Here is a 57,671-nt window from a genome sequence, read left to right on the forward strand (position 1 = left end):
ACAACGCATACGGTGACCGAAACCTCGTCTGCACATGCCCTCCAATGGACGCATACCAAGAAGCAGCTGAGTAAAAGGAACACCCCCCGCCCCAAAGGCGGGGGGGTACACCATCCATATCAACGCAGCCAAATCAGGCAGGTGGAGGAACAATGAAACACTATGTCCTCGGCAACAACCACGTACAGTTGGCCAGATCGGCGTCTGAACGGCAGCGAAATATCGACGTTTTTCTAAACGACACCGAGGCCATGGAATCGGCAGAAATGGTTGCCGAATTCTTCCAGGCTTTGAATGATCTTGTCGAAGATCACACCTATGCCGTGACCTTTCGAAACGTTTCCGAAGCCTTTACCGGCGACCCCCTGTATTGGGCGGGTCGCACGGCGATTTTCTGGGGTGGTATACACAAACCCTGGCATTGTGACGGACAGGGCAGGACGCGCATTTCCCAAATACTGAATCTGGCATCACGCTCCATACTGGTCGGGGGTGCCGTGCTGCTGTTGGCTCAGAGTGCACGGGCTGATGAACCCGTCGCCGCCATCCACTCAAATTTCTCGGCGGCGGCGGAAGAGATCGGGCTGGCCGACTGCCACAAGTCCACGTACAGATCGCCGGACGGCCGGGTACACAGTGCCGCAAGCAAACTGAGCGCTCTGCGCCTGCTTGCGGAATTCGTAGCACTGGATCACGGCGAACATCTGGCCGAAAGCCTGCGTGGCTATATCGGCCTGACCGAACCGAAACGCAGCTGCGCCAGCCAGTTGGCTAACCGTCTTATCCAAAGATCCGGCGCTGATCCGATGGTCCGCCAAGTAGTTGAGAAGATGCTGAATAACGTCGAAGATCCGCTAAAAATCTCGGATTTATCGCAGGCGCTTGGGGCCTCGACACGCCAGTTGCAGCGGCGGTTTCTGAACAAGACCGGTGTCAAATTGTTGACCACCTATCGCGAGTTGCGGTTGGAGCGCGCCTACAGCCTATTGCGCTATACCGATATGCCACAGCTTGAGATTTCAACGGCAACCGGGTTTTCCTCCGCCTCGGCCTTGGGGCGAGCCTTCAGGGCACAGTATCACACCACGCCCGAGGCCGTTCGCAGCTGCCGCTTTGCCGGAGAGCTAACGGATCACGGCGCACCGCATTAATCCGCCGGGCGAATAATGTTGGGCCGGTTAGTAAAACCAATATCTGCACGAAATCTGCACACCTGCTGCAAACGTTCTGCGATCTGCTCCTTCAGTCTTGAGGAAACTCAAGCAGGAGACCCATATGCCCAACGAACTTATCATCCGGGGGCTGCCCCGCTCACTTGCCCATGATGGCTGGTGGCTGGCCAGCGAATGCGGCACTTCGGTTGACCCGACACCCCCACCTGCGGCGCCTGGAAGCGTTCTGGGCGGCCTCCGAAGGTTCCCGCGAATAACAGCACTGATCCTGCTGGTTCTGCTGGGGGATCTGCTGTTCTGGGGGCACAAAGCCGGGCTTTCGCTGGCTATTTTCGCGTGGTGTATCTTTGCAGCCGCCAGTTTGAATCAACCGGCCCGTGCGCGTTTGCTAATGCCCAGTGTTGTGTTGCTGCTGACCACACTGCCCGCGCTGGAGTATGTCCAGCTATTGTCGCTGATCTTCCTCGGCGCGGGGCTTTTAAGCGCCATAGTGTTGTTGCAGTTACCACCTAAGTGCAAAACCCATGAAATCCTTCCCTGGCTGGCAAGCGGAGTATTTCGCCTGATCAAAAGAGCTCCGACTGCCGGGCTGCAGGAGTGCTTGGCTCGGGTTCGCCATTGGCGCAACAAACCAGTAGCGCAAAGCCAGACCCGCCGTCCCTCCTTGCATACCTTCATCCGCAACTGGGCTTTTCCACTGGGGGGCTGCCTCGTGCTCAGCGCCTTGCTGGTCAGCGCAAATCCGGTGCTGGAACATATGATGGTTCAGACGCTGCGGGTAGATTTCGATCTGTTTGCACTGATCCGCCGGATCGTGTTCTGGATCGGGCTAGCATTGTTGATCTGGCCGTTTCTGACTGCTCCCGCGCCGGATACGCCCATGACAATGGCCGCACCAAACTGGGGTACGTCACGGCTGTTGAACGCCGGATCGATTTTCAGGGCGCTGGTCCTGTTCAACCTCATGCTGGCCGCGCAAAGCGTCATGGACATCTCGATCTTGTTTGGCGGCGCTGCCCTGCCCGAGCGCATGAGCCACGCCACCTATGCCCATCGTGGGGCTTATCCTCTGCTGGCAACAGCTCTGCTTGCCGGTGCTTTCGCATTGGCGGCGCGCCCATTTCTGTATCAGAACCCAGCATTGAAACCCTTGTTGCTGTTCTGGCTGGCGCAGAATGTACTGCTGACCCTGTCAGCCGCATTCCGGTTAAATCTGTATATCGAAACATATGGCCTAACCTATCTACGGGTCTATGCGCTGATCTGGATGGGGCTGGTGGCGATCGGACTGGCGATGGTGGCCTGGCAGGTGCAACGGGGGCGTTCATCCGGTTGGTTGCTGTTGCGGGTCGCCGCGCTGAGTTTGGGGACTCTTTACACCTGTGCGTTCGTCAATTTCGCCGCGCTGATTGCAACGGACACGCTGTCGCGTGCAGCGGATTCGGACAACGCAACCCGGACCGACTGGGTTTATCTGTGTGGCTTGGGACATTCAGCTGCTAAGGCGATATCAACCCAGATCGCCAAGCAACCGTTCGAGCTCATCCCTGACTGGGCGCAAAGTTGTGTGCATCCTACGCCAACCAACCCAAACTGGCGCGAATGGGACTTTCGCACCGCACGTGTGAATGGCTATCTTGCGGCGAACTCAAAAGGCGAGGAGCAATGAAAATCCTGTTGGTTGATGATGATCCCCGCCTGCGCGATCTGGTCGGTCTGGCGTTGGAACGTGCTGGATTTCAGGTGATCACTGCCAGCGACGGCCAAATTGCTGTGACCCACGCCGCCCGCGAAGCGCCGGACCTGATCGTGCTGGACATCGGCCTACCCGAGATGGACGGGTTCGAGGTCTGCCGTCGCATCCGCATCCGGTCCGAGGTTCCGATACTGTTCCTGACCGCGCGCGATGATGAGATTGACCGGATACTGGGCCTGGAAATGGGCGCGGATGATTATGTCACCAAACCCTTCAGCCCACGTGAGCTGGTGGCGCGGGTGCGGGCGATCTTGAAACGTGTCGCCGGGCCTAGATCTATCCCGATCCTAACTCATGGTCGGATCACACTGGACCCCGGTGCACATGCCTGCAGGCTGGACGGAAACACTGTGTCACTGACCGCGACCGAATTCACTTTGCTGGCCACTTTGATCGAACGCCCCAGCCAGGTGCACAGCCGGACACAACTGATACAGGCAGTTTGGGGAGCCCTATCTCAAGTCTCGGACCGGACCCTGGACAGCCATTTGCGCAACTTGCGGGGCAAGCTGGCACAGGCGGGTTGCACAGGTGTGATCGAAACCGTGCACGGCGTCGGCATCCGCATTCAGGACACCACAGCATGAGGCGCAAGTGGCGCCCCAGCCTTGCCTTCGTTCTGGGCGGCGCCCTGTGTGGAACCTTACTGTTGTCACTGACCGGTCTGGTGGCGTTTCGGTATCTGGGGCCCGAACTGGGCTATCGCAATGCCGCCGTTCTGCTGGCGGTGGTCATTACGGCGGCCACGGCTGTTCTGGGTTGGCTGTTGGTCCGGCTGCTTCTGCGACCAATCTTTGCACTGGAGCGCTTTGCCACGCAGGTCGTCCGGCACCCGGCTGACCCACTATCCCCGCCCTCGCGTTTCGGCACCCAGGAACTTGGCACCACCGCCCAGCGCGTCATCGACATGGCTGAGACCCTGCGCAATCGCGAAACCACGATCCGCAGTTTCTCAGACCATGTTACGCATGAGCTGAAAACTCCGGTTGCGACGCTCAGGGCGGCAACGGAATTACTGCGTGATGATGACACGCTGTCGGCCGAAAATCTGCGGCTGGTGGATCAGATCACCAGCGCGGGTGTCCAGATGGAACAGCAGATCGAAGCCATGCGTCAGGTGGCCCGCGCGCGTGAATCGCGTCACGAGGGTACGACCTGCCTGAATGATGTGCAGGACGTTCTGAGCCGCGATTTTCCAAACCTTAAGTTGCGGGTTGACGGCGGTAACGTTGAAATCCCGATTGGCTCCAACGGATTGCTGGTCGTGATGCGCCAGCTCTTCGGCAATGCACAAGAGCATGGCGCGCAAGTTGTGAACCTGTTGGCCACAGGGGACGAAACGCAGGTGGTTCTGCAAATCCACGATGACGGGCACGGGGTTTCCGCTGGCAACGCGACGCGGGTTTTTGATCCCTTCTTTACAACCAAACGCGATCAGGGTGGTACCGGTATGGGTCTGGCCATCGTCCGCAACACACTGCGAGCACATGGAGCAGATATTGTCCTGATGGGTGCACAAGATGGCGCGGCCTTTTCGATCAGTTTCGAGGTCAGATAGACACAGATCAATCGCGGGATGGGGACTGCTTCGTGACTAACGTTCAGACGGTTTTTCATCGTATCGTGCACGCCGCAAATCATTGATCATCGCCTTGGCCAGCGACACGCACATCAGCAACAAAACAAGGCTAAAGGGCAGCGCGCCGATGATCATGGAATTGGTCAGCGCCTCAAGACCGCCGCCGCCGGCCATCAATAACGTTCCGATCACCAGAGTCAGCAGTCCACCCCACAACAAGCGATGCATGATCCCTGTTTCCTCGGCCCCGCCGGACATAATCGTGTTCATCACCAGAATGCCGGAATCCGCTGATGTGACCAGAAAAGTCATGGTCAGCACCACACACATGAAACTTATGATCATCAGCAAATGCCCCGAGATCATCTCGCTGAGCGTGACAAACAGCGTGGCCGTGGTCGAGGCTGCGAGGATAGACCCATCGGCGTCTCCGTTCAGTTCCAGATCAATGGCCGAGCCGCCCAAAATGGTCATCCAGGCGAAACAGACCAAAGACGGTGCAACCACCGCGCCAAGGATGAACTCGCGCACCGTGCGCCCGCGCGAGATACGGGCCAGAAACAGGCCGACAAAAGGCGAAAAGGCGATCCACCAAGCCCAGTAGAAGGTCGTCCAACCCGATTGCCACCCGAACAACCGCCCCGGCGTACCCGCGTCAAAGGCTGTCTGTTTTGTTGCGTCCGGCAAGTCGGCTGCGTCACCGCTTAGCCCAGCCAGAAAGCTGTCACGGGTGCCCCAGGCATCAGACGCGGCGGGAAACAGCTCGGCCACAAAAGGGGCGGCTTCCGGCGGCAGGGCTGCGGCGAACTCGGTTTGGGACATCGGGGAATGGGCCTGCAGGCTGAGCGGTATGAAATTGACGATATAATCCACCAAAGCCTGCCCATAGGTCGTCACGGCAAAGGCAAACGAACCGAAGATAATGAATACTGCTAACAGGATCAGCGACAGGATTAGATTGAGGTTCGACAGGTATTTAACCCCACGCCCAACGCCGGACACCGCGGAAAGGGTCGACATCATCATCACCAGCGCCAGTGCCGCAATAAGCCCGGCAGTCGATGGCTTCATCACCCCATCCATCAACCACTGCGCACTGGTGATAAGAAAGGCCCCATCGACAAGCTGCGAAACACCATACCCGATGGTCACCGCCACCCCAAGGATGGTCGCAACCACACCCAGTATGTCGATCACATGGCCAGCAACTCCATTTGAATATTCGCCCAGCAACGGCGTCAGGGCGGTTCGGATCGTCAGAGGCATATCGCGGGTATAGGCGTAGTAGGCCAGGCTCAAACCCGTCACCACGTAAATGGCCCAGGCATGGAATCCGGTATGCAGAAAGGTATAGCGATAAGCACCCTGGATTGCCTCGGCGCTTTTAGGGGTGACCTCGCCGGACACTGTTAGCGGATTTGTTTCCCACAGGCCCAGCGGTTCGGCCGTGGCATAGACCATCAGCCCCACGCCCAACCCGGCCCCGAACATCATCGAAAACCACGAAAAGTTGGTGAATTCGGGCCGCTCATCATCGCCCCCCAACCGCATACGCCCGGTGGCAGGAAGGATTGCAACCACAAACAGAAAGAAGGCAAACAACGCGACCGAGAGGTTATAGAAGACGTTGAACTCGCTCAGCAGCCCGGATTTCCACGACCTCAGCGTGTCATTCGCATTCAGCGGCCAGACCAAAGCCCACAGCACCAGCAACGACACGGCGATCTTGCTGACCAGCGCAATCGGCAGGTTATAGCCCTTATAAAACCCGCTGTCCTGCCGTTCGATTTTCAGGTCCGTAAAGGGGTCTTGCAACGACATTGTGCCTGTGCCCACCTCGGTTTCCGTGCCGTTCAGCATCCGAGAAACCCCGGAAGACTGCAACAATTTTCAGGTCTTGCGAGGATTACCCCGTGGCAGGCCGCAACCCGACCATCCATTCCCGAACCGTCTGGAACGCTGCATACAGCACCGGGATCATCAGCAGACCCAGCGTGCTGTCCATGATCATGCCGAACAGAACCGGATACCCGACCGAGACCCGCGCCGCCGCCCCTGCCCCGCTGGACAGAACCAAAGGCATAACTCCCACGATGAAACACAGGCCCGTCATCGTCACTGGCCGGAACCGGATTTCAGCTGCCTTAAGGGCTGCGTCCCGAATGCTGGCCCCGCCTTCACGCTGCTGATTGGCAAATTCGACAACCATGATCGCCTTCTTTGCGGCCAACCCGATCAGCAGCACCATCCCCACCTGCGCAAAGATGTTGCTGTTAAGGAATGGCAGAACAGCCAGCGGGATCAGCGCGCCCAGCAAGGCGAAGACCGCAGATGTGATGATCGACAATGGCAGAATCCAGCTTTCATACAGCACAACAAGGAACAGATAGGCCAACACTAGCGCTGACAGCATGATGAAAGGCACAAGCCCCTGTGCCTTCACCTCTTGTTGGGTGACGCCGGACCAGTCAATCCGAAACCCGTCTGGCAGTGTCTTGTCGGCGATCGCCTGCATCGCGATGATCCCGTCACCGGAACTGACCCCTTCGGCCAATTGTGCGCTGACCGAGGCCGCCGTGAACAAGTTGTAACGCGGGATTGTATCCGGTGCGATGACTGGTTCGCTGCTGACGAAATTGCGCACGGGCAGCGAGTCTCCGGCGCTGTTTTTGACATAGATGTTATCCACGTCATCCAGCGTCTGACGGAATTCGGCATCCGCTGAAATCACCACCCAATAGACGCGCTCGTCCAGTATGAAATTATCCACGAAATACGAGCTGAGATTGGCCTGCAACGCGGTAAAGATATCCGCCACGCTGACACCCAGTGCCTCGGCACGATCTCTGTCGATGGACAGCTTGTATTGCGGGCTCTGAGCCGAGAAGTCGCCATGCGCGCTGGAAAACTCGGGCGCGGCATTTAGGGCGGTGACAAAACCGTTCATCACCGCATCCAGTTGCGCCCCGTCGCCTTTGCCCAAATCCAGCAGTTGGACCGAGATACCCCCCGTCGAGCCCAACCCGTGAATGGTTGGAAAGGGAAACACGTATGAGACGCCTTCAGGCAGTGTCCCGAGCTGTCGTTCAAGGCCATGCATGATGGCGTACCATTGCAAATCGGGCGTTGTGCGCTGATCCCATGGGGTCAGCGTGACGATTGCCATGCCCACATTCGAACGCCCCCCGGCCAGCATGGAATGGCCCGAGACCGCCGTTACCGCCGCAACCCCCGGCGTTTGTTCAATCAGCTTGCTCACCTGCGCCATAAAGGCTTGGGTGCGCTGCAGCGAGGCGCCGTCCGGCAGTTCCATCGACGCCATCAGAACGCCGTTATCTTCCTGCGGGATCAGGCCAGTTGGCACAGTTTGGAACAGATACGCCGTCACACCAACGGCCCCCGCGAACACCAGCAGCGACACGGCCATATAGCGCAACATCAGCGCGACAAGACGCAGGTATTGACGCCGCAACCAGACGATCACCGCTGGGACAATCGCCAATGGCCCGATGGGTTTACTGTCAGTTTTCAGCATCATCGCGCATAGAACAGGTGCCAGTGTCAGGGCGTTCACTGCAGACAGGACAAAGGCAAAGATAATCGTCAGCGCGAACTGAAAATAGATCGTCCCCGTCACGCCCGGAAAAAAGCATACCGGCACAAATACCGCCGCCAGAACAAAGGTCGTCGCTACGATCGGGCGGTTTACCTGAGACATCGCCTTCAGGGTCGCCTCACGCGGATTCAGCCCCTCGTCCCGCAGGATGCGTTCGGCGTTCTCGATTATGATGATCGCGTCATCTACGACCAAGGTGATGGCAAGAACCAAAGCGAACAGCGTGATCATGTTGGCGCTAAACCCGATGGCGTAGATCAGTGCCACCGCCCCCAACAGCGACACCGGAATGGCGATGGCCGGTAAGATGATCGCGCGCAGGCTGGCTAGAAACAGAAAAGTCACCGTAATCACCAGCCCTGCCGTCAGGGCTAGCGTCGTTATGATATCGCGGATCGAAACCCGCACCGCATTGGTGACGTCATAGGTGATCTCATACGACACGCCCTTGGGAAACTTCGCCGACAAATCCTTCATCAAGGCGCGCAGAGTGTCTGAAATCTCAAGCGCGTTGGCGGCGCTTTCCTGATAGACGGCGATGGTCGCCGAGTCCTTGCCATTCAGCTTGGTGGACCCGGTATAGGTGGCTGCGCCCAGTTCGATCCGGGCGATATCTTCAAGCCGCGTGACCGAGCCGTTGGGATCCGACGCGACGATGATCCGCCCGAATTCCTCGGCATTGCGCAACAGACCCTCGGCCCGCAGCTTGAACTGAAAATCGGTGCGGCCTTCGGCAAAGGGCGGGGCCCCGACCTGCCCGGCGGCGGCTATGACGTTCTGATCTTCGATGGCGTCAGCCACTTCGGCAGCAGTGATATTCAACGCCGCCATACGTACGGGATTGATCCAGACCCGCATGCTATATTCCAGCTGGCCGAATTGCGAAACCGTCCCCACCCCCGGCAACCTTTGCAGCGGATCATGCAGGAAATCGGCGCCGAAATTGCTCAGGTACAACTCATCCCGCGATCCGTCGGGCGAAGTCAGGTTGATCACCACAATCATGTTGCCTGACCGCTTGGTTACCTCGACCCCTTGCTGCAACACGGCCGAGGGCAACTCGGAACTGGCCAACGCGATGCGGTTCTGCACCTCAACAGCAGCCACGTCGGGATCAGTGCCAAGTTCAAAGGACACATTCAACATGTATGTGCCGTCGTTCGAGCTTTTGGAGGACAGAGACAACATGCCCGGAATGCCGTTCACACGCTCTTCGATAGGGGTGGCGACGGATTCCAGAATGACCTGCGCGTCCGCTCCCGGAAAAGACGTATCCACATAGATCTGCGGCGGCGTGATATGAGGGTATTCGGTGATCGGGATCAGGCGCACACAAACCGCGCCGAACAGAACCATCAGGATCGCAATAACGGCAGCAAAATGCGGCCTGTCGATGAAGTAGCGCGCGATCAAACCGGCCCCTAACCCTGGCTGTCGACTGCTTTGACGACCAGCCCGTCATGTATTTTCTGCAACCCCTGTACCACCACGCGATCACCTTCGCTCAGCCCGGACACGACCTGAGTTCGGGTCGCGGTCTGGCTCCCGATCTCGATATTTTGCCTATGAGCTTTGCCGTCACCGTCGACCGAAAAAACGAAATATCCCTGCTTGTCGAATTGCACCGCGTTGCGGGGCACGGTCAGGACCTTGGGGTCCTCTGATCCGGTCAAACCCACGGTCACGAACTGACCGGGGATCAGAACGCCGTTAGGGTTAGCGAAACTGGCGCGCAGCTCAATCGTATCGGTGTCCTGATTGACGCTGTCGCCCACGAATATGACTTTGCCCGTGGAGGCATAGGTTTCCCCATCGGCCAGCTTGATGTCCGTGGTCAGTTTGATTTCGCCCGGCGTGATATGCCCTTTGCGGCGTTCCTGCATTAGAACCGGCTCGCTGATGTAAAAACTGACCAATATTGGATCAACGCTGGTGACGGTTGCCAGAACACCGGTATCTGAGCTTACCAAATTTCCCGCATCAACCGCCGACAACCCGATACGCCCGTCTATCGGGCTGAGGATTTCCGTGTAATCCAGATCAATCTGCGCAATCTTCAGATCTGCCTGCGCCTCATCAACCGCCGCCTGCCCTGCGGCATAGGTCGCCTGAGCCGTGTCCAGAAGGGACTGTGGGATATCGCCCTTGTCGAACAGCGCCTGTTGCCGGTCCAGCGCCGCCTTGTCGGTCTGCGCGCCGGCCAACGCACTTTTCAACGCCGCCTGCGCGCTGTCCACACTGGCGGCGTATTTCCTTCTTTCGATCCGAAACAGCACATCCCCTTTGGCGACCGTGCCGCCTTCGGTGAAATTGACCTCTTCCAGAAACCCTTCGACGCGGGCCTGCAGATCGACGCTTTGGTCCGCTACGATGCGACCAACAAACTGGTCCTGTTTCTGCAAATCCTCCAGCGTCACAGATTCGACCATCACACTAGGCGGCGCGTCGGACTGGGCCGCTGCCGGGTCCGGCAGAAACAGGGGGATCAAAGCGCAAACAAACAGATTGGAAGGGTTCATCAAAGACCCCCGGTAGTTTGTGATGCCATCACTATCCCTGCATCCCCCCAACGGCGCAACGGTTTTCTGAATGTCGCGCCGCGCGCATTTCCCTTCTAAATCAACCCCTTTGACACAGGGCTTGCCTGCCGCTGGTTCTTGGGATTTTCTGACCCCAACCACTAATCAAAAGACCGGGCCTTCATGAAACTAGAATTCCACCACATCAACTTTGTCTCTGAAGATGTAGATCGGTTGCACCGTTTCTACACACAGGTACTGGGACTGGCCGATATCCCGATCGAAAACTTCCCCCGACCGGATGAGACCGACGACAAGGGCTATAGCGGCAAGATCCGCTTTGCCACCGACGGTGCCATGCAGATGCATCTGGCCGAGCGGAACCTCGACGTTGCTTTCAAACATGGTGAGGCAATCAACCCTGTAGAACGCGGCCACTTCGCGTTTCGCACCGATGATATCGAGGCCTTCAAAAAACTGCTCGACGACTACGGAATTCCCTATTCGGACTATGGCACCGCCTTCGCGAAAGAGTGGCACCAACTGTTTTTCCACGACCCCGAGGGCAATATCATCGAAGTTCATCAAGCGGTTTAGCCAGCATCGGAGGCATTGATTGAAACAGGCCGTATTGGTTGTCGACGTCCAGCCCTGCTTTGATCCGCCTGATTGGCTGGTCGAGCGCAGCAGCCTGTTGGCGGCAAAATTCCCCTCGGTCGCCACGGTTGAACGTCATGATGAGGCCAAGGTTCCCTTTTTCCGGCAAATTGGGTGGAAGCCGCGTTCTGTCGACGACAGCCTTGTTCAGGCAGACCACATTGTCGTGAAATACGGCTACAGCCCGCCCCCAGAAGCCATCGCACAATTTCAAAGCTGGAAAGTCGACCGTGTGCTGGTCTGTGGCATCCAGGCCGACACCTGTGTTCTGGCCGCAGGGTTTGCCCTATTTGACGCGGGCCTGCAACCGACCATAATTGCAGATGCAGTTGTCGGGTCTTCGCTGGATCGCAGCGGCAAGCTGGGCGTGGACCTTTGGCGACATCATTTTGGTCAGGTGATTGATAGGCACTTAGATATTTTGTGACGGCGCAATCCCTGTCCGCATCGGAGAGGAGAGCTATTGTGACCTCGAAACTTTTTCTAAGACAAACGGCCATTGCTATTTTGGTGGCCACCCATGGTGCAGCGGCCTTTGCAGAAGGCTTTTCGCTAACCGGCCAATACGAAGGGCGCTATGCCTGCGACAGCACCACGGGTGGGGTGCCCTCAAGCTGGTCGGACCCCATGAGCGCTGCGATCGTACAGGACGGGGACCGCATATCCATCGACCTGCGATACACCGACAAACAAGAGCTTGGGGCCGAATACTCGCTTTATACCGGTTCGGCTGTTCTGAACCCCGAGGGCACATTGGTCAGCGGCTATTTCGAATCCTGCGGCGGCACCTTTCCGTCGAAAGAACTTGCGCGGATTTTCCCTGCAGCCGCTAACACGACGTTCAGTTTTTCAGTGACCAGCGTCTGGGCTTCGGATCAGGTGCCAAGCCTGCCGGGACTCACCGTGCAAACCTGCACCTGGAGTCTGCAGCGCGTGTCTACGGAAACGCCCACAGTCAGGCCGTGCGAGACTGTGGATCGATAAGGAAATTTCCAATCTGGACCCATTTATTAAGTCCAGATGTTTAAATTGGATCCAAAATTCCCATATAGCCGCAATCTTATAATTTAACCGCGCCTGAACGGAGGCAATTCCCCGGCAGGCCCCCAATCAAACTGGATGGTTCCGATGAATTTTATTCTACGCGGTAGCCTGGTTACGCAAATCATCATCGGTCTTGTGGCCGGTGCCCTTCTCGCCACCCTTTGGCCTGCCGCTGGTTCAGCCGTCGGTCTGCTGGGTGATTTCTTTGTCGACGCGCTGAAAGCCGTCGCGCCGGTTCTGGTGCTGATCCTGGTCTGCGCCGCAATCACCAACCACAAGAAAGACAGCCAGGCCCGCATGGGGCCAGTAGTGCTGTTGTATATCCTCGGCACGTTTGCCGCCGCGCTGGTCGCGGTGGCCGCCAGTTTCCTGTTCCCGGTCTCATTGCACCTGACCGGCACGCCTCAGCTTTTGGACGCGCCTGACGGTCTGGCCGAGGTGGTAAAGAACATCTTGCTGAAAGTCGTGGATAATCCGGTGAACGCGTTGGCACAGGCCAACTATATCGGCATTCTGGCCTGGGCTATCGGCCTTGGGCTGGTCTTCCGCCACGCCAGTGACTCAACCAAGACACTGATGTCTGATCTAGACGGCGCAATTACCAAGATCGTGGCCGCCATCATCCGGGTCGCGCCAATCGGTATCTTTGGCATCGTGGCCTCGACCATCGCGGAAACCGGCTTTGAAACGGTTGCCAGCTATGGCCAGTTGCTGTTGCTGCTGATCGGCTGCATGGTGTTCATGGCGCTGGTTGTGAACCCGCTGATCGTGTTCCTGCGCATTCGCAAGAACCCCTACCCGCTGGTCTTCACCTGCCTGAGGGAATCCGGGATCACCGCGTTTTTCATGCGCAGCTCGGCCGCCAACATTCCGGTCAACATGGAACTGTGCCGCCGTATGAACCTGGATGAGGAGACTTATTCGGTCACCATCCCCATCGGTGCCACGATCAACATGGCCGGTGCGGCCATCACCATCACGGTGATGACGCTGGCGACCGTGCACACCATGGGTATTCAGGTCGACTTCCTCTCGGCCCTGTTCCTGAGCATCATCGCCTCGGTCGCAGCCACCGGAGCGTCGGGTGTCGCAGGCGGGTCACTGTTGCTGATCCCAATGGCTGCCAGCCTGTTCGGCATCGACAACGCAACAGCGATGCAAGTGGTCAGCATCGGGTTCATCATCGGCGTCCTTCAGGACTCGGCGGAAACCGGTCTGAACTCGTCCACAGACGTGCTGTTCACGGCGGCTGGGTCGTACAAGCAAGGCGATCCTTACCCCCGAAAGCTGCCAATGGAACAGGTCCCCGCATAAGCGACCCTGATCCCACCCCACAACCGTCAGTGTTTACTCGGTGGTTGTGGGGCCCGCACTGCCCCAACCGGCGGCGCGCATTGCCGAAGTCAGGTCTTGTACTGGGGCCGGACCGGCAAACACCCTGGTTTTCAACGCCTCCAACGGGAATTTCGGCCACGTCCTGGCGTATATGTCTGCCAGTCGGCGTGCCTCAGCCTGATCGCCATTTTTCCAATGCGCGGCTATCAGATAGGCAGTTGAAATCGGCCCGAACGGACCGCCACGTGCGATCGTATCTTCGTAGGTTCGGATCGTGCCCGCGTAATCGCCGGTGTGAAACTGCGCCGCGCCCAGCGCATTTCCAGCTACTGACCCGCCCGCATCCTCAGCCAGCTCCTGATAGTGTTTCGCCTTAGAAAGAATGCGTTCAAAGTCAGAGGTGTAAAGCGATATCAGCGCATCGAATTCAGCAATATGCGGATCATCAGGGGCCAGTTTGGTTGCCCGGTGCGTCAGACTGACGGCCTGGTCGAAATTGCCAGCAGCAAACTCAGACCATGCTCTGGCAGACAACGCCCAGGGCGCGTCAGGCGCCAGTTCCAAAGCGTGGGCGCTATTCTTATCGGCAGCGGCAAGCAACTCTTCTGCTACGGGGTCGTAGAACTGCAAAATGGCCAGCATGGTTTCCACCTGTGCTGCCCCAGCATAGCCGCAGTAATACAGCGGGTCGCGCTGGATTGCTGTTTCAAACACCAGCAAGGCCGGGCGGAGCCGCGGTAAATCCACGACCGGAAAGATCAGGTCCCGGCCAGCGTTGCACAGGTTCATCGCCTCGACCCGGGTTGGAGAAACATCGTAGATCGTGGACTGGTCGCCGGTGGACGACACCGGGTTACTGCCGCCCAGAAACGTGACGGCCAAATACCCGCTGAGGCCAAGCAGAACCACGCCCACTACTGCACCGATCAGCAACAGGTTGCGATGCCCTCCAGAACCACCTGCACCAGACCGAAATTCCGGCGCGTAGCTGCCAATGGGCAAGGAAATGACCACCGGATCCGACGCGCCTTCGCCCCCGTAATACGCATTTAGCTTCCGCCGCACGCGGCCTGCATCCACACGCACCACGCCTTCGCGTCGCGACAGATCATCCGTGCTGTAGCCATAGACATCCATCGCAATCGTCTTGGCGCGGATTTCATCCGTGCGCCCGGCCAGCGCCTCGGTCACCACATAAGTCAGAAAGGACTGCATCCGCGCCGAGCCCCGAAAATCCTTCGACGCAAGAACCCGATCAAGCGCCGACTGGACCTGTTCCTTTGGAAACGATCCTGCATCCCGTTGCGGGGTATCACCGGTCAAGGCAGTCAAGAACTATCCTTTCTAGGTAAGGACTTGGCGGCGTGTTGCTACGGTAGCATGCGGCTTATTACGTTCAAGACATATTCTTGGGCAGGCATGTTTGGATCGCGAATCCAGCGGATGCCGTCCCTATGACAGATGATGACTTCTTTGCAGCACAGTTCCCCGGCACGGCATTTCAACTGCAGGCCTTGCGCGCTCAGGACAAGGAATTCGATCAGATCTGCGCCGACTACCATGAGGTGTTTCACGAGTTGGCACTAGCACCGCAATTCGTTGGCGGAGCACAGGCCCGCTATCTGGCGGATCTGGCCGAAAGCGTCTCGGATTTGCGCAACAGTATCGAAAAGCGGCTGCATGCACCTGACGGCCCGAATGAGTGAAAGGTTGATCATGAAACTCCGTACCCTACTGCCTCTGCTAACCCTGACCGCTGGCACGGCGCTATCTCAGGAAGCTCCGATCATCCATGATGGTGAGTTCGATTATCTGCGTGCTCAATTCGGTGCAGAGTGGGACGCGCAGGATGCTGAAATTGACGCCAGGCTTGCCGAAATCCGCGAAGCCAATGGCGGCCAGCCGCCCAATTTCCTCTACATCCTGATCGACGACGTGAGCTTCGGTCAGATGGGCGACCGCAAGATGAACTACGTCATGGGGATCGAGACGCCGAACATCAATCATTTGGCGACCGAAGGCCTGTCGCTGATGCGGATGTACACGGAACCGTCTTGCACGCCGACGCGTACGGCGATGCTGACAGGCCGCCATCCGGTGCGGGCCGGGGTGGAAGAGGTCAAGGTTGCGCTTGTGGGCGAGGGTCTTCCGGCCTCTGAGGTCACTCTGCCGGAAATCCTGAAGCAGGCGGGCTATAACACCGCCCATGTCGGCAAGTGGCATCAGGGCGATATCGAAGAATCCTATCCGCACAATCAGGGTTTCGACTGGGCTGCCTTCCCCTTGCATCAACAAGTCCAGCTGAGCCTCATGACCCCCGAGGCGATGCGGGCCAATGCCATGCTCGGTTATGTTCCCGAAGGGCAGAACGATCAGTTCCTTCTGGACGCGCGTTTCAAGCCCTACGGTCTGGTCACCGGTGTCGAGGCCGAGGCCGGGGGCGCGGCACGCGAAGTCGACATGGCGGCGGGCGAGGTCTGGACGCAGGCAAAATACGAAGACATGAACCTGCGCTATCAGCAACAGGCGCTGGAACAATTGCAACGCGTCGCGGCTGAGGATGCGCCTTTCTTCCTGCAATACTGGCCGCTGTACCCGTTGAATTTTGTCTATCCCGATCAGGCGATTTCGCGGAACGGAGGCTTTCACGCGGACAAGCTACAACTGCTGGACGGCTGGATTGGTGATCTGCTGGACGCGCTGGAACAGACCGGCAAGTCCGACAATACGATTGTGATTCTGATGGCCGATAATGGCCTGATGTATCACTACGAAGGCACTTCAGGCCTGAACCAGTTGATCTATCGTGGCGGCAAGACCCAGCATCTGGAGGGCGGCGTGCGCACCGATGCCTTTATCCGCTGGCCCAATGTCATCGAGGCCGACACTGCGGCGGGCGATATCTTTCACGTCTCTGATATCTACACCACAATGGCCCGGATCGCTGGGGCGACCGATTACATCCCGCGCGACCGTGTGATTGACGGCATCGACCAAACCGCCCTGTTGTTGAACGGCGAGGGCCACGGACGGCGCGATTATGTCTACGTCTACGAAGGCCCGGTGCTGCGGTCCGTGGTCAAGCAAGAGTTCAAGATGCATCTGCCCGCCCCCGGCCAGCCCGGCGCGGCGGCACCGACCTACAACATCTACCGCGACCCGCGCGAACAACATCCCTTAGTCGGGTATTCCCTTTGGGCCGGGGCATCATTTCAAGACATGGTCAAACGTCATCAGAAAATGATCGCAAAATACCCGCATTCCGAGATTGGCACCGGGCTGCCCTATGAAGGCATCGAAAACCTGCGCCCGGAATCGGAACTGGCGCGTGAGACTTTCATGAGCTGGCAATGAAGCTGACCCGTAGAATTTTGCCATCAGATATCGTAATGTTTCAATGTGATAGGAATACCGCGCCTTCGGTCACAGGTTGCATCACACATGTTTTTAGGGGGTAAGGAATGAAACTGACATGCTCGATCATTCTGTCCGCAGGTTTGGTTGCCGCATCGGCGAATGCACAGGAAGATCCAATTCAACACGACGCCGAGTTCTACATCCTGCAGGCCCAACACGCCGAGCAATGGGCGCAAGATGACACCGCAGTCGACGAAGCTCTTGCCGCCTTTATGGAGGGTAATGGGGGCAAACCTCCGAACATTGTCAGCGTGTTGATCGACGATATGGGGTTCGGCGACATGGGCATCCCCGAACTGAACGCGGTACGGGGTTATGGGACGCCCAATATCAACGACTTTTCGGATCAGGCCATGCGGATGGTGCGTATGTATACGGAACCTTCGTGCACGCCGACCCGCGTGGCGCAGATGACCGGACGGTTACCGGTGCGCATGGGTATGGGCGATACGACGGTGGACATCGCCGGGTTTGGTTTGCCGGAAAACGAGGTCACCTTGGCCGAAGTTCTGAAACAGGCAGGCTATGCGACCAGTCATGTCGGCAAATGGCACATGGGCGATATCGCCGAAAGCTGGGCGATGAATCAGGGGTTTGACTATGCCCAGCACGCCATCCATCAGCAGGGGCAGCTGACCATCTTCAATGATGACGCGATTAAAGAGCAGGTCTCGGTCGCGATCCGCGACTATGACGACAAATATACGCTGGACGGTTGGTTCCGCCCGGACTCTGCCGCGATGATGACGGTCATCGAAGGCGAAACCGGCGGTCCAATCCGTGAAATCCGCATGGAAACCGGCGAACGCTGGAACGCCGCGAAATACGACGAGATGAACCAGGCGTTTCAGGACAAGACGCTGGAAGAGCTGGACCGTCTGGCTGGCGGCGACGACCCGTTTTTCCTGCAATACTGGCCGATGATCCCGCTGGACAACACCCGCGCCGGACGGTCTGGACCAGAGAGTGTGAACGGTGGTCTATATGTGGACAAGATGCAGTTGCTGGATCAGTGGCTGGGTGACTTGTTCGCGCGGCTGGAAGAGCTGGGGCTGACGGAAAATACCGTGGTTGTGGTGATGGGTGACAATGGCCATTTCACCAAATACGCGCCGCAATCCGGGTTCACTCCGCTGATCTATGCGGGGGGCAAAGGTGACACCACCGAGGGCGGCATCCGCGTCGACGCCTTTATCCGCTGGCCCGGTATGATCGAGGCTGACGGGTTGCTCAACAGCATCATCCATGTCTCGGATCTTTATACGACACTGTCGCGTTTCGCCGGGGCCGATCAATACATTCCGCGGGATCGTCTGGTGGATGGAGTCGACCAGTCTGCTGCTTTGCTATTTGCCGATGAATCCAAATCTCGCCGTGATCACGTCATCGTCTATTCGGTGAACAAACCTGAGGCGATCGTGAAGGACCAGCTAAAGCTGAAACTACCCGGGCCCGGAGAAAGCGCCATTCTGGCAAAGTTCTTTGATCTCTACCGGGACACGCGCGAGGAATATTCCGTCTCGACCGAGGTTGGCGCCTGGGGAGGGCAAGAGTTCTCACGAATTCTGGGCCGTCATATGGCACGTAAAGAGAAGTTCCCCGACACCGTGCCCGCCTATGGCGTGCCCTACGAGGGAATCGAAAACATCCGCCCCGAAACCCAACAGGCCGTCGAAGCGTTCATGATCAAACGCGCATCACCACAGCAGTAACGCGGATCAGGAGGCGCACATGATCGGAAACATCCTCTTTGCTCTTGGCTTGATCGTCTCGCTTGGGATCGGCTTTGTCTATTTCCGCGATCTGGGCGACATCTCGCAAATGTTGCTGAAGGTAAAACGCGAAAACATGGTGCGGTTCATCCGCCATGAATACCGCCTGATCGGCATCGGTTTGGGTGCCTTTGCCATCGCCACGCTGGCGCATTTCATTCTGGGCGGTGCGCCGTTCTGGCTGTGGGCCTTGTCTGCGTTGCTGGTTCTGTTTCTGTACGGGTTTCCGTACGTCTGGGTGCATTTGGGCCTGCGCAATCAGGTAAACGACGCGGCCTTCTTTCCCGTCAGCGAGGCTCGCAAATATGTGGGCCCCACCGCGCCGGTCATCGTGATAGATCACAACGGCCATGCCCGCGCGCACCCGGATGCGCAGATCATGCGGCCTCATCTGGCCGGTGATGTAGACGGGTTAGGCGGCGAAGATGTGGTAATGACCTATTGCGCGATGGCCAATCTTGGGCAGGGCTATACCCCCCGGATCGAAGGTAAGCGGCTGGACCTTGAGGTTTTGGCCCAACACGGCAACAACCTGATCTTGCGCGACAATGAATCCGGCGAGCCGATCCAGCATATCTATGGCTTCCGCGAGGCCGACCGCGACCCGAACGCGGACGGGCCGGCCTGCCCTCTGCGCCCTGAGGCGCAGATGAAGCCGTGGCCGACCTACCGGATGACATTTCGCGGGTTCCAGAAGGCCTTTCCAGACGGTGAGGTTTTTCTGAACAAACCTTCGCCCAACCCCCTGCTGCGGCTGCTGGACATGGTGACCGAGATCACCTTTGGCTGGGGCATCGGTCGTCAGCATCAGGAAGACGCCCCAGTGATGGATAACATGGACCGCTCGGACGACCGGCTGCCCAACAAGACCTATGTCTGGGGGATCACCGTCGGCAAAGACGCCGTCTGCTGGACGGATGATTTCGTCGTCGACAACAACTGGATCGTCAACGCCACCGTCGGCGGGCGCGACGTCGTTGTCAGTCTGGACCCGAAATACGAAAGCCTGGGCGTGTGGTACAATGACAGCGGTCAACCCGTTGCCCATTGCGATTTCTGGGGCATGTCGGATCAGGACCAGTTACAACGGGTGGAAACCCTGCGCGCCGGGGTCTTCTGGCATGTCTGGTCCGAGTTTTTCCCGAACACCGACATTAATCGCGCAGGCTCGGACGTAAAGAATTCTGAAGACGTCGCCGCGTAGGTCTCATTTCAGGGACCGCCAATTACTGGCAACAAATAAGGGAGGGACAAAATGGCACCAACAGGAATAACAAAGATTGGCACCGTCACGGCAGCCGTGCTGGCATCCGCGGCGACAACAGCTTCGGCGCAGCAATCTAATTGGTCTTATGAGGCCACGATCTACCTGTACATGCCCGAGACGGAGACCAGCATTGAAACCCCTAGGGGCACGCTCGACGGGACACTTAGTTTTACAGACGCGCTGGAAAACCTTGACTTTGCCTTCATGGGTGCGCTGGCGGCAACAAACGGGCAATGGAGCGTTCTGGCCGACTATAACTATACCAACCTGTCCTTTGGTGATACCGGACCCGGCGGCGGAGACCTTGAAACCTCGGTCAAGACACAGTTTCTTACAGCGCTGCTTGGGTATCGGATACGCAGTGATCCAACCGTCAATGTAGACCTTGCGGGCGGTTTCAGGTGGTACAGCACGGACACTGATTTCTCACTGACACCTGTCGGCGGCCCCCCGTTCACCTCTACCGCTGACGAAAGCTGGGTCGACCCGGTCGTCGGGCTCAGGGCGCGGTTCACGCTGTCCGATTCATGGACCAGCACGGCCTATGTGGACTACGGAGGATTTCGCAGCGGCAGTCAGACTTGGTCGGTTCTGCTGACCGCCGATTACATCATCAACGACAGGTGGGTGCTGCGGGGTGGATACCGATATATTTCATTCGACCATGAGATTGACGGCAATGATTACGAATTCGACCAATCCGGCCCCCTGATTGGTGCCACCTACAGGTTCTGAGGGCGTCATCTTTAGACGTCACCGATCATCCGGAGGTCACGACAAATGTGCCGTGGCCTCAATTTCCACCACGGCTTCGTCCTCGACCAGCCCGGCAACGATGATCATCGACATGGCAGGGAAGTGTCGGCCAAACACCTCGCGGTAGGCTGCACCAACCTCGGCTTGACTGGCCAGATATTCGCTCTTGTCGGTGACAAACCAGGTCAGCCGGGTCACGTCACCCACCTCACCGCCTGCTGCTTCGACAATGTCCACGATGTTTCGCAGGGCCTGCTTCATCTGACCGATAAAACCCCCGCTGACAAATTCCTTGTTCGCGTCCCATCCGATCTGCCCGCCAATATGCAAGGTCCCGTCTTTGGTCAGAACGCCGTTCGCATAGCCTTTGGCCGGAAGCCAACCGTCGGGCTGAATGATCTTGTGGCTCATGTCGCGTCCCCTCTGAATGTTTCTAGCTTGCTGCGGATGGTTTCCGGCCAGGGCTCGGGGTGCCCGTCTGCGTTGACGTGAACCAATGTCGCCTTGGTCGTCAGCCGCACCTCGTCTTCGCAGCGGGCGGTCATTGTGTACGCGGCCGAACTGTTGCCGATCCGTGTGATTTCAAGTTGAAAAATCAGTTTATCGCCATGGCGGCTGGGCGCGGGAAACTGAGTTTCGATTTGCGCGGTCGGCACAGCACCTGCGCGGTGGAGATCGTGGAATGGCGCGTTCAGGCCCTGATCAAAGAACGCCTCGACGCAATCGTTGATCATCTCAAAATAGCGCGGAAAGAACACGATCCCGGCGGGGTCGCAATGTTTGAACAGCACCTTTTGATGAAACTCAAACGCCATCAGACCCCCACGTATTTCTCGGAAATTTCGGGGGTCAGGTCGGTGATCGCACCGGACCATACTGTGCGCCCCCGTTCAAGAATGACCGCCTTGTCGGAAACCCCTGCCAGTTCCTTTAACGATTTGTCGATCAGCAGGATCGCCACGTTGGTCTCTTGCCGAAGGCGGTGCAGCGCAGCCCAGATCTCCTGCCGAACGATTGGGGCAAGCCCCTCGGTCGCCTCATCCAAGATTAACAGTCGCGGGTTGGTCATTAGCGCGCGGCCAATCGCCAGCATCTGCTGCTCGCCCCCCGACAGGGAAACCGCCCGTTGGCCTAGCCGTTCACCCAGCCGGGGAAACAACTCGGTCACGCTGCGCAGGGTCCAGTTCCCCGGGCGTGCCGCCGCAATCAGGTTTTCGCGCACAGTCAGATCGGCAAAACAGCGGCGGCCTTCCGGCACCAAACCCACCCCCTTGCGGGCGACCTTATAACTGGGCAGCGCGTGCAGGTCCTGACCGTCCAGCGTCAGCGTGCCGTTTGACCGGATCATCCGGCAAATGGCCTTTACTGTGGTCGTCTTACCCATCCCGTTGCGCCCCATCAGGGCCGTGACCTCATCCTGTGCAATCTCAAGATTCACACCAAACAGGGCCTGACTGACACCGTAAGAGGCGCTGAGGTTTTCGATCCGCAGCAGGGTCATACTTCATCCCCCAGATAGGCATCGCGTACTTCGCGGCTGGTGCGGATTTCGTCTGCTGTACCGGTGGCGATGACCTTGCCATACACCAGCACGCTGATCCGGTCGGCCAGCGCAAAGACCGCGTCCATGTCATGCTCGACCAGTAGAATGGGTGCTTCCTGCCGCAGCCCGTCAAGAAAACCCGTCAGTCGTTTCGATCCACCGGCACCAAGCCCGGCCATTGGCTCGTCCATTACGAAGGCTTTTGGCGACAAGGTCAGCGCTACAGCAACCTCCAACTGCCGCCGCTGACCATGGCTGAGGTTGGCACAGCGCGTATCGCGGTCGTCGCTAAGGCCAACGCGTTCCAGTGCCGCTTCGGCCCGATCGCGCAGCGAGGGCCGTTTCAAGGCGGGGCGCCAGAACCGCCAGGCCATATGCTCGGCCCCCATCGCGCCCAGCACGGCGTTTTCCAAAACGGTGTCTTCCATGCACAGTTGCGAAATCTGAAAGGTGCGCCCCAGCCCGGCCCGCGCCCGTGCCTGCGTGCTATGCCCCGATACATCCTGACCGTTCAGCAGAACCCGCCCGGAATCCGGTTGCAAACCACCGCAAATTTGTTGGATCAGCGTCGATTTGCCCGCGCCGTTGGGGCCGATTATCGCGTGAATTTCCCCGGGTTTCAGGTCAATCGACACATCGTCCGTGGCCTTGAGCGCGCCAAAGCTTTTGTTCAGGTTCAGCGTGGCAAGGACAGGTTCAGACATGAGCGCCCTCTTTCCCGGTCAGCAATCCGATCAGTCCCCCACGCCCGAACAGCACGATGCACAACAGGACCACGCCGAGATAGACGTGCCAGAAATCGGTCAACTCGCCCAAGAAGTGTTCCAGCGCCACAAAGACACAGGCCCCGATCACCGGTCCCATCAGGCGCCCAACCCCGCCGATGATGATCAGCACGATCAACTCACCCGACAATTGCCAACTGAACATCGTAGGTGAGACAAAGCGATTCAGGTCTGCAAACAACGCGCCCGCCAGCCCGGTAATCGCGCCCGAAAGAACAAAGGCCAGCAGCTTCAACCGCATCGGATTCAGGCCCACGGTCTCGACCCGAGTGGGTGTCTGGCGCGCCGCATTCAGCGCCAATCCGAAGGGCGAGGCTTGAAGGCGGGCAAACAAAAACAGCACCACACAAAGCAGCGTGAAACAGATGCCATAGAACTGGATCGGCGCCAGCGTGTTCAGGCCGGGGAAGTTATTGCGGACATAGATCGACAGCCCATCCTCGCCACCATACTGCGCCCAGGAAATCGCAAAGTAGAAAAACATCTGCCCAAAAGCGAGCGTAATCATGATGAAATACACGCCGGACGTGCGCAGCGACAGCAGCCCGATAAAGTACGCCACCAATCCGGACAGGATCATCGCCACCAGCCAGATCACTGGCATAGACTTAGTGCCGTAGGTGGTGAACAGGCTCAGATCAAGCGCCGTGTAAGTCTGTGCGTGATAGGCAAGTATGCCCATTGCATAGCCACCGATCCCGAAAAATACCGCGTGGCCGAAGCTGACCATGCCGCCGATCCCAAGGATGATGTTCAGCCCCACCGCCGCCAGCGCGAGGATAACCGCCCGCGTCACCAGCGTGATCGTAAAGGGTTGATCTGCCATAACGGCCCAAAGCGGCAGCGCCAGCAGACCCGCGATCATCAGCGCGTTGAGGTATTTCTCATTCAGCCTCATGCGCGTGCTCCGAACAGACCTGTAGGCCGCCAGATAAGCACCAGCCCCATCAGCACGTATATCCCCATCGAGGCCAGCGCCGAGCCGCTTTTCTGCGCCGCGCCATTGTCCATGAAAAGCTTGAACAATTCGGGCAGGAACACCCCGCCCAAGGTATCGGTCAACCCGACAAGCAGCGCACCGATAAAGGCACCACGAACTGAACCGATACCGCCTATGACGATGACCACAAAGGCCAGGATCAGCACCGGCTCTCCCATCCCGACCTGAACCGATTGGATCGCACCAACCAGAGCACCCGCCAACCCGGCCAGCGCCGCGCCCAGCGCAAAGACCAGCGTGTAGAGCTTCGAGATATCTACGCCCAATGCTGCAATCATCTCGCGATCATTCTCACCGGCGCGAATTTGGATACCTAATCGGGTGCGTTCGATCAGCGCCCAAAGCCCCACCGCCACGGCCAGCCCGATGCCGATCAGAGTCAGGCGATAGAGCGGGTATTCGATACCGCCGGGCAAAGTCACTGGCCCCGACAGCGCGTCGGGAATGTCCAAAAACAGTGGAAAAGAGCCAAAAACCCAGCGTGTTCCTTCGGAAAAGATTAGGATCAGCGCGAAGGTGGCCAGCACCTGATCCAGATGCGGCGCGTTATACAATCGTCGGATTACGACCATCTCGACAATCGCCCCTGCCAATGCCGCCGCAGCCAGGGCGGCGACCAATGCCAACAGGAAAGACCCGGTGGCCCCTGCAACGGCAGCGGCGGCAAAGGCCCCCACCATGTAAAGCGAACCGTGGGCCAGATTGATCAGCCCCATCACGCCGAAAATCAGCGTCAGGCCAGCCGCCATCAGGAACAGCATCACACCGAACTGCAGCCCGTTAAGGATCTGCTCGATAATCAGGATCGAGGACATGGGAACTCCGGTGGCCTGCCCGCCCCGCAATCGGGGGCAGGCAGATGGTCAATTACATTTTGCACTCGGCCGCGTAAGCGTCAGAGTGGTTTTCAAGCGCAACGCCGAGGATTTTGTTGGTGAATACGTCACCTTCCTTGATCACTTCGCGCGCATAGATCGTCTGAACCGGATGGTGGTTTGCGCCAAAGCTGAAATCACCACGGGTGCTGTCAAACTCGGCGGCCCGCAGCGCCTCGCGGAAGGCATCGGCATCCGACGGGTCGGCTTTATCCAGCGCTGACAGCAGCAGGTTGGCGGTGTCGAACCCCTGGCTGGCATAGAGCGAGGGCAGACGTCCGTATTCCGCCCGGAAGCTTTCCACAAAGGCCGCGTTGGTCGGGTTGTCGATATCCTTGTTCCATTGCGAGGTGTTCACAACGCCCAGCGCCGCATCGCCAACCGCCTGCAGGATGCCCTGATCAAAGCTGAAGGCCGGGCCGACTACGGGCAGGTCAATGCCGCTGTCGGCATATTGCTTAAGGAAGGAAATCCCCATGCCGCCGGGCAGGAAAAAGAACACGCTGTCTGCATCGCTGGCCCGAATTTGGGCGATCTCGGCGGCATAGTCGGTTTGCCCAAGCTCGGTATAAATTTCACCGGCCAAGTCACCTTCAAAGAACCGCTTATAGCCAGTCAAGGCATCCACGCCAGCCGGATAGTTCGGGGCAAGAATGAAGCTGTTCTTATAGCCCGCACCATTGGCATAGGCCCCGGCGGCCTCGTGCAGGTTATCGTTCTGCCAGGCGACATTGAAATAGTTCTGGTGACAGCCTTTCCCGGCCAAGGGCGATGGGCCCGCATTGGGCGACAGATAGAACACGTTCTGATTTACTGCCGCTGGCACAACCGCCATGGCAAGGTTGGACCAGATGATCCCGGTCATCACATCGACCCGTTCGGACTGGATCATCTTGTCGGACAACTGCACGGCGATGTCTGGCTTGCGCTGGTCATCTTCGATGACAACCTCGATATCGTCTCGGCCCGATTGCGCGATGGCCAGCATGAACCCATCCCGCACGTCGATGCCCAACCCGGCACCACCTCCGGACAGCGTGGTGATCATCCCAACCTTGACCTCGGCCAGTGCGCCGGTGGCGCACAGCGCGGAAACCGCAGCGGCCGCTAGAAACTTTTTCATCTTCATCTCCCTTCGTTGGTCTTTTGAACGCAACTTAGATCTGCCTTCCCCGCGTTCAGCCTATGCCCCTGACAGGGCGTTCTTTTTTGTTATGTCGCTATTCACACCGATCACGCCCCGTTCGTCGAGGGGGATTTCAACCTGAAGCGCTGAATTTTTCCCGTCGCCGTCTTGGGCAGCGCATCGCAGAAAAGGATCGAGCGTGGGTATTTGTAGGGCGCAATGACGGATTTGACGTGGGTTTGCAACGCCTCGCACAAGGCGTCATCGGCCTCCACGCCTTCGATCAGAACGACATACGCCTCGACAATTTCGCCCCGGTCCGGGTCCGGAGCACCGATTACGGCGCATTCCAGCACGGCCTCGTGCGACAACAGCGCGGCCTCGACCTCGGGGCCGGCGATATTGTACCCGGCGGAAACGATCATATCGTCATTGCGAGCCGCGAAATGGAAATGTCCGTTGGCGTCTTGATAAAAGCTGTCGCCAGTGATGTTCCAGCCGTCGATTACATAGTTCTTTTGCCGGTCGTCATTCAGATACCGACAGCCGGTCGGGCCTCGCACCGCCAACCGACCGATGTCGCCCATTTTGGCCTCAGTCCCGTCGCGGTTCAAAACCTTCGCTTTGTACCCTTTGACTGGCCGCCCGGTGCAAGCAGGCCGGTGATCGTCGAACCGGTTCGAGATAAAGATGTGCAGCAATTCCGTGGCCCCGATGCCATCAAGCATCGGCTTGCCTGTGCGTTCCATCCAGTCGTCATAGACGGGTTTGGGCAACGTCTCTCCCGCCGACACGGCAGCGCGCAGGCTGGACAGATCGGCCCCATCCTCCATCGCCTGCAACATAACGCGATAGGCGGTTGGCGCGGTGAAACAGACGGTGGCTTTGTATTTCTCGATGATCTCGATCATGCCGGGGGGCGAGGCTTGCTCCAACAAGGTCGCCGTGGCACCGAACCGCAATGGAAACACCGCCAGACCACCCAGCCCGAACGTGAATGCCAGCGGAGGGGAGCCGACAAAAACATCCTCAGGCTGCACGTTCAGAACTTCGCGCGCATAGCCGTCAGCGATGATCAACAGATCACGGTGGAAGTGCATCGTTGCCTTGGGCTCTCCGGTCGAGCCCGAGGTGAAGCCCAGCAGGGCAACGTCATCGCGGCCCGTTTGCACGCAATCGAACTGCACTGGTTTTTCCAACGCCAACCGATCAAGTTCAGCATCGTGGTTCGAGGTGCCGTCGAACCCCACAACACGTTGCAGAAAACGGCTGTCTTCGGCGCAAGCCTCCATTTCCTCCATCAAACGCGTGTCGCAGAGGGCAAACTGAATCTCGGCCTTGTCCACATGCTTCGTCAGTTCTCCCGCCCGCAGCATGGGCATGGTGTTGACAACTACGGCCCCAGCCTTGGTCGCGGCCAGCCAGCAGGCCACCATCGCTGGGTTGTTTGCCGACCGGATCAGCACGCGGTTGCCGGGCTGCACACCCAGATCTTCGACCAGCACATGCGCCAACCGGTTGGTCCAGTCTGTCAGCTCTTTGTAAGTCCGCTGCCGCCCGTTTCCGATCAGGGCGATGTTGTCGCCGAACCCTTTGTCGACCATTGCATCAGTCAGTTCATAGGCCGCGTTCAGGCGGTCGGGATATTCGAACCCGTCCAACAGGAAATCGGGCCACTGTTCCTCGGGCGGCAGGTTATCGCGGCTAAACGTATCCGTATGCGCGGACGGTCCCAACATCACTTACCCTTCCTGTGCTCGGCCATTGCCTGACGGGCGATGACCACTTTCTGAACATCCGAGGCACCCTCGTAGATGCGCAACGCGCGGATTTCGCGATAGAGCGTTTCGACCGACGAGCCAGAACGAACACCGTCGCCGCCGAACAACTGCACTGCCTTGTCGACGACCTGCTGCGCGTGGTCGGTGGCGAAGAGCTTGGCCATCGCGGCCTCACGCGTGATGCGCGGCGCGCCGCTGTCTTTGGTCCAGGCGGCGCGGTAGACCAGCAGAGCCGCCGCATCGACGTCCAGCGCCATATCGGCGATGTGACCCTGCACCATCTGCAAATCGAACAGCGGCGCGCCTTGGACATAGCGGACACTGACCCGCGTCAACGCTTCATCCAGCGCGCGCCGGGCGAAACCCAATGCAGCCGCGGCAACGGTCGAACGAAACAAATCCAGCACCGACATGGCGATCTTGAACCCGGCACCGGGCGCGCCGATCATCGCCGATGTCGGAACGCGCATATCAGAGAAGCGAAGCGTCGCCAGCGGATGCGGGGCAATAGTGTGCAACCGTTCGACGACATCAAAACCCGGCTGATCGGGAGTCACGATGAACGCAGACAACCCTTTGGCACCCGGCGCTTCGCCGGTGCGTGCGAACAGGGTGTAGACGTCAGCAATGCCCCCGTTCGATATCCACGTCTTTTCGCCGTTCAGAACGTAGTGATCGCCATCACGTGTCGCGGTCATGGTGGAATTTGCCACATCCGATCCGGACTGCGGCTCGGTCAGCGCAAAGGCCGAGATCGCCTGCCCGCTGCGCGTTTTCGGCAACCATGCGGCCTTTTGCTGGGGTGAACCGAACAGGGAAATCGCACCAGTGCCAAGACCCTGCATGGCAAAGGAAAAATCAGCTAACCCATCATGCCGCGCAAGGATTTCCCGGGTCATGCACAAGGTCCGCACATCCAGCTGGCCGCTCTCCTTCGCGGTGGGCTGCAGCAACCCCGCCTCGCCTAATTCACGCACCAGCGCGCGACAGGCGGCATCCGTGTCCGAGTGGTCGACAGTTAGCCCCTGTGCGACCACTTCGACCCGCGCGGCCCAGTCGCGGTGGCGCGGCTCAAAAAATGGCCAGGACAGGAAGCTGCGATCTGCCATCAATCCCCCTCGAACTCTGGTTTCTCTTTGGCGACAAAAGCGTTGTAGGCGCGTTCAAAATCGCCGGTCTGCATGCAGATGGCCTGCGCTTGTGCCTCGGCCTCGATGGCCTGTTCGATCGACATGGACCATTCCTGCGCCAACATGGTTTTGGTCATCATATGCGCGAAATTTGGCCCCGCAGCGATACGCCGGGCCATGTCCTGCGCCGCGTCCTCAAGCTGATCCGCCTCAACCATGCTGTTGTAGAACCCCCAGGCAAGGCCTTCTTCTGCGCCCATGGACCGTCCGGTATAGAGCAGTTCCGCCGCCCGTCCCTGCCCGATGATCCGAGGCAGGATGGCGCAGGCGCCCATGTCACAGCCAGCCAACCCGACCCGCGTGAACAGAAAGGCGCATTTCGCCTGTGGTGTGGCGATCCGCAGATCGGACGCCATGGCGATGATTGCCCCGGCCCCCACGCACACACCGTCCACCGCTGCAATCACCGGCTTGCCGCAATTCACCATCGCCTTGACTAGATCTCCGGTCATGCGAGTGAAGTTCAGCAGCTCTTTCATATTCATGCGCGTCAGCGGGCCGATGATGTCATGCACATCCCCGCCCGAGCTAAAATTGCCGCCATTGGACGCAAAGACCACGGCGTCCACATCATCGACATAGACCAGATCGCGAAACCAGTCGCGCAGTTCCGCATAGCTTTCGAAGGTCAGCGGGTTTTTCCGGTCAGGCCGGTTCAGACTGACGGTGGCGATGCGGTCCTTCACCTCACACCGGAAATGTTTGACGTTATTGGTCATTGGTGTCCTCCGGCAGACTGAATTCGGTGGTGAGCGTCCTTGCATCCTCGGCTGAGAACTTGCCCAACAAATCAGCGATCCAAGCCTCATGTGCTGCGGCCTGACGGGCGAATTCTGCGCGACCCTTCCGGGTCATGCACACACGATGGGCACGGCGATCCCCTGGCACCGGCACCCGCACCAACAACCCATCATCGGCTAGCCGATCCACGATACCTGTCACATTGCCATTGGAGACACGCAAAACGCCGGAAATCTCGCTCATTTTCAGGCCATCGTCATAGCGCGACAGGGCGGCCATCACGTCGAACCGGGGTAAGGTCGTGTCGAACTCGGCCCTGAAATTCTCACGCAGCTTGGCCTCGATACCGCGGGTGGTTTTCAACAGACGCAACCATAGACGCAGCCGTTCTTTCGAGGCATCTTCGAGCGGGGATTGCGCAAGTGTCGGGGTCATACTTCACCTCCGGAAAGGCTGAGCGTGTGACCGTTCACAGATTTCGCAGCGTCCGAGCACAGCCACTTCACCGCGCTGGCGACTTCGTCCGTCTCGATAAACCGGCGTTGAGGGTTGCCCCGGTGCAGTGAGGTGGCGGCGTCTTCGGTACTCATCCCCGTCTTTTCGACGATGTTTGCGATCGAACGCTCCAGCATCGGCGTATCGATAAAACCGGGGCATACAGCATTGACGGTGATCCCGGTCGGGGCCAGTTCAACAGCCAGCGCGCGGGTCAGGCCCACAACCCCATGCTTCGCGGCGCAATAGCCCGCGACATAAGGATAGCCTTTCAACCCGGCGGTTGAGGCGATGGCGACCAGACGCCCTGCGCCTGCCGACTGCATGTCTGCCAGCCCGGCCTGCCAGACGTTAAACACACCGATTAAGTTGACCTCGGTCATGCCGCGCAGGTCATCCGCCGTCATTTTGGAAAACGGCACCGAATGCGCCACGCCTGCATTGGCGATGACCGCCGTAACCGGGCCGCGTTGGGCGCGGGCAGCCTCAAAAGCCGATTGCACCTGAGTTGTGTCGGTCACATCGCAGACTTCGAAAGGCAGTCCCTGCTGCTGCAAGGTGGCCTCGGTCCGACCCAAAAGAGTGACCGCCACGCCATCTTCAGCAAACGCCTTCGCAATCTCCGCACCTACCCCGGTGCCGCCGCCGGATATGACCACGTGGCTCATACCTTACCCGCCATTTCTGCGTCGCGGTCGGCCAGGCGCCAGGCCTGATCCCGCCCGGCCTCATAGGGCTTCGGCCAGACCTCCTGCCGGTCGCCCAGCGCGGTGGCAGCGTGCAATGTCCAATAAGGGTCATTCAAATGCGGTCTGGCCAGACAGACCAGATCGGCACGCCCGGCCATCAGGATGGAATTGACATGGTCGGCTTCGTAGATATTCCCAACAGCCATTGTCTTGATGCCGCGTTCATTGCGGATACGGTCCGAGAACGGGGCCTGAAACATCCGTCCATAAACTGGCTGCGCCTGTATCGAAGTCTGACCAGCAGAAACATCCACAATATCCGCCCCCGACGCATCGAACATCGCTGCGATCTCAACGGCCTCTTCCGGGGTAATGCCGTTTTCGCCCGCCCAGTCACTGGCCGAGATGCGCACCGACATCGGTTTGGCTTCGGGCCAGACCGCGCGCATGGCCGCAAACACCTCAAGCGGGTAACGCATGCGGTTTTCCAGACTGCCGCCGTATTCATCATCCCGCGTGTTCGATAGCGGAGAGATAAAAGACGAGATCAGATAGCCATGCGCCGCGTGCAGTTCGATCATGTCGAACCCGGCGCGATCAGCCATCTGGGTGGCTGCTACGAAATCGGCGGTGACGCGATCCATATCCGCCCGGTCCATTGCCTTGGGCATGGCATTTTCGTCTGACCACGCGATGGCAGAGGCGGATATCAGAGGCCAGTTGCCATCCTCCAACGGCTGATCCATGCCCTCCCAGCCGATGCGCGTCGATCCTTTGCGCCCGGCATGACCAATCTGGCAGCATATTTTGGCCTCGGTTTCGGCGTGAACAAAATCGGTCAGGCGACGCCATGCTACTTCGTGCTCGGGCGTATACAGACCGGGACAGCCCGGCGAGATACGACCATCGGCACTGACGCAGGTCATTTCGGTATAGACCAACCCTGCCCCGCCCTTGGCGCGCTCACCATAGTGGATCAGATGCCAGTCGGTCGGGCAGCCATCCACGGCCTTGTATTGTGCCATGGGTGAGACCACGATCCGGTTCTTCAACTCCATCCCACGCAGGCGGAACGGAGCGAACATGGGTGCGCGGGCGGGAGCGTTGATCTCGACCCCGGCTTGGGCCATGAACCAGACCTCGGCCCGACCCAGCCATTCTGCATCGCGTTCACGCAGGTTTTCATGGCTGATCCGTTGTGACCGGGTCAGCATGGAATAGTTCAGCTGCACGGAATCCAAATCCAGATAGCGTTCTACATCCTCGAACCATTCGACCGAGTTCCGTGCCGCCGATTGCAGCCGCAACACTTCGAGTCGCCGTTCGTCTTCATAACGGGCAAAGGCGGCCTCAAGCGTGTCTTCGGTGTGGATATACTCGGCCAGCGCAATCGCACTTTCCAACGCCAATTTGGTGCCCGACCCGATCGAGAAATGCGCCGTGGCGGCTGCATCCCCCAGCAGGACTACGTTCTTGTGGTTCCACTTCTCGCACAACACACGCGGAAACCGCAGCCAGGCTGAACCACGTATATGGTTGGCATTGGTCATCAGGGCGTGACCACCCAGATGGTCCTTGAAGATGTCTTCGCAGACGGCGATGGATTCCTGTTGGCTCATATCCGCAAAACCGTAAGTGTCGAATGTCTCTTGCGTGCATTCGACGATGAAAGTCGCGGTGTTGGGGTCGAATTGATAAGCATGGGCCCAGACCCAGCCTTTGTCGGTTTTCTCGAATATAAAGGTAAAGGCATCGTCGAATTTCTGATGCGTGCCCAGCCAGACGAACTGACACAGGCGCTGGTCGATTTCGGGTTTGAAGACATCCGAAAACTCGGTGCGGGTTTTCGAATTCAGGCCATCCGACGCAATCACGATGTCATAGTCAGCCATGTAGTCCGAGGCTGTTGCCGCTTCGGTTTCAAACCGCATTTTCACATCCAATTCGCGGGCGCGAGCCTGCAGGATCAACAGCAGCTGCTTGCGCCCGATGCCGCAGAACCCGTGCCCGCCAGACACAGTGCGCTGGCCCTTGTGAACCAACGCCACATCATCCCAATAGGCAAACTGTTCCCGAATTCTCTCAGCGCTGATCGGATCGTTGGACGCCAGATTGTCCAGCGTTTCATCGGACAGGACGACACCCCAGCCGAAGGTATCATCTGATCGGTTGCGTTCGATCACCTCAACCTCGGCCCTCGGATTTCGAAGCTTCATCGAAATCCCGAAATAAAGACCCGCCGGTCCGCCACCGAGGCAAGCAATGCGCATCGCCACCCTTCCCTTCGTCCGTCTGAATACCTGAAACGCTAGACCGAGTCGCCCATCCCTTCAAGTTAAAATATTTTATGCTTGAAGTTTATTTGTGCAAAGCTAGGCTTTGGTATGTTCTCCAAAACGTCGGGTGGCCAGATGGTGGTGCGTGTCGAAACAAAGGACGATCTGGCGGTTGTGATCATCGACAACCCGCCTGTGAACGCGGCCAGTCAGGCGGTGCGCGCGGGACTGCTGGCGGCCATTGAACAGACCGAAGCGAATGCTGCGGTCAAGGCCGTCATACTGCGCGCCGAGGGTCGAACCTTTACGGCTGGCGCGGATGTCCGCGAGTTTGACAAGCCGCCGCTGGAACCTCATCTGCCGGACGTTATCCAAGCGATTGAAGACACGACAAAACCTTGGGTCGCGGCGCTGCACGGTTCTGTCCTGGGCGGCGGGCTTGAGATCGCGCTTGGGTGCAGTCACCGCGTAGCACACCCCGGCACCAAGCTTGGCCTGCCCGAAGTCACTCTGGGTTTGATCCCCGGCGCGGGTGGCACCGTTCGACTGCCGCGCCTGATCGACCCGCTTGAGGCCCTGAACATGGTGGCCAGCGGCAAGCCGATCTCGGCAGAGAAAGCGCTGGGACTAGGATTGATTGACGACATTGCCGACCAAGATCTGACGGCCTGCGCCAGTGCGCTGGCCCGATTGGCCGCAAGGGATCGTACCAAAACTGCGTTGCGGCATCGAGGCGCCCAGCCCGTTGCAAACCCCGCCGCGTGGAACGCAGCGAAGACCCACATCATATCCAAAGCACGCGGCGCACACGCTCCCGTTGCGGCGGCAAAGGCTGTGCAGGCGGCGCTCGAACTGCCAGCAGATCAAGCCCTGATCCAAGAGCGTGAAGCCTTCCTGACCCTCAAATCCGACCCACAAAGCGCCTCTTTACGGTACATATTCTTTGCCGAGAGATCGGCATCAAAACTATCCGAACTGAAAGACGTAACACACCATCCAGTTGAAAGTATCGGCGTGATCGGTGGGGGCACCATGGGGGCCGGCATTGCAGCGGCCTGCCTGTTGGCCGGACTGCCGGTGACGTTGGTCGAAAGGGATGATGCGGCCCGCACGGTCGGGCAAGATCGCGTCGTAGCCATTCTGGCCAACACCCGGAAACGCGGCCTGATCCATCAAAGCAAGCAAGACGCTCTGATCGCTGCGCTGACAACAACAACTGAATTTGCAACTCTGGCTGAAACCGATCTGATCATCGAGGCAGTCTTCGAAAACATGGAGCTGAAAACACAAATATTTCAGGAGCTAGACAAACACGTGCGGTGCGACGCCATTCTGGCCAGCAACACGTCCTATCTGGATATCAACGCTATCGCCGACCAGACCAAATACCCCGACCGTGTGATCGGCCTTCACTTCTTCTCACCCGCTCACATCATGAAACTGGTTGAAGTCATCATTCCTGACAAAACCGCGCCACCCGTTGTGGCCGCTGGGTTCGCGTTGGCGCAAAAGCTTGGGAAAATCGCCGTGCCCTCCGGTGTTTGTAACGGGTTCATCGGCAACCGCATCATGTCCGCCTACCGACGTGAATGCGAATACATGGTCGAAGACGGCGCACTGCCCTGGGATGTTGACCAGGCGATGCGCGATTTTGGCTTTCCTATGGGTGTGTTTGAAATGCAGGACCTTGCCGGCCTCGACATCAGATGGGCCAAGCGCAAAAACCAAGCGGCGACCCGCGATCCCGCCCAACGCTATATCCACATTGCCGACAAGCTATGCGAGGCTGGCCGGTTCGGGCGCAAGACTGGCAATGGATGGTATGATTACGCGGACGGTAAGACGACCCCGTCACAATGGGTGGAAAACCTTGTTCTGGCGGAATCCGCGCGCAAAAAGATCGCGCGCACTCCGATCTCCGACACCGAGATCGTCCAGCGCATTCTATCCACCATGCAGGGTGAGGCACAGGCGCTTTTGGCGGAAGGCATCGCACATCGCCCCGAGGATATCGACGTGGTCATGGTCAACGGATATGGCTTCCCCCGCTGGCGCGGCGGTCCGATGTTCATGAAAGACCACCCTTCGCCAAGCTGAATACCTTCAGAAATTCGGTGCGATCATGGTGGCGAAATTGTTGGCCAGCGCCTCGGCATCTATGCGGTTAAACTTGACCGAGGGCAGCGCCTGCATGTCGATCTGTGCCGCGTTGTCGAACAGTTTTGACAATTCGACGGTCAGATGAACCTCTTGCTGTCCGTCTGCCAGAGCCTTTGCCGGAACCGAAAATTCAACCTCGCGCGCGTTCTCGGAAAACCCCACGTGATAGACCAGAGGAGACACGTCCTCACCCACCTGCAGCGCCCCTTCGAATACGACGAATTTGTATCCGACCTCCCAATTCCAAGCCATCTGGCTGTTTGGGTCCAGATCCCCACGCGCTTCGATCGAGGTATTCGCCGCAGGGTCGACACCGATCAGAAACCGCACGGTTTCAATTGATGTCAAAGGCACCTCTGGTAGGGTGATCGAATGTGCGCTGCCCACATTGTCAAAGCGTATCAAGTGATAGCTATCGGGTTCGGCATAGGTTTCATCGCCGTGCCCGAATGACAGGTTGCTGAGGTAGAACCGGAAGTCACGCACCCTGAACTGCCCCTGCCCGCCCGGATTGTCATAGATGAATTGATCATAGATCAGGGGTTCATCCCCCATCTGGGCGTGGAATGTCAGCGTGACCGGTGCGGCTTTGTTTTGCCCTAGGTTCAAAACGAACCACACCGCAATCAAGGCCAGTACGGTCAAAACTACAATGATCCTACGCATCACGAACCTCCCTCGAACGGGTTGGAAAACTGCGGGTTAGTTAGAAACGCCTCATCCGTCAGGGTGTGCAAAAAGGCGATGATGGCCTGTTTTTCTTCGGGCGTCATGCGCAGACCCACCGTGTCCTGCCCAGTCTCGGGCGCGTTGTCGGCCTCAAGGATCAATGGGCTGAGCGTATCGCTGATCACGATACCCTCGTTGTAGTGGTCCATCACGTCTTCCAGAGTCTCGAACCGACCGTCGTGCATATAGGGTGCGGTAACGGCGATGTTGCGCAGGGTCGGAACCTTGAAGAACCCCATATGCGCCGGGTTACCTGTCACCGCCATCAGACCGTCAGGCAAGGTCTCATCCGGGTCCAGCCCATTGTTGGAAAACCCGTCTAGGGCATCGCGAAAGCCCGAGGTCAGGAACTGGCTGTGGCAATCGATGCAATTGCCGCCCCGCAAGGACACCTTGGTATCGGGATGCGCCATGAACAGCTTACGCCCGTGTTCTTCCTGCGCGGTCAACCGGACCTCACCCCGTAGGTATTGATCGTATTTAGAGTCCGATGAAATCAACAACCTCATAAAAGTCGCCAGCGCCTTGGCAGTATTCTCGGGCGTGACCGCGCCATATGCCTGACGGAACATTTTGCGATAAGACCCCGAGGCCCGAAGCTCCTCCATCAGAGCGCCGATATCCTGCCCCATCTCGTCCGGATGCTGGATCGGTATCAACGCCTGTTCCTCCAGCGAGGTCGCGCGGCCGTCCCAGAAGAACCTCTCTTGTCCCCAAAGCAAATTGACAAGGCTCATTGAACTAAAGTCCAGCTCACCCCCGGACAATGTTGGTGATTTTGCCAGCCCGTCGGTAAACGCCAATTCCTGCACGTGACAGGTGGCGCAGGACACCTCGTTGTTGCCTGACAGGATGGGATCATAGAACAGGTGCCGACCCAACGTGAACGCCTCTTGCGTCAGCGTGTTGTCGGGCGGAACGGCAAACCGCCCGAACACGAAAGGGGCTGAGAAATCGGCAATCGGTGTCGCCGTCGGGCCGCGCATCCGATCCCAGACCATCCAACCGGCCACCGTAATCCCTGCGGCAGCCAGGATCAACGCAACCCAACGCATTCCACCCCCCAAAAGGCCGTCAGTGGTGGTGAACAAACCCCGAGCCAAACAGCCCTTCGAGGTTATCCACCCCCTTGTTGTAGCGCTCTTTGAAGTCAATCGTAGCCAGACGTTCCCCGGTTTCCAGATCGTGAACCGAGATCGTGTGGCTGGCCAGATCGGCGATAAAATCCACATCGGTCGGATCATCGTCGGCACCGTTACCCAGATTCAGCAGGTTGTTCTGAACGGCGATCAGATCGCGCCCCGAAGCCGAAGTAAAAAAGATCATGTGATGCGCGCCCGGATCGGCGACGATATCCGGCCCGCTGGACACCAGCTCGGGCAGCGCAGCCAGTTCATAGCGTTTCACCACACCCGGCAGCGCGTGTGAGATGAACAGCTCATCCTCGGTGCCGTAGAATTCCAGCGGCACAGCGGTTTCATTGGCGACACCGCTATAGATCACTTCGGCCTCACCAAAACTCTTGGAACTGGCGTCATAAGGCACTTTCCAGGTCTCGAACCCGAACATGGTATTCGCCAGAATGGCCGGCTCGATATCAGGGTGCATGCCCGGGCGGGCAAACAAAACCTCAACCGGAGAGGATGGGAAGTCCAACGGCTTTTCCTTCTCAACCAAGATATTTTCGATGGGTTCCAGCGCGTTCAGATCAATGATCGTCAGCATGTTGCCAACGCCGGTGGCCAGATCCGGATGCACGGTCGAGGTCACGACCATACGATCCTCAAACGCCGAGATGCCATGCGGATACATGATAAAGGGGGCACCTTCGCCCACCTGACTCTTGCGTGCTTCGATTACTTTGACGACCTCATTTGTCTGTGGATCAAATACCCCGACTGAGCCGCCATCATCGCCGCCGGTTCCACCCATGAAGGTCACGAACATATATTCCTGACCGTTGGAATTGGCCCACATGATGTCTTCACCCACCATTTGTCCCTGCGTATCCAGACAGGTGAAGCCCGAAATCACCGGCGCACCATTCGCATCGCGGGACAGCCCGACCTCAGCCAGGCTGCACGACGGATCAAGCCCGGTGGAATAGAGCCTGCCATTCGGACTGTAGTACAGATGGTGCAGGGGATGCTCCATCTCGGGCTGTTCAACTTCGCTGAGAATCTCTCCGAACCTGTCCGACTCCGGGTCCAGTTCGATGATCGCGATGCTGTGTTTCGTATCCAGAGTCGGCAAGCCGCGCAGCAGCACCATGCCCTGGCTTTCCTCGCGGTCCTGCGCCAGCGCCGGAGACAGAGCCGCCAGTGTCAGGCCCGCGCCAACCAGAAGTCTATGTGTTATAGGACTGAATTTCATGACTTACCCCCTTGTGATGAAATTTCGGAACATTTCTGAGTGGGATGCGCCTTACCTCACGTCATATCACAATGTTGGAATGGAACCAAATCTGCACGGAGCACGAAAGATGTGTTGACGGATGGGGTATTCCTAACTCAATGTCCCTTCATTCGAAGACGAGGAACCGAAGCTGTGACAGCCAACCTTCGACAACCGATGATGCGTCGCGATACCGGGTGCGATCTGGTCGTCTGACCCGCGGGGGACAGACCGTCTTCATCTGACCCGGCTTCGGGTCTGCTCCACTCTTTCAGGCTGATACCCAAATGATCCAACCAGATGGATTGCGCATGGCAATCGATATCGGCGGTACGTTCACCGATACCGTTCTGCTGAACAGCGCATCTCAGGTGGTGGCAACGACCAAAACTCCCACCACACCACACCGCCCTGCCCTTGGCGCAGTTGCAGGTGCCACGCATGTGCTTGAAACCGCCGGTGCCGACTGGCATCAGGTGAGCGGTTTCATCCACGGCACCACGCTGGCCACAAACGCGCTGATCGAACGGCGCGGGGCCGCGACCGCCACCATCACCACGCGCGGGTTCCGCGATATCCTCGAAATCGCTTATGAGCGGCGCTATAGCCAGTATGCTATTGATCTGGTCAAGCCGGATCTGATCGTGCCGCGCACTCATTCGCTGACCATCGGCGGACGTATGGAGGCCAATGGGCAAGAGCTGGAGCCGCTGGACGCGACCGCCACCGCGCCTTTGGTGGACGAACTGACGGCGCTTGGGGTCGAGGCCGTGGCCATCTGCCTGCTGCACGCCTATGCCAACCCCGCGCATGAACTGGCCCTGCGCGATCTGCTGGCGCAGCATATGCCTGGTTTGGTCATCTCGCTCAGCCACGAGGTCAGCCCCGAAGCGCGCGAGTTCGACCGGCTGTGTACCACAATTGCCAACGCCTATGTGCAACCGCTCATGGCCGGATATCTGCAGGACTTTGAGGCACGGTTCCGACAGATGGGACTGGTCTGCCCGATCCTGATGATGACGGCTGGTGGCGGCATGACCACGCTGGACACCGCCGCCCGACTGCCGATCCGTCTGGTGGAATCCGGCCCCGCCGGGGGGGCCGTTTTGGCCGCCCGCATCGCTGAAGCCACGGGTGAGACCGACGTGCTGTCCTTTGACATGGGCGGCACCACCGCCAAGCTGTGCCTGATCGACGAATATCGCCCCCAGACCGCGCGCAAGTTCGAAATCTCGCGGGCCGAACGCTTTATCAAAGGCTCGGGCATGCCGGTTCGGATACCGGTAATCGAGATGATCGAGATCGGTGCTGGAGGTGGTTCCATCGCTAGTGTCGACCGTCTGGGCCGCATTCAGGTCGGCCCCCACAGCGCCGGATCAGACCCCGGCCCAGCGGCCTTTGGCAAGGGCGGGGAAAACCCAACGGTCACCGATTCAGATCTGACGCTGGGTCTGATCGAACCGGGGCGTTTTGCAGAAGGACGGCTGCAGATTGATGAAATCGCGGCACAACAGGCGATGGCGAAGGATGTCGGCAACACGTTAGGCCTGAGCCCCGATCAGGCCGCCTTTGCGGTCAGCGAGATTGTCGACGAAAGCATGGCCAGTGCGGGCCGTATGCACGCGGTGGAATCCGGCAAGGATCTTGGCAACCGGCTGATGATCGCATTTGGCGGCAACGGCCCACTGCACGCCACCCGTGTGGCCAGGCGTGCCCAGATGCGACGCATACTGATCCCGCGTGATCCGGGTGTTGGCTCGGCTGTTGGATTTCTGTTCGCGCCAGTTTCATATGAGGTCATCCGGTCGCGCTATGCACGGCTGGACAGTCTGGATATCGACGGGCTGAACCGGTTCTTCGACAGTATGCAAACCGAGGCCGAACAAGTTGTCCGCGCGGGTGCGCCCGATGGGGCGCTGCTGCAACGCCGGATCGCCTATATGCGATATCACGGCCAAGGGCATGAGATCGAAATCCGCCTGCCCGACCGCGCTTTGGCGGATTCGGATCTGGATGCGTTGAGGCTGGCATTTGAGGCAGAATACAGCCGACAGTTCAGCCGGATCGTACCTGGCATGACCATCGAGATTCTGAACTGGGGGCTGTCCGTCTCATCACCCGCGCCTGCACATGAACCCTATCCCGACAATCCGGGTCATCAGCAGACAGAAACGACCGAACAGCGCCAGATTCTGTGCGACGTCACCGGAGAATGGCGCGCTGCAAGTGTCTACAACCGCAACGATCTGGCGCCCGGCGCCGCGCTCAGCGGTCCGGCACTGATTGTCGAAGCACAAACGACCACATTTGTCAGCGCAGATTTCAGCGCAACCGTCGATGGCCAAGGAAATATCTGGCTGACGCGGCAAGAGGAGGCCCAGCGATGATCCAATCAGATACACGCCTGCAAGTGATGTGGAACCGACTTCTGGCCGTGGTCGAGGAACAGGGTCAGGCTCTGATCCGCGCGGCCTTCAGCCCGATCGTGCGCGAATGCGGTGATATCTCGGCCGGGATTTTCGACATGCAGGGCCGGATGCTGGCACAGGCCGTCACCGGCACGCCCGGGCATATCAACACCATGGCCGAGGCGGTCAAAACCTTACGTGCCAGATTTGCCCAGACCGACATGAAACCCGGCGACATCTACATGACCAACGATCCGTGGATCGCCTCGGGCCACTTGAATGACTTTTTGCTGATGATGCCTGTGTTCTATGACGACACCGTTATCGGCTATACGGCCTGTACCTCGCATCTGGTCGATCTCGGCGGGTTGGGCATGGGGCCGGAAGGGTCCGATATTTATGACGAAGGGCTGCTGATCCCGCCCTGCAAACTGGTCAGTCAGGGTGAGGTCAATGCCCTGTTGCTTGAGATCGTCAAAGCCAACTCGCGCGAGCCCATCGCCAACGAAGGGGACATCTACGCTCTGATCGCCTGTTGCGAGGCCGGGTCAACGCGGCTGGTTCAGATGATGCAGGAATTCGGTATCACCGACCTGAACGCGCTGTCCGATTACATCATCGAAACGTCCCGGCGCGGCACGCTAGGAGCCATTGCCACCCTGCCAAAGGGCACGTGGCAACATGTGCTGAAAGTGGATGGTTACGATGAAGAGATCGAGCTGCACGCCGCCCTGACCATCGCGGACGATCACCTGCTTCTGGATTTCGACGGCACCGCAGCCTGCGTGGGCAAAGGGATCAACGTTCCGCTGAACTATGCAACCGCCTATTCCGTCTTTGCCCTGCGGTGCATCATCGGGTCGGATATTCCGAACAATGCGGGCTCGCTCGACCCGTTTCGGGTGACGGGCCCCGAGGGCTGTATTCTGAACGCGCAACCCCCGGCTCCGGTGGCGATGCGGCACACGTTGGGGCAGATGACACCCGATCTGGTTTATGGGTGTCTATCACAGGCCCTGCCCGACAAGGTTCCGGCCGAGGGGGCATCGTGCATGTATGACCTGCCCATGCGCCACGCGCCCGAAGCGATCGACCGTGGCGATGATCAGTTTGCGTTGGAACTTGTTTTCAACGGCGGCACAGGAGCGCGGCCCCGTCTTGACGGCCTGTCGGCCACGGCCTTCCCCAGCGGCGTCTGGGGCAGCCAGGTCGAAACCACCGAGGCGGTTGCCCCCGTGCTGTTTCACCGCCGTGAACTGCGGCCCGACTCTGGTGGCGCCGGACGTTTGCGGGGCGGGCTGGGGCAGCACATCGAACTCAGCGCGTCAAAGGATCAGGACCTGATGTTGTTCCTGTCGGTCGAGCGGATCAATAACCCTGCCAGTGGCCGTGACGGTGGGTTGAACGGCGCGCCCGGTCGCATCACCGTTCAGCCGGAAAACCGCCAACTGCCGGGCAAAGGTGAAGCTCGGATCAAGGCCGGTGAAACACTGATCTTTGAAACTCCGGGTGGCGGCGGCTTCGGCCTGCCCGAGGAACGCTCGGACGATGCAGTGCAAAACGACGTCCGCGCGGGGCTTGTCAGCGAGGCGATGGCACAGACCCAGTACCGGAGACAGACATGACCCAACCGCACCCGCACATTGCGCGCATGTCGCCCTATGCGCTGGCCAATCTGGACGCGCCAGAGGATAAAACTCTGATCTCACTGTCGCAGAATGAATGCCTGCGCCCGCCCAGCCCCAAGGCGATCGAGGCAGCGGCGCAGGCATTGGGAACGTCGATGCTCTACCCCGATCCGGACTGGACGGACCTGCGGCACGCTTTGGCCGAACTGCACGGCATTGACGCCGACGGTATTTTGTGCGGCAACGGGTCGTTGGACCTGATTGGATGCCTGGCACGCGTGTTCGCCGGTCCAGAGCGAGCGGTGCTTGCACCCGCCCATGCCTATCCTTTCTTTAAGACGGCAGCAAAGGTGGCAAATGCACGGTTCGACCCCGCCGCCGAGATGGATGCCGTCGTCAGCGTCGACGCCTTGCTGGCCGCCGTCCGGCCGGATACCGGCATCGTCTTTGTCGCGAACCCGGGCAATCCAACCGGCACGCGCATCCCGAAAGCCGAGCTTGTCCGCCTGCGTCGGGGTCTGCGGCCTGACATCCTGCTGGTGATCGACGAAGCTTATGGCGAATTTGCCGATCATCTGGGCGAGCGGTGCTTCGATCTGGTTCAGGGCGGCAACACAGTCGTTTTACGCACATTCTCAAAGGCATACGGCATGGCGGGGTTTCGTGTCGGCTGGGGCCTGTTCCCGCCTGCCATCGCCGGAGAGCTGCGAAAGGTGATGAACCCGAACAACGTTCCAGCCAGCGCACAAATCGCTGCCGCAGCAGCGGTACGGGACAATGCGTATATGCGCGAAACCTGTGCGATCACGGTAAGCTTGAGGGATCAGGCTGCGGCCCAACTGAAACAGGCCGGGTTCGACCCCTATCCAAGTTTCACCAACTTTGTGCTGATCAACATTGGCAGTTCCGAAGCCGCGGCAAGCGCGGATCAAAAGCTACGATCCGAGGGCGTATTCCTACGCCCGCAAGGTGGCGCAGGCTTGCCCCATACCCTGCGCATGACTGTCGGCCCGCAGGCGGCGATGCACAAAGCGCTAGAAATCCTGACGCAATGGAAACAGGAGGGACAGACATGACCATATCCAGAGGGCGGGCCCGTTTCGGCCTGCTCGTGCCATTCACAAACACCAATTTTGAACCTGATCTGGCCTTGATGGCCCCTGCGGGTATTTCGCTGCACGTGGCCCGCATGGGTGGGTATGACGAGGATGAAATCCCCGACGAATCCCAGATGCACGATCTGGGGGCCGCTGACTTGGATGAACCCCTGCGCCTGTTGATGGGAGCCAAACCGGATGTGGTCTTTTACGGTTGTACCTCGGCCACACTGACCCATGGCCCCGAGTTCGACCGAGATCTGGCCAGCCGGATCAGCGCCGAAAGCGGGGCCAAGACGGTAACCGCCGCGGGGACCTTGGTTCATGCGTTATCGACACTGGGGGCAAAGCGCATCGGCTTGGCCTCGCCCTACGTCCCAGCGATCAACGATATGGCGATTGAATTTCTCAGCAAGCTGGGCGTGGACACGATCCAACGCTCCGAAGTGTCCGAAGCGTTGGACAATGAGGGCCAAGGGGCGCTTGATCCGGATGCCGTCTTCGAACTGGGCCGTGCAGCCGATCACCCCGAAGCCGACGCGCTGGTTTTGTCCTGCACCGACATGCGCAGCGTTGAGGCCATCGCCCGGCTGGAGGACGCTGTTGGAAAACCGGTGATCAGTTCAAACCAGGCCATGCTGTTTCAGGCACTGCAACTGTTGAACATCGCTGAACCCGTCGCGGGCTACGGTCAACTTTTAGACCGCGAGAGGTGATCCGCGCGGTCAAACCTTCAGATCACCAATCGATGTAACCCCGATCTGGGCCATCGTGATGCTGAACTCATCGCTCAGCACATCCCACAACTGCTGCAGGCCCGTCTCGCCTGCGGCAGCCATAGCGAACTGCATGATGCGCCCAAAGAACACAAAATCTGCACCGGCTGTCAGGGCCTTGATCGCATCCTCGCCCGACTGCAACCCGCTGTCATAGAACAGCGGGTATTCGTCGCCCACGGCGGTGCGAATCTCTCGCAGGGCCTCAATTGCGGCCGGGGCGCTGTCCAGTTGACGCGCGCCGTGGCTTGAGACCTGAAGGGCGTCTGCGCCCGCCGCTTTCACGGCCTTCGCATCCTCAGGGTCCAACACGCCTTTGACGACTAGTTTTCCGTCCCATTGGTCGCGCAGACGGGTCAGCGTTTCCCACGTCGCCTTTGCCCGGCTTTCTGTGCGGTCGAAATCGTAGCCCTCAGCCTGAAAATTGGCCATCTGAGGTTTGCCCGACATCAGGGTCGATATGGACCACTTGGGATGCAGGGCGAAATCAACGAACTGTCGCGGGCCGATACGAAAAGGCATCTTGAACCCATGGCGCAGCTCGCGCGGGCGCCGTCCGACCTCGGGGACATCCACGGTCAACACCAGCGTCTCGTAACCCGCCGCGCGGGCTCGGTCGACCAGCTTGAAGGTGCCCGAGCCGTCGCCGCTGAAATAGAGCTGGAACCAGGCGTTGCCTTCGGCTTCGACAATGATCTCCTCCATCGACGTCGAAGCGACGGTAGATACGCCCAAAGGTACGGAATACCGCGCGGCCAGCCGGGCCAGCATCAGATCGGCGCCGGGCGCGGACAGGTTACACATGCCCATCGGCGCGATGCCAAAGGGGCGCTTCGCAGGCTGACCGAACACTTCGGTCGTCAGTGAACGATCGCTGACATCCTTTAGCACACGTGGGCGCAGGGTCATGGCGTCCAGAGCGGCTCGGTTGCGGGCCGCACCGGTCCCTATCCCCGCTGCCCCGTCAATGTAGTCAAATACCATCCACGGCAGACGCCGCCGCGCGATACGGCGGGCGTCTTCTGCGCTGTGGATAGCGTTGCTTGGAATCAAGCCTGAACGGCCTTCATAAAGCGGTCACGGATGACCACCGGGTCCATGGTGATAACGGGCATCTTGGCATTGCCGCTTTCGCATTTGGCTACGATGATAGTCATCTGCTTGGCATCCAGCGCCTCTTGCAGCACGCGGCCGGTGTCTTCGGCCTGACATTCGACCACACGGTCACACCCGGCGGCCTCGGCCATTTTCGCCAGAGAGGTTTTCTGCCCCGCATAGGTCGGCTGGTCCCCGGTTGAGCCGTAAGAACCGTTGTCGACGATCAACAGGATATAGTTGTCGGCCACGTTGTTGGCGATGGTCGGCAGCGTGCCAAGATTGGTCAGAATCGAACCATCCCCATCAATGACGATCACCGGTTTCGGTTGCGCCAGCGCCAACCCAAGACCGATGGACGAGGCTAGACCCATCGTGCCCAGCATATAGAAATTAGTCGGCTGATCATCGATTGCGTGCAGTTCCTGGCTGGGGATGCCGATGTTGCAAACAACCAGTTGGTCGCGCAGGATCGGGGCGATCTCTTTCAGAATCTCAGAACGGATCATTGGTCGCCGTAGCCTCCCCAGAAATTGGCATCGGTCAGGATGGCGACCGGCTTGTTGCACATGAAGGTGTATTTCAGGATGTTGTCGAGCTCTTCTACATCCGATTGCTTGTGAAAATGGTAGGTCGGTATGTTCATCTGCGCCAGCAGAGCCTTGGTATGCACCGCCATTTCCACCTGACAGGCAACAGGTTCACGCAGCTCTCCTCGGTATGAGATCAACATGGGCAGCGGCATGCGATAGAACTGGATCAGCGTCGCCAGAGTGTTGATCGTTACGCCAATTGCCGTGTTCTGCATGATGATGGCAGGACGTTTGCCGCCCATCCACGCCCCCGCGCACAGGCCCATCCCTTCGTCTTCCTTGTTCGACGGGATGTGGAAAATCTCGTCCCGCGCGTCGATCTCCTCGATCACGCCAGCAAGCTGTTTACACGGGACGGTGGTTACGAATGAAATATCATTCGCAACCAGATCGTCAGTGATCTTCTTGTCTATGTTCATTTCCGGTCTGTCAGTCCTGTTTGGGGCGCCCGGGGCGCGATTGATGGTTCAGATGCCGCGATGCACATGCACCGCACATCCGGCATGGCGGACGACGCGCGACGCGGTCGATCCCAGAAAATAGTCGCTGAGGCCCGGCTTGTGCGAGCCGATGACGATACAGTCGAAGTCGTTGTTATTGGCGTAATCAATGATGCTCCGGGCGGTGTGACCTTTGACGATCTCGGGTCGGATACCCTCAAGCCCCTCAGTCTTTTCCTTCAACACCCTGTTAGCGGCCCGAAAGCCTTCGGCGACCATCTCTTTATCCAGATAGGCACTGACCGAACCCTGCGGCATCTCATAGACATGCAGCGCGACGATTTCGCCGCCCTCGGCGGTCAGCGCACGGGCGACCTCTAGCGTGTGTTGCGAGATATCGTGATCCAACGCCATTGGAACCAGAATTTTTTTATACATGAATCCCTCCGTTTTCCGGGTCTATGCCCACGGCACGAGAATGATTTTCGGGGCCGCTACGGCCCCTTTGCGCAAGTCACGAAACGCCTCGGCGCCATCAGACAAGGCCCGTTCTTCTACCCAGTCCAGCCCACCCAAACGGCCATCGAAAATGGCTTGCGCGGTCTGCCGGAAATCCTCGGCCGTATATGTATAGGTGCCGATAAAAGTGATTTCCTGCAAGGTCATGCGGCGTATATCTAGCCCTCCGGCGTCTTCACCCAGCCCGACATGCGCTATCACACCGCCCGGCTGAACCAGACCCGAGGCCAAAGCGCGGGTGGCGGCATAGCCAACTGCGTCGATCACCAAGGGGAAACTTTGCGCCGTCTCAGTGACCACATTGAACGTGCCAGAGTTCTGCAAATACGAACGCCGCGTGTCGTTGGGTTCGACGATCACCACGTCCTCGACTCCCATCGCGGACAACGCCAACGCAGCGGCTACGCCGATGGCACCGCCGCCTATCACCAGCGCTTTGCGATCCATCGCCGGATGCAGCGCCTCAAGACCCAGCCGGACCGCGTGCCAGCTGACCGCCAGCGGCTCGGCCAGTGCGGCCTTGGCGAAACTCACGTGCGCTGGCACCTCGACCAGATTGCTAGCGGGCATGGCGACAAATTGGGCAAAGGCCCCTTCACGCGGCGGCATCGAAATGATCTGACGGTCCGCGCACAGGTTCTCGCGTCCCGATTTACACGCGCCACACGTCCCACAGGTCACCAGCGGGTTGATGGTCACGCGCGCTCCGTCGCGCGCGCCGCCTACAATCGTGCCTGCGGCTTCATGCCCAAGGATCAAGGGTGCCGGGCGACGTGCATCATGGCCCAGATAGGCGTGCATGTCCGAGCCGCAAATGCCTGCGGCCTCGATCCGGATCAGATGCTCGGCTTCACGCGGCGTGGCGTCCGGGACATCCCGAAATGCCACTTGTTCCACACCTTCGTAGACCAGAGCTTTCATTTCGCCGTGAACCCCCCATCGACCATCAGCACTTGCCCCGTGACGTAATCCGACGCTTTCGAGCACAAAAACAGGATCGGCCCGTCGATATCTTCCATCCGCCCATTTCGCTGGAGGCAGGTCTGCGTCGCATTACGGGCGGCGCGTTCGGGGTCGTCAAACACCGCCTGCGTCAGTTCGGTTGGGAAGAACCCCGGCCCAATGGCATTGGCGGTGATCCCATGCGGCGACCAAGCCTCGGCCATAGCGCGGGTCAGCTGCCCGATCCCGGCCTTGGTAGCGCCATAGGCAATGCCGGCGGGAAAGGCTCGCGTGGTTTGCAACGAGGCAAAGTTCACGATGCGCCCCCAACCGCGTTCTTTCATGGCAGGCACCATCGCCTGACTTAGGAAAAATGGCGCGCTGAGGTTCAGCGCAAGGGTCGCATCCCAACCTTCGGCGGTGACATCATCTGCCGCCTCACGCGTGTTCACTCCGGCCGCGTGAATAACAATGTCCGCAGGTCCAAATTTCGATCCAATTTCTTCCACCAAAGCATTGGTCCCGGACCGGTCGGCCACATCTGCGACCACGGTGTCGACGCTGTCACCGATCTCGGCCTTTAGTGCGTCTAACGCCTCGGGCCGACGGGCCACGCCGACCACGCGCGCACCGGCGGCGGCCAACGCCTTGGCCGCACGGCGACCAAGGCCCGAGCTGGCACCGGTGACACACGCCACCCGACCGGTCAGGTCAAAAAGCGTTCGGGGGTCATCCATCTGCGGTCAGGTCGAACTGTTCGTCGGGGAAATATTTTGCCAGACGCACATCTGCGGCGCGGGCGTGCCCTTCCATCCCTTCCAGTCGCGAAATTCGCGCGGTCGCAACAGCAATCGGCTTCGACCCCTCGCGCGTTGCCCTCTGCCAGGTGACGATCTTCATATATTTATGAACACTAAGACCGCCGGTATAGCTAGCGGCACCAGATGTCGGCAGCACGTGGTTCGTGCCCGTCGCCTTGTCGCCGTAAGAAACCGTCGTTTCTTCACCCAGGAACAACGAGCCATAGCAGGTCAACCGGTTCAGCCACCAATCCAGATCCTCGGCCTGAACAGTCAGGTGTTCCGGCGCATATTCATCCGAACAGGCAGCCATCTCCTCGCGGTCCGAGCAAACGATAACCTCGGCATAGTCGCGCCATGCGGCAAAGGCATTGTCACGGTTCAACTCGGGCAGGTCTTCGATCAGAGCCGGAACCAATTCCATCACTTTCTCGGCCAGCGCCCGGTCATCCGTCACCAGCCAAACGGGCGAGTTATACCCGTGTTCGGCCTGGCTGACCAAATCGGTCGCAACCACATGCGCATCGGCACTGCCATCGGCGAGGATCAGGCTGTCAGTCGGGCCTGCGATCATGTCGATCCCGACCTTGCCATAGAGAATGCGCTTGGCTTCGGCCACAAACTGATTGCCCGGCCCGACAAGGATATTGGCGCGCGGCAGTCCAAACAGGCCATAGGTCATCGCGGCCACACCCTGAACGCCGCCCATCGCCAGAATGCTGTCGGCCCCGCAGATATGCGCCGCATAGACAATCGCAGGCGCAACCCCTTCGCCCGGGCGGGGCGGAGAGCAGGCGGTGATGTGGCGGCACCCAGCCACCTTGGCGGTTGTGACCGTCATGATCGCGCTGGCGATGTGACTGTACCGGCCACCAGGCACGTAACAGCCAGCGGCGTCTACCGGGATCGCCTTTTGACCAGCGATGAACCCCGGTACGATCTCCATCTGAACATCGGACACGGTTGCCTTTTGCGTTTCCGCAAAGCGGCGCACGTTATCATGGGCAAATCGGATGTCAGCCTTCAGTTTTTCCGGCACAAGCGCGATGGCGGCGTCAATCTCGTCCTGCGTCATTAGGACATTGCCGTCGTATTTGTCGAACTTGGCCGCATATTCCATGGCTTTGGCATCACCGCCCGTCTCAATATCGGCCAGGATGGTCTTGACCGTTTCATGCACTTCGGACGCATGAGATTCAGGGGTCAACGTCGCCTTTTTCAGATAGTCACGAGGCATAGTCAGCAAGTCCTATTGGTAGATTTCAGGTAGCAATGTGGTCGAAACCGCGGGGACATATGCAATCAGCAAAACCACGATCAGCATTGTCAATACAAAGGGAACGGCCCGCGCGGCAATCTTCAGAATGGACTCACCAGTAATGCCAGAAACGACGAACAGGTTCAGGCCAAGCGGCGGGGTGATGAAACCCACACCCAACGCGGTGATCATCATGATGCAAAACTGGATTTCGTTCATGCCGATATTGTCCGCCAGCGGTTTTAGGATGGGGGCAAGGATGACGATATTCGGCGTCGTTTCCATGACGCACCCAGCGGCGATCAGGATACCGATCATTAGCAATATCAGCAGATAAGGATCATCGGTCAGCGAGGTGATGGAGGCCACGAAACCCTGCGGCACACCCATGATCGCCAGCGCCTCGGCCAAGGGGGCAGAGAAGGCGATGATCGGCAGGATAACTCCGTTCACCTTGGCCGAGCTGACCAGCATCGAGGGGAAATCGGCCAGTGTCAGCGTGCGCAGAATAAAACCCATGATGATGGTGACAACGACGGCGGTCGCGCCCGCCTCGGTCGGGGTTAGGCGGCCCGAAAAGATACCGTAAAAGATGATGCCTGGCACGATAAAGGCGTACCAGCCAGATTTCAGCGCTTTGCCTAGATTGGCCAACCATTCCCCCATGGTCATCATACCGCCGCCTTCATAGGCATAGAGGCGGTTCATGATGATGTTGGTGATCAGGATCGACACCAGAATGGCCAGACCAGGGATCAACGCCGCCAAGAACAGGGTCGAGGCAGAAATTCCCAGCACAAGACCGATGATGATGTAGGCGATGGAAGGTGGGATCAGGATACCGGTACAGGCACCGGCGGCCACCAGCGCGCAGGCATAGGGGCGCGGATAGCCGCTTTCGACCAGCCGGTTGATGGTCATGCGACCCACTGCGGCGGCCCCCGCCGCGTCAGAGCCCGAAATCGCAGCAAACATCCCACAGACCAACACCGTGGCCGAGCCAAAGCCACCCTTGGCGAAACAGGTCAGCGCCTCGGCCACGTCCAGAAATTTGCGCGACAGCCCGGTGCGAACCAGCACGTCGCCCGTCAGGATAAACAGCGGCACAGCGGTCAGGGCAAAAGCGTCGATGCCGGTGAACAGGCTTTCGCCCACAAGGCTCAGCGGCAGGTCGCCCGACATGATCAGCATGACGATCGCCGCCGTGCCAATCGCGGCCCAGACCGGAACCGCCAGCGCAATCAGGCCAACGAACATAATAACGGGCAGATAAAAGTCCCAGCCCAGCTCAACGGTTTGATTGAGGGAATTCCAGAGCATCCTGTTTCTCCTCAGTCAAACAGCTTGTCGCCTTCGAAGACGGGCGTGCCGTCACGAAGGGATTTCAAATCGCGCAAGAAGGATTGGATCAGACGCCAGATCATCAACGCAAATCCAGTGGGCACAGCCATCAGGAACCAAACTTTGGACACCCTCAGCCCGTCCGTTACCGAGCCGAACTTGGCCGAGACGTGCACCGCTTCGAATGACCAGTAAAGTGCAATGATCGCCACGACGAACATCACCAGATCGCCAAAGATATACAGCAGCGCCTTGGGGCGTTGCGGCAGGTAATGCATGATCACGTCGATGCGAATATGGGCGCGCTCCCGGACCGCAGCTGCGGCCCCGATCCACGCAAGATAGATGAAGGAATAACGGACGATTTCTTCACCCCAGATCGAAGAAAACGCGAAAATCTCTCGCCGCAGAACCTCGATGGCCATTGTAATCACCAGCATCACGTAGAACACCAGCAGCAGCCAGCGTTCGGCGTTGCGGTCTATGTTTTGAAGAACGGTCATCGTATCCCTCGGCAAAAGAGCAGTCAGGCGGCGGCCTTCTGTTACGGGCCGATTGAGGCCAGACTGCTAAGGATGATAGCGGGCACATTGGCTGCGCCCGTCGGCTTGGTATTACGCGTCGTGGACGTAGTATTTGCCCTGCGTTCCGGCCGCCTCGACCAGCTTTTCAAAATTGTCCATTGACCCAGCCAACTCGGTCTTGAACGGGTCCCATTCCGACCGCTGATAGCCGCCGACATCTTTCCATTCGGCCAACTGATCATCTGTCAGCGACTGGAATTGCACGCCCGCCTTGTTCAGCTCGGCCATTGCGAAGGCACGGGCTGAAGGCACTTTGGACAGGTTCTGGTGGCTGGTCATTTCCGCGCCCCACATGATGCCTTCCTGCACATCAGCAGGCATCGAGTTGAACCATTCCAGGTTACAGGAATAAACCTGACTGTCTGGCACTGCCTGCGTGAAGGTCACGTTGCTGAGAATGTCCTTGAACCCAAAGACATAGAGCGCCCCAACCGAGGGATCGAGCGCATCAGCCACGCCCTGCTTGATCGCCGAGGGTGTCTCGCCCCACGCCACCGGCGTCGGGTTCGCGCCGACCATCCGGTAATACTGCTGCAGCATTTTCGAGCCCGGAACGCGGAACTTTACGCCGCTCATATCGCCCGGCGTGACGATGGGGTTACCGCCCTGACGCACCGCCACGACGCGTGGGTCGATCACCACATAGAACAGCGCCTTGAACCCGGCGGCCTCGACCTTGGGGTGAACTTCGTTCTTCCAAGTGTCGGAATGCACCAGATTGGTAAAACGCTGGTTCGAGCCGCACAGATACGGCATGTTGATCAGGTCAACGGTGGACGCAAAGGGTGCGAAGTTCGACAGCGAATGTTGCGCGGCCTGAATGGTGCCGCCCTGCACCTTCTGCACCAGCGATCCGCCCGCACCCAGCTGACCACCCGGAGCCAGCTTTACGTATACCTTGCCGTTGGTGGCGTTCTGGATGTTTTCTTTCAAATCCAGCTGCATGATCGGATAGCTGCGCGATGCGCCCAGCACATAGGCCGTTGCGATGGTCATCACATGTTCTGCAGCGTTCTCGCGCTCTTTCTCTTCCTTGGCGGTCTGCGCTGCGACCTCGGACGACCACAGGACGCCACCCGCGCCAGCGACCAGTGCAGCGGTGAATGCACCGCTTGCGCTAAGCTTTAGGAAATTGCGGCGTTCAGCCGATGCCAGTTCTTTTCTGTCGTTGTTCATCAATTGCCCTCCCAAGCAAAAAGTCAGCTGTCGCTCTCTGCGTCGCGGTCAGCTTCCCTTTTCAGAATTGCGACAACGAACAGGATCGACGCCGCGAACAGGACCAACATCTCTCCTACGTCCCCCAGAAACGCGCTGCCCGCAAAAGCCCCCATGGCAACGTTCGCAAAATAGATAACGAACACGATGATGGATGCAGTCAAAAACATTTTCCAGGACTCCCTTTGGAATCGGTCCGATGTCATTTGTAAGCGCTTACATGAAAAATGCAAGCGCTTACATAATTGCTTTCCTTGCGACTTGGTTAAGTTTAGACTTATTGGCAAAAGTAAATTGTGGGTTTGAAAATGTCGAAACTTGGATCAGCGCCAACATTGGATGATGTGGCCAAACTGGCCGGCGTTTCGACGGCAACCGTCTCGCGTTGCCTGAACAGTCCCGATCAGGTGGTTAAGGCAAAGCGCCTGCGTGTTCAGTCAGCCGTGGACGCGCTGGGGTACATGCCCAATTTTGCTGCGCGCGTCATGGCCGCCAAGCGTTCTTCGACGATTGGCGCCATTATTCCCACTATGGAGAACGCCATTTTCGCCCGTGGCCTGCAGGCGTTTCAGGAAGAGTTGCACCAACACGGGTACACATTGCTGGTCTCAAGCTCGGCCTACAAACCCGAGATTGAGGAAGAACAGATCAAAACGCTGGTCGCGCGTGGCGCGGATGGGTTGCTGTTGATTGGGCATGATCGCGACCCGCGGATCTACAAAAACCTTGAGCGCTGGAAAATTCCGGCCCTGGTCGCTTGGTCCTATATGCCCGATGCGCAGCTTCCCTGTGTCGGCTTTGACAACCGTGCGGCGATGGCCGTGCTGGCAAACCGTGTGATCAGTCTGGGCCACAAACGGATCGGCGTAATTTCGGGCGTCAGCACTGGCAATGATCGCGCGCGCCTGCGGATCGAAGGTGTGCAGGATGCGGTCAGGCATAACGATCTTAACCCCTCAGACCTGACCATCATCGAAACTCCTTATGAGATTGAAAACGGAGCTGCGGCCTTCTCAGAGCTGATGTCGCATGACGTGACGCCCACCGCAATCCTGTGCGGTAACGATGTTCTGGCCGTAGGTGCGCTGCATCGCGCACGCGAAATGGGGCTGAATGTGCCCCGGGATGTCTCCATCACCGGTTTTGACGATATCGAGTTGGCCCGGATCGCCACGCCAGCCCTGACAACCGTGCATGTCCCGCATCGGGAAATGGGTCGCAGGGCCGCGTCAACACTGATCGGGATGCTTGAAAAGCAGGCGAGCGGCCACGGAAAGCCGCTGGCCACACGTATCGTCGAACGCCAATCCCTCGGGCCACCAGCCGGTGTTTAGGCGGCCTCAGTCTCCATGGTGCGGAAATCGTCTTTCAACCAGGCATAATTCGCACCCATGGGATCGGTAAAATGCTGCCGTATCAGCTTTGCCATCACCTTCTGGATCAGTTTCGAAGTTGTTTCGGGATACACCTCGGTCGTGAACAGGGATACGGTACGCACAAAATTCCGCCCCGGAAACGGAATTGCCCTTAGACTGTCATGGAACCTCTGGGCGCGGTGGAAGCAAGCGGCTGTTGTTATCGCCCAACCGCTGCCCTCGGCGACCAGGCCAATGATCGAGTGATTGCATTCCAATTCGAACCGGTTGGGCAAGTTGTACTTGCTGCGGGTCAGCTGAATCTCGACCTGCTTGCCAATCATAAGGTCCCGTGAATACCGCAAAAGCGGCAATTCCGCATCCGGCTTCAGCAAGTCTTCGGGTTCGCCTTGATAGGAATTCGGCAGAATGACGATAAACGGATCGCGCATCAGCGGGTATTCAATCAGCCCCTCGGTCCGCTCCGAGGGCCGGGTGGCGACGCCAGCGTCCAGTTTATGCTCTTGCAGATTGGCAATGATCTCGTGACTGGGGCGCGTATAGTGCCGGAAGCTGCATCGCGGCAAGGCCTGAGCCAGAAAGCGGAACAGGTCCGGTGCGATCTGATTGTCGAAATCGTCGATCAGGGCGAGCCGCAAGTCCGTAGCATGCTGCCAGTTGCCGGACCGGATTTCCGCCTCGCCCCGCTTTAGCACCGTCAGTCCATCGCGGACATAGCGCGCGAACACCTCGCCCGCAGGGGTCAGGCCCATAGGACGGCGCCCGTGATCAACAAGATCGATACCCAGCGCACCCTCAAGGCTGCGCAGGTGGTTCGAGACGGTACTGATCGACAGTCCCGTCTCGGACGCGACCTGCTGAATCGAACCCGATTTGGCCACCAGTCGGAAGACTTCTAGCCAGCGAAGACTCAGAGATTTCGACACCGCGCACACCCATTGTTTCGATTTCTTCGAAACGAACCCAAACAAAGTTTTGCGCCGGCGGCAATGGTGAATTTGGATAGCGGGTCGAAATTACCCGCGCATCCTCTCAAATCCTGGATCATAGGGTGACGGCGGTATGACCGTGGCGCGCACGCGATGACCACAGGAATCCAACTCCACTTCAGCCCCGATATCAGCCAGTTTAGGATCAACAAAACCATGCGCCAGGTTCAACCCGGTGCGGTGCCCCCATTCGCCCGAGGTGATCGTGCCAACAACGCGCTCACCCTGCATCAATGATGCGCCGGGATGTGCAGGCTGCTGTGTTGCGTGGATCTGCAGAGCAATCAGTTTTTTGCGCGGCCCCTCAGCCCGCCGCTTCAGCAATGCATCACGCCCGATGAAATCGCCTTTGTCCAGCTTCACAAAGCGGTCCAAACCCGTTTCGAACGGGTCGAATTCGGTGATCAAATCGGCTTTCCAATGCAGAAAGCTTTTCTCCATGCGCATGGACTCTACCGCACGCGCCCCGAACAGCTTCAATCCGTGCGCGTTCCCCGCCTGCCGCAAAGCCAGATAAGCCGCATAGAGCGAGGCGTTAGGCACATGGATTTCATAGGCCAACTCACCCGAGAAACTGATACCCATGACCGTAGCCGGGGCGATCCCGATGAAACATTCCCGCACGCTAAGCCAAGGAAATGCCGCAGCAGACCAGTCACCACGCGCACAGCCTGACAGGACGTCTCGCGCTTTCGGGCCAGCCAACACCAAAATGGTTTGATCATTGGTCAGGCTGCGCAGGTGCACATCCTCATCGGCCCGCACGTGTTGGGTCAGCCAATCCATGTCGTGGAACTCACTGGCGGCGGCCGAACCATACCACAGACGCGCAGGTCCCCGGTCGCTGGCAGGCAGGTTGGCAGTGGTCGCCTCGGCCTTGACCATGCCGTGGTGGTTTAACAGGTAACCCAGCCCCACCCGGCCCTCGCGCCGGGTGACGGTGCCGCAGAACATCCGGTTCAGAAAGGCGTGCCGATCTGCGCCAGTGATTTCGATCCGGTTAAAGCCGTTTACCTCGGCCAGCCCGACACCCGCCTGAACATTGGCCACCTCAGCCGCGACCAGGTCAAAGGTTTCGTCAAAATCGAAACTGAGGGTGGGTGAGAATTCCGGGGAGGGCTTGATATATTCGACCCTCTCCCACCCGTTGACCACCGTGAATTCCGCCCCTTCCGCTGCCATTACGGGGGTCAGAGGTGTCGTCTTGGCCGGTCGCCCGGCGGGTCGGTGTTCATGAGGGAAATGAAACCGGAATTCGTTCTGATAATCCTCAATCGCCTTCAGCGCCGTCAATTCCACATTCGCATGGCCTGTGAACCGGCGCGGGTCCAGACACCAGGTGTCGTAACACGCCTCTCCGTGCACGATCTGCTGGGCCAGCAGCCACCCATGGCCGCCGCCCTCACCCAACCCCGCGCGTAACCCGATGATGCAGAACGCATTGCGTTTACCGGGGATCGGGCCAACCAGAGGGGCGCCGTCAATGGTATAGGTGATCGGACCATTGACGATTGTATGGACCCCGACCTCCATCAATGCGGGCATCCGGGCAAACGCGCCCTCAAGCACATCAGTCACCCGGTCCAGATCATCCGGGCACAAGGCGTTGACAAAGTTCGGGTCGATCCCGTCCATGCCCCAGGTCTTGCAATCCTGCTCATAGAAGCCCAGCAACAACCCGTTCTTTTCCTGGCGGCAGTAATAGTCACTGATCGGACAGCGCAGCAGCGGCATCCGGTGTCCCGCATCCCGGATCGCAGGGATTTCTTCGGTCAGGAAATACTGATGCTCCATCGACGCGACCGGGTGGTGCACGCCCATCATCGCGCCAACCTCGTTGACCCTGTAACCACAAGCGTTCACCACAATATCGCAGTCGATGTCGCCATGTTCGGTGTGCACGGTCCAGGTATCGTCACCATGCTGGGTCAGGGCC

Annotated in this window: 52 protein-coding genes (1 of these 52 running past the window's edge); 19 read left to right on the forward strand and 33 right to left on the reverse strand. The window is 58.8% G+C overall.

Annotation, left to right across the window (positions count from 1 at the left end; translation table 11 throughout):
• The first annotated feature begins 152 nt into the window (after positions 1 to 152).
• From ACR0DT_RS12330 to ACR0DT_RS12345, 4 genes are all read left to right on the forward strand, one after another.
• A complete protein-coding gene (locus tag ACR0DT_RS12330; protein WP_480711035.1) occupies positions 153 to 1,151 on the forward strand; it encodes a helix-turn-helix domain-containing protein in 999 nt (332 codons plus the stop codon).
• Positions 1,152 to 1,275: 124 nt separating this feature from the next.
• Positions 1,276 to 2,841 carry a DUF4153 domain-containing protein gene (locus tag ACR0DT_RS12335; protein WP_480711036.1) on the forward strand — a complete coding sequence of 522 codons (1,566 nt, stop codon included), beginning with the start codon at positions 1,276 to 1,278 and terminating at the stop codon, positions 2,839 to 2,841.
• Positions 2,838 to 3,515 carry a response regulator transcription factor gene (locus tag ACR0DT_RS12340; RefSeq protein ID WP_480711037.1) on the forward strand — a complete coding sequence of 226 codons (678 nt, stop codon included), beginning with the start codon at positions 2,838 to 2,840 and terminating at the stop codon, positions 3,513 to 3,515. The genes ACR0DT_RS12335 and ACR0DT_RS12340 overlap by 4 nt, the downstream gene beginning before the upstream one ends.
• Complete coding sequence (locus tag ACR0DT_RS12345) at positions 3,512 to 4,486, forward strand: sensor histidine kinase (protein WP_480711038.1); 975 nt, start codon at positions 3,512 to 3,514, stop codon at positions 4,484 to 4,486. Before ACR0DT_RS12340 ends, ACR0DT_RS12345 begins: the two co-directional genes overlap by 4 nt.
• 36 nt (positions 4,487 to 4,522) lie before the next feature.
• On the opposite strand, the gene ACR0DT_RS12350 is transcribed toward ACR0DT_RS12345, so the two are convergent.
• From ACR0DT_RS12350 to ACR0DT_RS12360, 3 genes are all read right to left on the reverse strand, one after another.
• Entirely contained in the window at positions 4,523 to 6,328 is a 1,806-nt protein-coding gene (locus tag ACR0DT_RS12350; RefSeq protein ID WP_480711298.1) for a BCCT family transporter, read from the reverse strand.
• Between the two features lie 85 nt (positions 6,329 to 6,413).
• Positions 6,414 to 9,536 (reverse strand): efflux RND transporter permease subunit, encoded by a 3,123-nt coding sequence (locus tag ACR0DT_RS12355; protein WP_480711039.1) that lies wholly within the window; start codon positions 9,534 to 9,536, stop codon positions 6,414 to 6,416.
• 8 nt (positions 9,537 to 9,544) lie between these two features.
• The gene (locus ACR0DT_RS12360) at positions 9,545 to 10,642 is read right to left on the reverse strand and encodes an efflux RND transporter periplasmic adaptor subunit (RefSeq protein ID WP_480711040.1); all 1,098 of its coding nucleotides are present in this window, start codon (positions 10,640 to 10,642) and stop codon (positions 9,545 to 9,547) included.
• Positions 10,643 to 10,825: 183 nt separating this feature from the next.
• Between ACR0DT_RS12360 and ACR0DT_RS12365 the strand changes: the two genes are divergently transcribed.
• The 4 genes from ACR0DT_RS12365 (at position 10,826) to sstT (ending at position 13,657) form a co-directional block, all read left to right on the forward strand.
• Positions 10,826 to 11,239 carry a VOC family protein gene (locus ACR0DT_RS12365; RefSeq protein WP_480711041.1) on the forward strand — a complete coding sequence of 138 codons (414 nt, stop codon included), beginning with the start codon at positions 10,826 to 10,828 and terminating at the stop codon, positions 11,237 to 11,239.
• 19 nt (positions 11,240 to 11,258) lie between these two features.
• Positions 11,259 to 11,726 carry a cysteine hydrolase family protein gene (locus tag ACR0DT_RS12370; RefSeq protein ID WP_480711042.1) on the forward strand — a complete coding sequence of 156 codons (468 nt, stop codon included), beginning with the start codon at positions 11,259 to 11,261 and terminating at the stop codon, positions 11,724 to 11,726.
• A 38-nt stretch (positions 11,727 to 11,764) separates the two neighbouring features.
• Positions 11,765 to 12,283 carry a hypothetical protein gene (locus ACR0DT_RS12375; protein ID WP_480711043.1) on the forward strand — a complete coding sequence of 173 codons (519 nt, stop codon included), beginning with the start codon at positions 11,765 to 11,767 and terminating at the stop codon, positions 12,281 to 12,283.
• 144 nt (positions 12,284 to 12,427) lie between these two features.
• Positions 12,428 to 13,657 carry a serine/threonine transporter SstT gene (gene sstT / locus ACR0DT_RS12380; RefSeq protein WP_480711044.1) on the forward strand — a complete coding sequence of 410 codons (1,230 nt, stop codon included), beginning with the start codon at positions 12,428 to 12,430 and terminating at the stop codon, positions 13,655 to 13,657.
• A gap of 33 nt (positions 13,658 to 13,690) precedes the next feature.
• On the opposite strand, the gene ACR0DT_RS12385 is transcribed toward sstT, so the two are convergent.
• Positions 13,691 to 15,010: a tetratricopeptide repeat protein gene (locus ACR0DT_RS12385; protein ID WP_480711045.1), complete on the reverse strand. Its 1,320-nt coding sequence runs from the start codon at positions 15,008 to 15,010 to the stop codon at positions 13,691 to 13,693.
• A 122-nt stretch (positions 15,011 to 15,132) separates the two neighbouring features.
• Between ACR0DT_RS12385 and ACR0DT_RS12390 the strand changes: the two genes are divergently transcribed.
• From ACR0DT_RS12390 to ACR0DT_RS12410, 5 genes are all read left to right on the forward strand, one after another.
• A complete protein-coding gene (locus ACR0DT_RS12390) occupies positions 15,133 to 15,384 on the forward strand; it encodes a hypothetical protein (protein ID WP_480711046.1) in 252 nt (83 codons plus the stop codon).
• A gap of 10 nt (positions 15,385 to 15,394) precedes the next feature.
• Positions 15,395 to 17,032, forward strand: coding sequence for a sulfatase-like hydrolase/transferase (locus ACR0DT_RS12395; RefSeq protein ID WP_480711047.1), 1,638 nt, complete (start codon positions 15,395 to 15,397; stop codon positions 17,030 to 17,032).
• Positions 17,033 to 17,139: 107 nt separating this feature from the next.
• Positions 17,140 to 18,807, forward strand: coding sequence for a sulfatase-like hydrolase/transferase (locus tag ACR0DT_RS12400; protein WP_480711048.1), 1,668 nt, complete (start codon positions 17,140 to 17,142; stop codon positions 18,805 to 18,807).
• A 19-nt stretch (positions 18,808 to 18,826) separates the two neighbouring features.
• Complete coding sequence (locus ACR0DT_RS12405; protein WP_480711049.1) at positions 18,827 to 20,071, forward strand: DUF3179 domain-containing (seleno)protein; 1,245 nt, start codon at positions 18,827 to 18,829, stop codon at positions 20,069 to 20,071.
• 51 nt (positions 20,072 to 20,122) lie between these two features.
• Positions 20,123 to 20,869, forward strand: a complete 747-nt coding sequence (locus ACR0DT_RS12410; protein WP_480711050.1) for a porin family protein — start codon at positions 20,123 to 20,125, stop codon at positions 20,867 to 20,869.
• A gap of 36 nt (positions 20,870 to 20,905) precedes the next feature.
• Here the strand turns inward: ACR0DT_RS12410 and ACR0DT_RS12415 are convergent, their stop codons facing one another.
• The 13 genes from ACR0DT_RS12415 to ACR0DT_RS12475 form a co-directional block, all read right to left on the reverse strand.
• Positions 20,906 to 21,301 (reverse strand): RidA family protein, encoded by a 396-nt coding sequence (locus ACR0DT_RS12415; RefSeq protein WP_480711051.1) that lies wholly within the window; start codon positions 21,299 to 21,301, stop codon positions 20,906 to 20,908.
• On the reverse strand, positions 21,298 to 21,705 hold the full coding sequence (locus ACR0DT_RS12420) for an acyl-CoA thioesterase (protein ID WP_480711052.1): 408 nt from the start codon (positions 21,703 to 21,705) through the stop codon (positions 21,298 to 21,300). The genes ACR0DT_RS12415 and ACR0DT_RS12420 overlap by 4 nt, the downstream gene beginning before the upstream one ends.
• Positions 21,705 to 22,391: an ABC transporter ATP-binding protein gene (locus tag ACR0DT_RS12425; RefSeq protein ID WP_480711053.1), complete on the reverse strand. Its 687-nt coding sequence runs from the start codon at positions 22,389 to 22,391 to the stop codon at positions 21,705 to 21,707. The genes ACR0DT_RS12420 and ACR0DT_RS12425 overlap by 1 nt, the downstream gene beginning before the upstream one ends.
• Complete coding sequence (locus ACR0DT_RS12430; protein WP_480711054.1) at positions 22,388 to 23,137, reverse strand: ABC transporter ATP-binding protein; 750 nt, start codon at positions 23,135 to 23,137, stop codon at positions 22,388 to 22,390. The genes ACR0DT_RS12425 and ACR0DT_RS12430 overlap by 4 nt, the downstream gene beginning before the upstream one ends.
• A complete protein-coding gene (locus ACR0DT_RS12435) occupies positions 23,130 to 24,116 on the reverse strand; it encodes a branched-chain amino acid ABC transporter permease (protein ID WP_480711055.1) in 987 nt (328 codons plus the stop codon). Before ACR0DT_RS12435 ends, ACR0DT_RS12430 begins: the two co-directional genes overlap by 8 nt.
• A complete protein-coding gene (locus tag ACR0DT_RS12440) occupies positions 24,113 to 25,033 on the reverse strand; it encodes a branched-chain amino acid ABC transporter permease (protein WP_170377956.1) in 921 nt (306 codons plus the stop codon). Before ACR0DT_RS12440 ends, ACR0DT_RS12435 begins: the two co-directional genes overlap by 4 nt.
• Before the next feature lie 52 nt (positions 25,034 to 25,085).
• Positions 25,086 to 26,216, reverse strand: coding sequence for an ABC transporter substrate-binding protein (locus ACR0DT_RS12445; protein WP_480711056.1), 1,131 nt, complete (start codon positions 26,214 to 26,216; stop codon positions 25,086 to 25,088).
• A gap of 110 nt (positions 26,217 to 26,326) precedes the next feature.
• The gene (locus tag ACR0DT_RS12450; protein WP_480711057.1) at positions 26,327 to 27,958 is read right to left on the reverse strand and encodes an AMP-binding protein; all 1,632 of its coding nucleotides are present in this window, start codon (positions 27,956 to 27,958) and stop codon (positions 26,327 to 26,329) included.
• Entirely contained in the window at positions 27,958 to 29,109 is a 1,152-nt protein-coding gene (locus ACR0DT_RS12455; protein WP_480711058.1) for an acyl-CoA dehydrogenase family protein, read from the reverse strand. The genes ACR0DT_RS12450 and ACR0DT_RS12455 overlap by 1 nt, the downstream gene beginning before the upstream one ends.
• Positions 29,109 to 29,909: an enoyl-CoA hydratase family protein gene (locus tag ACR0DT_RS12460; protein WP_480711059.1), complete on the reverse strand. Its 801-nt coding sequence runs from the start codon at positions 29,907 to 29,909 to the stop codon at positions 29,109 to 29,111. Before ACR0DT_RS12460 ends, ACR0DT_RS12455 begins: the two co-directional genes overlap by 1 nt.
• Positions 29,899 to 30,366, reverse strand: a complete 468-nt coding sequence (locus ACR0DT_RS12465) for a MarR family winged helix-turn-helix transcriptional regulator (protein WP_480711060.1) — start codon at positions 30,364 to 30,366, stop codon at positions 29,899 to 29,901. The genes ACR0DT_RS12460 and ACR0DT_RS12465 overlap by 11 nt, the downstream gene beginning before the upstream one ends.
• The gene (locus ACR0DT_RS12470) at positions 30,363 to 31,094 is read right to left on the reverse strand and encodes an SDR family NAD(P)-dependent oxidoreductase (protein ID WP_480711061.1); all 732 of its coding nucleotides are present in this window, start codon (positions 31,092 to 31,094) and stop codon (positions 30,363 to 30,365) included. Before ACR0DT_RS12470 ends, ACR0DT_RS12465 begins: the two co-directional genes overlap by 4 nt.
• Positions 31,091 to 33,385 (reverse strand): bifunctional salicylyl-CoA 5-hydroxylase/oxidoreductase, encoded by a 2,295-nt coding sequence (locus ACR0DT_RS12475; protein WP_480711062.1) that lies wholly within the window; start codon positions 33,383 to 33,385, stop codon positions 31,091 to 31,093. Before ACR0DT_RS12475 ends, ACR0DT_RS12470 begins: the two co-directional genes overlap by 4 nt.
• 114 nt (positions 33,386 to 33,499) lie before the next feature.
• On the opposite strand from ACR0DT_RS12475, the gene ACR0DT_RS12480 reads away from it, so the two are divergent.
• Positions 33,500 to 35,488 carry a 3-hydroxyacyl-CoA dehydrogenase NAD-binding domain-containing protein gene (locus ACR0DT_RS12480; RefSeq protein WP_480711063.1) on the forward strand — a complete coding sequence of 663 codons (1,989 nt, stop codon included), beginning with the start codon at positions 33,500 to 33,502 and terminating at the stop codon, positions 35,486 to 35,488.
• Between the two features lie 6 nt (positions 35,489 to 35,494).
• On the opposite strand, the gene ACR0DT_RS12485 is transcribed toward ACR0DT_RS12480, so the two are convergent.
• Genes ACR0DT_RS12485 through ACR0DT_RS12495 form a run of 3 tightly spaced genes read right to left on the reverse strand, consistent with a single transcriptional unit; the run spans position 35,495 to position 38,653 of the window.
• Complete coding sequence (locus ACR0DT_RS12485; RefSeq protein WP_480711064.1) at positions 35,495 to 36,217, reverse strand: MbnP family protein; 723 nt, start codon at positions 36,215 to 36,217, stop codon at positions 35,495 to 35,497.
• Entirely contained in the window at positions 36,217 to 37,335 is a 1,119-nt protein-coding gene (locus ACR0DT_RS12490) for a cytochrome-c peroxidase (RefSeq protein ID WP_480711065.1), read from the reverse strand. Before ACR0DT_RS12490 ends, ACR0DT_RS12485 begins: the two co-directional genes overlap by 1 nt.
• A 19-nt stretch (positions 37,336 to 37,354) precedes the next feature.
• Complete coding sequence (locus ACR0DT_RS12495; protein ID WP_480711066.1) at positions 37,355 to 38,653, reverse strand: hypothetical protein; 1,299 nt, start codon at positions 38,651 to 38,653, stop codon at positions 37,355 to 37,357.
• Positions 38,654 to 38,961: 308 nt separating this feature from the next.
• Between ACR0DT_RS12495 and ACR0DT_RS12500 the strand changes: the two genes are divergently transcribed.
• The 4 genes from ACR0DT_RS12500 to ACR0DT_RS12515 are packed head-to-tail and all read left to right on the forward strand — an operon-like array spanning position 38,962 to position 44,523.
• Entirely contained in the window at positions 38,962 to 41,061 is a 2,100-nt protein-coding gene (locus tag ACR0DT_RS12500) for a hydantoinase/oxoprolinase family protein (protein ID WP_480711067.1), read from the forward strand.
• A complete protein-coding gene (locus tag ACR0DT_RS12505) occupies positions 41,058 to 42,707 on the forward strand; it encodes a hydantoinase B/oxoprolinase family protein (protein ID WP_480711068.1) in 1,650 nt (549 codons plus the stop codon). The genes ACR0DT_RS12500 and ACR0DT_RS12505 overlap by 4 nt, the downstream gene beginning before the upstream one ends.
• Positions 42,704 to 43,786: a pyridoxal phosphate-dependent aminotransferase gene (locus ACR0DT_RS12510; RefSeq protein ID WP_480711069.1), complete on the forward strand. Its 1,083-nt coding sequence runs from the start codon at positions 42,704 to 42,706 to the stop codon at positions 43,784 to 43,786. The genes ACR0DT_RS12505 and ACR0DT_RS12510 overlap by 4 nt, the downstream gene beginning before the upstream one ends.
• A complete protein-coding gene (locus tag ACR0DT_RS12515) occupies positions 43,783 to 44,523 on the forward strand; it encodes a maleate cis-trans isomerase family protein (RefSeq protein WP_480711070.1) in 741 nt (246 codons plus the stop codon). The genes ACR0DT_RS12510 and ACR0DT_RS12515 overlap by 4 nt, the downstream gene beginning before the upstream one ends.
• 9 nt (positions 44,524 to 44,532) lie before the next feature.
• Here the strand turns inward: ACR0DT_RS12515 and ACR0DT_RS12520 are convergent, their stop codons facing one another.
• The 11 genes from ACR0DT_RS12520 to ACR0DT_RS12570 form a co-directional block, all read right to left on the reverse strand.
• Positions 44,533 to 45,633, reverse strand: coding sequence for an alpha-hydroxy acid oxidase (locus ACR0DT_RS12520; protein ID WP_480711299.1), 1,101 nt, complete (start codon positions 45,631 to 45,633; stop codon positions 44,533 to 44,535).
• Positions 45,633 to 46,187, reverse strand: coding sequence for a sulfopyruvate decarboxylase subunit beta (gene comE / locus ACR0DT_RS12525; RefSeq protein ID WP_480711071.1), 555 nt, complete (start codon positions 46,185 to 46,187; stop codon positions 45,633 to 45,635). The genes ACR0DT_RS12520 and comE overlap by 1 nt, the downstream gene beginning before the upstream one ends.
• Complete coding sequence (gene comD, locus ACR0DT_RS12530; protein ID WP_480711072.1) at positions 46,184 to 46,690, reverse strand: sulfopyruvate decarboxylase subunit alpha; 507 nt, start codon at positions 46,688 to 46,690, stop codon at positions 46,184 to 46,186. The genes comE and comD overlap by 4 nt, the downstream gene beginning before the upstream one ends.
• 48 nt (positions 46,691 to 46,738) lie before the next feature.
• Positions 46,739 to 47,149 (reverse strand): universal stress protein, encoded by a 411-nt coding sequence (locus ACR0DT_RS12535; RefSeq protein WP_480711073.1) that lies wholly within the window; start codon positions 47,147 to 47,149, stop codon positions 46,739 to 46,741.
• Positions 47,150 to 47,170: 21 nt separating this feature from the next.
• The gene (locus tag ACR0DT_RS12540) at positions 47,171 to 48,151 is read right to left on the reverse strand and encodes an alcohol dehydrogenase catalytic domain-containing protein (RefSeq protein WP_480711074.1); all 981 of its coding nucleotides are present in this window, start codon (positions 48,149 to 48,151) and stop codon (positions 47,171 to 47,173) included.
• Positions 48,148 to 48,909: an SDR family NAD(P)-dependent oxidoreductase gene (locus ACR0DT_RS12545; protein WP_480711075.1), complete on the reverse strand. Its 762-nt coding sequence runs from the start codon at positions 48,907 to 48,909 to the stop codon at positions 48,148 to 48,150. The genes ACR0DT_RS12540 and ACR0DT_RS12545 overlap by 4 nt, the downstream gene beginning before the upstream one ends.
• Complete coding sequence (gene hisD, locus ACR0DT_RS12550) at positions 48,902 to 50,209, reverse strand: histidinol dehydrogenase (protein ID WP_480711076.1); 1,308 nt, start codon at positions 50,207 to 50,209, stop codon at positions 48,902 to 48,904. The genes ACR0DT_RS12545 and hisD overlap by 8 nt, the downstream gene beginning before the upstream one ends.
• A gap of 12 nt (positions 50,210 to 50,221) precedes the next feature.
• On the reverse strand, positions 50,222 to 51,550 hold the full coding sequence (locus tag ACR0DT_RS12555) for a TRAP transporter large permease (RefSeq protein ID WP_480711077.1): 1,329 nt from the start codon (positions 51,548 to 51,550) through the stop codon (positions 50,222 to 50,224).
• An 11-nt stretch (positions 51,551 to 51,561) separates the two neighbouring features.
• Entirely contained in the window at positions 51,562 to 52,074 is a 513-nt protein-coding gene (locus ACR0DT_RS12560; RefSeq protein ID WP_170350908.1) for a TRAP transporter small permease, read from the reverse strand.
• Positions 52,075 to 52,185: 111 nt separating this feature from the next.
• The gene (locus tag ACR0DT_RS12565) at positions 52,186 to 53,331 is read right to left on the reverse strand and encodes a TRAP transporter substrate-binding protein (protein WP_480711078.1); all 1,146 of its coding nucleotides are present in this window, start codon (positions 53,329 to 53,331) and stop codon (positions 52,186 to 52,188) included.
• Positions 53,332 to 53,354: 23 nt separating this feature from the next.
• Positions 53,355 to 53,540, reverse strand: a complete 186-nt coding sequence (locus tag ACR0DT_RS12570; RefSeq protein WP_480711079.1) for a hypothetical protein — start codon at positions 53,538 to 53,540, stop codon at positions 53,355 to 53,357.
• Between the two features lie 138 nt (positions 53,541 to 53,678).
• On the opposite strand from ACR0DT_RS12570, the gene ACR0DT_RS12575 reads away from it, so the two are divergent.
• Positions 53,679 to 54,704: a LacI family DNA-binding transcriptional regulator gene (locus tag ACR0DT_RS12575; RefSeq protein WP_480711080.1), complete on the forward strand. Its 1,026-nt coding sequence runs from the start codon at positions 53,679 to 53,681 to the stop codon at positions 54,702 to 54,704.
• Here ACR0DT_RS12575 and ACR0DT_RS12580 read toward each other — a convergent pair.
• Both ACR0DT_RS12580 and ACR0DT_RS12585 read right to left on the reverse strand, forming a co-directional pair.
• The gene (locus ACR0DT_RS12580; protein ID WP_480711081.1) at positions 54,701 to 55,672 is read right to left on the reverse strand and encodes a LysR family transcriptional regulator; all 972 of its coding nucleotides are present in this window, start codon (positions 55,670 to 55,672) and stop codon (positions 54,701 to 54,703) included. The two genes, ACR0DT_RS12575 and ACR0DT_RS12580, sit on opposite strands and share 4 nt — an antisense overlap.
• A gap of 90 nt (positions 55,673 to 55,762) precedes the next feature.
• Positions 55,763 to 57,671, reverse strand: partial view of a GcvT family protein gene (locus tag ACR0DT_RS12585; RefSeq protein WP_480711082.1) — the 3' portion only. Its footprint extends 527 nt past the window's final position; only the last 1,909 of its 2,436 coding nucleotides appear in the window; its start codon lies off the right edge, out of view — the gene reads right to left on this strand; the stop codon is at positions 55,763 to 55,765.

The organism is Ruegeria sp. BI11, from assembly GCF_056538005.1.

Bases quoted from the DNA above. Each gene is read 5' to 3' on its own strand.
- ACR0DT_RS12330 (WP_480711035.1), top strand. From the start codon at position 153: ATGAAACACTATGTCCTCGGCAACAACCACGTACAGTTGGCCAGATCG.
- ACR0DT_RS12335 (WP_480711036.1), top strand. From the start codon at position 1,276: ATGCCCAACGAACTTATCATCCGGGGGCTGCCCCGCTCACTTGCCCAT.
- ACR0DT_RS12340 (WP_480711037.1), top strand. From the start codon at position 2,838: ATGAAAATCCTGTTGGTTGATGATGATCCCCGCCTGCGCGATCTGGTC.
- ACR0DT_RS12345 (WP_480711038.1), top strand. From the start codon at position 3,512: ATGAGGCGCAAGTGGCGCCCCAGCCTTGCCTTCGTTCTGGGCGGCGCC.
- ACR0DT_RS12350 (WP_480711298.1), bottom strand. From the start codon at position 6,328: ATGTCGTTGCAAGACCCCTTTACGGACCTGAAAATCGAACGGCAGGAC.
- ACR0DT_RS12360 (WP_480711040.1), bottom strand. From the start codon at position 10,642: ATGAACCCTTCCAATCTGTTTGTTTGCGCTTTGATCCCCCTGTTTCTG.
- ACR0DT_RS12365 (WP_480711041.1), top strand. From the start codon at position 10,826: ATGAAACTAGAATTCCACCACATCAACTTTGTCTCTGAAGATGTAGAT.
- sstT (WP_480711044.1), top strand. From the start codon at position 12,428: ATGAATTTTATTCTACGCGGTAGCCTGGTTACGCAAATCATCATCGGT.
- ACR0DT_RS12390 (WP_480711046.1), top strand. From the start codon at position 15,133: ATGACAGATGATGACTTCTTTGCAGCACAGTTCCCCGGCACGGCATTT.
- ACR0DT_RS12395 (WP_480711047.1), top strand. From the start codon at position 15,395: ATGAAACTCCGTACCCTACTGCCTCTGCTAACCCTGACCGCTGGCACG.
- ACR0DT_RS12400 (WP_480711048.1), top strand. From the start codon at position 17,140: ATGAAACTGACATGCTCGATCATTCTGTCCGCAGGTTTGGTTGCCGCA.
- ACR0DT_RS12405 (WP_480711049.1), top strand. From the start codon at position 18,827: ATGATCGGAAACATCCTCTTTGCTCTTGGCTTGATCGTCTCGCTTGGG.
- ACR0DT_RS12410 (WP_480711050.1), top strand. From the start codon at position 20,123: ATGGCACCAACAGGAATAACAAAGATTGGCACCGTCACGGCAGCCGTG.
- ACR0DT_RS12415 (WP_480711051.1), bottom strand. From the start codon at position 21,301: ATGAGCCACAAGATCATTCAGCCCGACGGTTGGCTTCCGGCCAAAGGC.
- ACR0DT_RS12420 (WP_480711052.1), bottom strand. From the start codon at position 21,705: ATGGCGTTTGAGTTTCATCAAAAGGTGCTGTTCAAACATTGCGACCCC.
- ACR0DT_RS12425 (WP_480711053.1), bottom strand. From the start codon at position 22,391: ATGACCCTGCTGCGGATCGAAAACCTCAGCGCCTCTTACGGTGTCAGT.
- ACR0DT_RS12430 (WP_480711054.1), bottom strand. From the start codon at position 23,137: ATGTCTGAACCTGTCCTTGCCACGCTGAACCTGAACAAAAGCTTTGGC.
- ACR0DT_RS12435 (WP_480711055.1), bottom strand. From the start codon at position 24,116: ATGAGGCTGAATGAGAAATACCTCAACGCGCTGATGATCGCGGGTCTG.
- ACR0DT_RS12440 (WP_170377956.1), bottom strand. From the start codon at position 25,033: ATGTCCTCGATCCTGATTATCGAGCAGATCCTTAACGGGCTGCAGTTC.
- ACR0DT_RS12445 (WP_480711056.1), bottom strand. From the start codon at position 26,216: ATGAAAAAGTTTCTAGCGGCCGCTGCGGTTTCCGCGCTGTGCGCCACC.
- ACR0DT_RS12450 (WP_480711057.1), bottom strand. From the start codon at position 27,958: ATGTTGGGACCGTCCGCGCATACGGATACGTTTAGCCGCGATAACCTG.
- ACR0DT_RS12455 (WP_480711058.1), bottom strand. From the start codon at position 29,109: ATGGCAGATCGCAGCTTCCTGTCCTGGCCATTTTTTGAGCCGCGCCAC.
- ACR0DT_RS12460 (WP_480711059.1), bottom strand. From the start codon at position 29,909: ATGACCAATAACGTCAAACATTTCCGGTGTGAGGTGAAGGACCGCATC.
- ACR0DT_RS12465 (WP_480711060.1), bottom strand. From the start codon at position 30,366: ATGACCCCGACACTTGCGCAATCCCCGCTCGAAGATGCCTCGAAAGAA.
- ACR0DT_RS12470 (WP_480711061.1), bottom strand. From the start codon at position 31,094: ATGAGCCACGTGGTCATATCCGGCGGCGGCACCGGGGTAGGTGCGGAG.
- ACR0DT_RS12475 (WP_480711062.1), bottom strand. From the start codon at position 33,385: ATGCGCATTGCTTGCCTCGGTGGCGGACCGGCGGGTCTTTATTTCGGG.
- ACR0DT_RS12480 (WP_480711063.1), top strand. From the start codon at position 33,500: ATGTTCTCCAAAACGTCGGGTGGCCAGATGGTGGTGCGTGTCGAAACA.
- ACR0DT_RS12485 (WP_480711064.1), bottom strand. From the start codon at position 36,217: ATGCGTAGGATCATTGTAGTTTTGACCGTACTGGCCTTGATTGCGGTG.
- ACR0DT_RS12490 (WP_480711065.1), bottom strand. From the start codon at position 37,335: ATGCGTTGGGTTGCGTTGATCCTGGCTGCCGCAGGGATTACGGTGGCC.
- ACR0DT_RS12495 (WP_480711066.1), bottom strand. From the start codon at position 38,653: ATGAAATTCAGTCCTATAACACATAGACTTCTGGTTGGCGCGGGCCTG.
- ACR0DT_RS12500 (WP_480711067.1), top strand. From the start codon at position 38,962: ATGATCCAACCAGATGGATTGCGCATGGCAATCGATATCGGCGGTACG.
- ACR0DT_RS12505 (WP_480711068.1), top strand. From the start codon at position 41,058: ATGATCCAATCAGATACACGCCTGCAAGTGATGTGGAACCGACTTCTG.
- ACR0DT_RS12510 (WP_480711069.1), top strand. From the start codon at position 42,704: ATGACCCAACCGCACCCGCACATTGCGCGCATGTCGCCCTATGCGCTG.
- ACR0DT_RS12515 (WP_480711070.1), top strand. From the start codon at position 43,783: ATGACCATATCCAGAGGGCGGGCCCGTTTCGGCCTGCTCGTGCCATTC.
- comE (WP_480711071.1), bottom strand. From the start codon at position 46,187: ATGATCCGTTCTGAGATTCTGAAAGAGATCGCCCCGATCCTGCGCGAC.
- comD (WP_480711072.1), bottom strand. From the start codon at position 46,690: ATGAACATAGACAAGAAGATCACTGACGATCTGGTTGCGAATGATATT.
- ACR0DT_RS12535 (WP_480711073.1), bottom strand. From the start codon at position 47,149: ATGTATAAAAAAATTCTGGTTCCAATGGCGTTGGATCACGATATCTCG.
- ACR0DT_RS12540 (WP_480711074.1), bottom strand. From the start codon at position 48,151: ATGAAAGCTCTGGTCTACGAAGGTGTGGAACAAGTGGCATTTCGGGAT.
- ACR0DT_RS12545 (WP_480711075.1), bottom strand. From the start codon at position 48,909: ATGGATGACCCCCGAACGCTTTTTGACCTGACCGGTCGGGTGGCGTGT.
- hisD (WP_480711076.1), bottom strand. From the start codon at position 50,209: ATGCCTCGTGACTATCTGAAAAAGGCGACGTTGACCCCTGAATCTCAT.
- ACR0DT_RS12555 (WP_480711077.1), bottom strand. From the start codon at position 51,550: ATGCTCTGGAATTCCCTCAATCAAACCGTTGAGCTGGGCTGGGACTTT.
- ACR0DT_RS12560 (WP_170350908.1), bottom strand. From the start codon at position 52,074: ATGACCGTTCTTCAAAACATAGACCGCAACGCCGAACGCTGGCTGCTG.
- ACR0DT_RS12565 (WP_480711078.1), bottom strand. From the start codon at position 53,331: ATGAACAACGACAGAAAAGAACTGGCATCGGCTGAACGCCGCAATTTC.
- ACR0DT_RS12570 (WP_480711079.1), bottom strand. From the start codon at position 53,540: ATGTTTTTGACTGCATCCATCATCGTGTTCGTTATCTATTTTGCGAAC.
- ACR0DT_RS12575 (WP_480711080.1), top strand. From the start codon at position 53,679: ATGTCGAAACTTGGATCAGCGCCAACATTGGATGATGTGGCCAAACTG.